This is a genomic window from Pedobacter sp., assembly GCF_040513095.1.
Lineage (GTDB): Bacteria > Bacteroidota > Bacteroidia > Sphingobacteriales > Sphingobacteriaceae > Pedobacter.
Window position 1 is genome coordinate 1 of sequence record NZ_JBEVDX010000026.1, and the last position, 40,754, is coordinate 40,754.

Here is a 40,754-nt window from a genome sequence, read left to right on the forward strand (position 1 = left end):
TAATGCGCAAAGCAGGAGGGAAGCCATCAACTATGTTGATATGGGGCTGAGCAAAAACCTGCTGAAGGATAAGGTTACGGTAGTAGGGGATGTAACTAATGCTTTCAATTCGCGTAAATACAACACACGCACTACAGGAAATGATTACGTTTTTGTGCAAAGCAGTAACCCTAATGCTGCGCGTTACAGGCTCAGCGTAGTTTACCGCTTTAATTTAAAAGAAGGACAAGGTGTCCGTCAGGCAAAAAGCAATAATAGAAATTAAGCTGATATCAGAAAAATATACTTAGGATTTACCACGTATATTTTTCTGATATCAGTTAACCAGAGCTTTTCTAGTTAATTATTATTGACTGGTTATTTAATCTCACTGATACTGATGTCTGTTTCCAGGCCTGAAGATTGTAAAATCAATGGTATGGATGGATTGTTCAAGATCCAAAGTTCAATCTTTCCATCGGCACTGATCACATGAGTAGCGTCAGCTTCCTTTCCGCCTAATTTCAGCAGGTTAGTATCATCAGTTTTAATTTTATAAGTAGTTCCGCTGTAGGTAAATGTTTTAGTGTCAGACAATGTTTTATATGCTGCCTTCGAGATGATTCCGAAGGTTTCATTGTCATTCAGTTTAGTCACACCCAATGCCGGCTGACCAGCCGCCGATAGGTTTGCGGCACTTTCTACAGCCTTCACACTCATTTCAAAAGATCCTTCTCCATAACCATCAACAGCCCAGCCAATCGAAAATGGTGCCGACAGACTTTTAATGCTTAGTGCTAAGGGGAATTCACTTCCATTTACAAAAGCGGATGCGTACATCACTGTTCCGGCTTTGATTTCTGGTAAAGTTTTTTGGGCATTTGCTGTCGTTAACAAACAAACACATAATAAGGAGAGTAAGAGAGCTTTCATAGGAAATTGTTTTTTGGAATTGAAGATAAGAAAATCTCAATAATTCCTATAAAGAATATTAAATATATTTGGCGGTGCGCTGATTTAGTGGCAAAAAGAAAGGGTTGCTCCAAAAGAGCAACCCTTTACGCTAATGGGCCGGATCCCATTTTGTACTCAGAGCGGGAATCGAACCCGCACGACTTTTAAGGTCACAGGATTTTAAGTCCTGCGTGTCTACCAGTTCCACCATCTGAGCAGGTGTTAAACCTTGTAAAAATAAAAGCCTTCAATTAAGAAGGCTTTAGAGCGAAAGACGAGATTCGAACTCGCGACCCCGACCTTGGCAAGGTCGTGCTCTACCAACTGAGCTACTTTCGCGTTGGTATGTTATTGCTGTATACCAGATACAGATATTATTGTACTCAGAGCGGGAATCGAACCCGCACGACTTTTAAGGTCACAGGATTTTAAGTCCTGCGTGTCTACCAGTTCCACCATCTGAGCAGGTGTTAACCTTTTAAATTAAATGCTTCCGGGTAAGGGAAAACATTTAGAGCGAAAGACGAGATTCGAACTCGCGACCCCGACCTTGGCAAGGTCGTGCTCTACCAACTGAGCTACTTTCGCATTGGTTTTATTCACATCATCCGATGTTTCCCCTTTGTATACAGGTTAAAAACTGATCACCTTGTTTCCGTTTGGGTTTGCAAATATAAATACTTTTAGATTACTGTCAAGTTATTTTTGATAATAAATCAGGCTTCTAGCTTAAGTTATTGGCCTTCAGTACCTCAGAAATTAAATTACTTTCAAATCCTTTTCCCATCAGGTAGGTAACCAGTTTATATTTCTTTTTATAAGGGTCTTTTTCTGTAATGAATGGTGCTTTTTTTTCTGCCGCCGCCAGAATAGCCGCCAGATAATCATCATAATCAATCGTATTCAGAGCCCTGATGATCATTTTCTCAGGAACCCGTTTTAATTTCAGCCCCTGTTTGATCTTGATCTTGCCCCAGCGCTTGATATTGAACTTCCCTGATACATAAGCCATGGCAAAACGTTCTTCATTCAGAAAGTTCGTCAGAATCAGCTCCGTAATTACTTCTTCAACCTCATCATGGTGCAGGCCCCAGTCGTACAATTTATCACGCACTTCCTGCTGTGAGCGCTCCTGGTAAGCACAGTAACTTTCCGCTTTCGCATGCGCAGCTTTTTTATCGTAAACGGGTTTTGATTTTTCCAATGCTTATCTTTTCTGTACGCAAATATCTGCATTTACTTGTTAACTTTACCTCCAACATAGTTATCCTGATAAATGAGTGAGCGCAGTTATACCATTCAGCAGATTGCTGAACAATTGAACATCGGATCCTTTAAAGTAAAATATAATACTTTTATCAGTACTCTTTTGATTGATAGCAGGAGCGTTGTGAGCCCTGAAACCTCGTTGTTCTTTGCCATCAGCGCTCAGCGGGACGGGCATGAGTTCATCGCCGACGCCTATGCAAACGGAGTCAGAAGTTTTGTGATCAGCAACAGTTCCTATGCGGAGGTATATCCGGATGCTAACTTCCTGATGGTACCAAATGTACTGCAGACCCTGCAGCGGCTGGCTGCGCTTCACCGCAGCAGATTTGACCTGGATGTGATCGCCATCACCGGAAGCAATGGAAAAACGGTAGTCAAAGAATGGCTGTACCAGCTGCTTGCTGCAGATTTTAACATCGTTCGTAGTCCGAAGAGTTTCAACTCCCAACTCGGTGTGCCGCTTTCTGTATGGCAGATCAGCAGCGAACATACGCTGGGGATCTTTGAAGCAGGGATCTCGAAAAATGACGAGATGAAACAGCTGGCAGCAATTATTCAGCCTTCAACTGGTATTTTAACAAATATCCGTGAAGCACATGCAGAAGGCTTTTCCTCTCCCAAAGAAAAACTGCTGGAAAAACTTAAGCTGTTTGAAGGCGTACAACTTTTTATTTATTCCCCCGATTACACGGATGGAATAGCCACAAAGAATCTGCCTGGGGAACGCAGGTTTTCCTGGAGCACTACGATGAAAGCTGATCTGGAGATCCTGTTTGTAGAGCCGATCAAAGGCAGGAACTACATCCGGGCACGCTATAAAAATGAAGAAATAGAGTGCCTCATCCCTTTTAGTGACGGTGCATCCGTAGAAAATGGTATCATCTGCTGGGCAACGCTGCTGGCAATGGGCTATACACCTGAAGAGGCAGACCTGCGGCTGGAAAAACTGACTGCGGTGAATATGCGGTTAACGCTGAAGAACGGTATCAATCAATGTTCTGTAATAGATGATTCTTACAGTGCGGATATCTCTTCGCTGGCAATAGCGCTGGATTTCCTGAAACTGCAGAACCAGCATGTGATGAGAACACTGATTCTTTCCGATCTGTACGAGACCGGGAAGTCAGATAAAGATTTATACACTGAGATCGCCTCTCTGTTAAAGCAGAAACAGGTGAACAGGTTAATTGGCATTGGCGCGCATATTTCTGCATTTGCGGATCTGTTTGAGCTGGAAAGTTCCTTCTATGAAAGTACACAGGCCTTTATCGAGAATTTCCCGGCAATGCATTTTAACAGTGAAACCATCCTGGTGAAAGGCGCAAGGCTGTTTGAATTTGAACGGATCAGCAAACTGCTCACCCAGAAAATTCATGATACGGTAATGGAGATTGATCTGAACGCATTGGCGAATAACCTGAAGTTTTATAAATCGAAGTTAAAACCAGGGGTAAAAGTGATGGCAATGGTGAAGGCATTTTCTTACGGCAGCGGAAGCTTCGAGATCGCAAACCTGCTGCAGTACCAAAAAGCAGACTACCTGGCGGTAGCATATGCTGATGAAGGCATTTCTTTAAGAAAAGCGGGGATAACCATGCCGATTATGGTAATGAGCCCTGAGCCTTCCGCATTTGAAGCCATTGTAAAGTATAAACTGGAGCCGGAATTATATAACCTGGATATCCTCAACGGCTTCATAGATTTTCTGCCCGATACGCAGTTTTCCTATCCTGTGCACATTAAGATCGATACCGGGATGCACAGGCTGGGATTTGAGGAACTGGACCTGCCGGACCTTCTGCCCGTCCTCAGGCTCGAAGAAAAGATCAGGGTAATCTCTGTTTTCTCCCACCTGGCGGCGAGTGAGGATGCACAGCATGACGAATTTACGCTGTATCAGCTACAGCGGTACACTGCCATGGCCGAAAAGATCAGGGCAGAACTGGGACATGATTTCATCCGTCATATTTCAAATACTTCGGCCATTACAAGGCATCCGGAGGCACAGCTGGATATGGTAAGGATAGGGATCGGGCTTTATGGCTTTGACAGCGGTTTAAAGGGCAGCAGCGGTCTGCATACTGTTGGTGTTCTGAAAACTACAATTACACAAATCAAAAAGGTAGGCCCGCTGGATACCATAGGTTACGGCCGCAGGGGAAGTTTACCTGAAGGAGGAACTATTGCTACTGTTAAAATCGGCTATGCCGATGGCTACCGCCGGTCTTTTGGGAATGGAGTAGGGAAGATGCTGGTGCATGGAAAACTGGCTCCTACAACAGGTTCAATTGCGATGGATATGTGCATGCTGGATATTACCGGTATAGAAGCCAAAACCGGTGATGAAGTCATTGTCTTCAACGATCAGCTAACGATTGCCGATTTAGCGGCGCAGATCGGAACAATTCCCTATGAGATTTTAACAAATATTTCCCAAAGGGTTAAACGAGTGTATTTTTATGAGTAATTTTGTAGTATGAACAAGATCGGAGGGGCATTATTAAATTATTTAATCAAGGGCTTATTGATTGTACTGCCTATTGCGCTAAGTATTTATATTGTCATCTGGGCTGTAACTACAGTAGATAGCTGGCTGAATGTAAATAATATCCTGGGTGTTGATCCCAGAACCGGAGCCAGCAGGAATATTCCTGGTTTAGGACTGGCACTGGTGGTTACCCTGATCCTGGTAGCCGGAATTTTCGTTACAAATTTCGTTACCGAGCCTATGTATAACTGGTTCTCGCGCTGGATGAACAGGTTACCCGGACTTAACTTTATTTACTCGTCGATCAAAGACCTCACAGAAGCGTTTGTGGGTGATGAAAAGAAATTTAACCATCCTGTATTAGTGGAAATGAACAGCGATATCAAGAGGATAGGTTTTCTGACACAAAATGATCTTGCCTCTGTCGGCCTGCCGGGGGAATGTGTGGTATATTTTCCCTTTTCCTATTCTTTTGCCGGACAGGTTTGCGTAGTAAGCAGGGACAAGGTTAAGGAATTGAACATGAGTGCCGCTGAAGCCATGAAATTGGTAGTATCGGGAGGTGTCAGTCATATCACCCCGCCGATAATTTAGAAGTTCGGTTTCAGTACATATTTATCGTAGAACCTGAAGATATGCTCAGCAGCTTCTTCAGCAGTATCAACCACCCTGAAGAGGTTCAGGTCTTCTGCATGGATATTGTGTTCCTTTTCCAGCATCGTGTTTTTGATCCAGTCTACCAGTCCGCCCCAGTAATCCCTGCCCACCAGTACAATAGGAAACCTTGCAATCTTGCCCGTCTGAATTAAAGTAATAGCTTCAAAAAGTTCGTCCATGGTTCCCATACCGCCTGGAAGAACGATAAAACCCTGTGAGTATTTCATAAACATCACCTTCCTGATAAAGAAATAATCAAATTCCAGGAGTTTGTTATGGTCAATATATTTATTGTGGAACTGCTCAAAGGGTAGATCGATATTCAGGCCAACTGACTTACCGCCATTCATATGGGCACCTTTATTTCCAGCTTCCATAATACCGGGGCCACCGCCGGTAATTACCCCATAACCGCGGTCGGTCAGCAGTTTTCCGCACTCTACAGCAATCTCATAGTATTTGTTTGTTTCTGCAGTTCTGGCAGAGCCAAAGATGGATACACAGGGGCCAATTTTAGCCAGCTTCTCAAAGCCGTCTACAAATTCTGCCATTATTTTAAAGATCTGCCAGGAGTCTGTAACTTTTATCTCCTGCCAGTTTTTATTTTCAAAAGCGCTTCTTATTTTCTCTTCACTGGTCATGCTCATCAGTAGTATTTTTTGATTTAAAATTTGGTTTGGGTAACAGCGGTTTTTCCTGTTATCCATAGTAGTATAAATGTAATGAGGGCATTCAAGATAATCAATTCAAAACCTATTTCATAACCAAACCATAACAGACTGTTGCTTTTGATATAAAACGAGAGCAAAGGTGACGCCACACAGATATATGGTACCATTTTATCTGCTACCGCCCGGTTGGTAAACATGCCAAAAGTGAACAATCCCAGCAATGGCCCGTAGGTGTATGTTGCTGCAATAAACATAGAATTGACTACAGAGTCATCATTAATTACTTTGAATATCAGGATAACGATTACCATCAGCACAGAAAAACCAATATGTACCATGTGCCTTTTCCTGACCAGCTCCGGTGTATTCTGATCCTCCTTTTTATCAAAGTGTAAAAAGTCCATACAGAAGGAAGTCGTCAGGGCCGTTAAGGCCGAGTCTGTGGTAGCAAAAGTAGCTGCTGTTAATCCCAGCATAAAGATGATACCGGGAATTATGTTCAGGTGGTTCAGCGCAATTTCAGGATACAGGTTATCAGGTGTTTTCAGTGCGGCAACATCAATCCCGTTTTTCGCAGCGAAGATATAAAGCAATGCACCCACACTTAGAAAAAATATATTCATCACCACAAAAACGCCAGTGAAGGTGAACATGTTCTTTTGTGCTTCGCCAATGGTTTTCATGCTCAGGTTTTTTTGCATAAGGTCCTGATCCAGTCCCGTCATGGCAATAGTTACAAATATTCCCCCAAGAAACTGTTTCAGGAAATGCGATTTGGTACCCATAAAATCTTCCCAGAAGAACATTTTTGAATAGCTGCTGTTCTTTACGGCTTCAAAAGTTCCGGCCACATCCAGATTTAAGGACCTGGATATGAATATAATGGACAGCACTACTGATAGCAACAGAAATACGGTTTGCAGCGTATCTGTAATAATAATGGTTTTTAATCCGCCCTTGTGCGTGTATAACCAGATCAGAACCAGGCAGAGTACAATGGTTAGCCAGAACGGAACATTCCAGGCATCAAAGATAAAGCGCTGTAATACAATAGCCACCAGGAAAAGCCGTAATGAAGATCCGATTGTTCTGGAAAGGAGGAAAATTACTGCTCCTGTTTTATAACTATGCGGCCCGAGCCGCCTTTCCAGATAGGTATAAATTGAGATCAGGTTCATCCTGTAATACAGGGGCAGGAGTACAGTTGCGATGATGATAAAGCCTACTGCATTTCCCAGCACAAACTGGAAATAGCCAAATTCACTTTTACCTACCGCGCCCGGTACAGAGATAAAGGTAACGCCGGAAAGCGCCGTACCGATCATGCCAAAAGCTACCAGGTACCATTTTGAATTTCTGTTTGCGATAAAAAATGAAGCATTATCTGATGAGTTTCTTGACGTAAAATAGGCTACACCTACCAAAAGGGCAAAGTATCCTAACAGGAAAGATAAAAGTATAGTTGGGGTCATGGTTTGTTCAGGCTGAAAGCGAATGTAAGAAAAATCATATTTTAAAGATCAAAATAACAGAAGATAAATCTAAATTTGTAAAATGAACTTTTCTTCCAAGCTGCTCGAAGATGCTGTTAATGAATTTTCTAAATTACCGGGGGTAGGGCAAAAAACTGCATTGCGGCTGGTATTGCACCTGCTCGGCAAAGAGCAGGAAGAAGTGGATACTTTTGGCAATTCCATGATCAGGCTGAAAAGGGATATCAAACATTGCAGTATCTGCCATAATATATCAGATCTTCCGGTTTGCAGCATCTGCTCTTCGCCAAAGCGGGAAAAGGAAGTTATCTGTGTGGTAGAGGATACCCGGGATGTGATGGCTATAGAAAATACCTCCCAATACTTTGGGGCATACCATGTGCTTGGGGGACTGATCTCGCCAATGGATGGGATTGGTCCTTCGGATCTTTTCATTGATTCACTGGTGCAGCGTGTAGCAACAACACCAGTGAAGGAGATCATCCTTGCATTAAGTGCTACCATGGAAGGAGATACCACGCTTTTCTATCTGTACAAGAGATTAAAAGATTTTCAGATTCCAATTACTACAATCGCCAGGGGCATAGCCTTTGGAGGCGAGCTCGAATATGCAGATGAGATCACACTGGGACGGTCTATCGTTACCAGGGTTCCTTATGTCAGTTCAATTAAGATGTAATAAGGGCCAGAATTTACGTTATGAATTTTACCCGGGAGTTTGGTAATATCAATATGACTGATCAAAAGATACTATGGATTTTAGGAATAAAGTAGTTGTAATTACCGGTGCGTCCTCCGGTATAGGAAAGTCCTGCGCAGAAGAGTTTGCTAAACGCGGCGCAAATCTTGTGCTGGCAGCAAGGCAATTTGTGACCTTATGTGAGATTACAGCTGATCTGGAACAAAAGTACGGGATTAAAGCCCTGGCAGTACAGCTGGATGTAACGCGGGAAGAAGAATGCCGCGATATGGTGAAGCAGGCAGTGCTTACCTTCGGTAAAATTGATATCCTTGTGAATAATGCCGGCATTTCCATGCGCTCTCTGTTCCATGAAATGGATATGTCTGTCATCAGAAAGGTGATGGATGTTAATTTTTTTGGTACCGCTTACTGTACAAAATTCGCCTTACCTGAGATTCTGAAAACCAAAGGGGCTATTGTTGGCGTATCTTCTGCTGCGGGTTACCGCGGGCTACCCGGAAGAACAGCATATACAGCGTCGAAATTTGCCTTAAATGGATTTATGGAAGCGCTAAGGACAGAGTTGCTGCATAAAGATGTGCTGGTAATGGTGGCCTCACCGGGCTTTACCAGTTCCAATATACGCGCCACAGCACTGGACAAAAATGGTGAACAGCATGGTGATACCAATATGGAAGAAGGAAAGATGATGTCTTCTGAGGAGGTGGCATTGAGAATTGTGAATGGAATAGCTGGCCGTAAGCGTGATCTGATTATGACAGGTCAGGGTAAACTGGCGGTCTGGATGAATAAACTTTTTCCTTCACTGACTGACAAGCTTGTTTATAAACATTACGTGAAAGAGGGTACGCTTAAAGATTACTAAAGGGGCAATACGATTAAGATACTTTGAAAATATAGAATGATCAATCCAAAATACGCGCTAATGCTCTTTGCTCTTCTGTCTCAGGTTACCCTTTTAGCTGCAAAAGTAAAAGTGGAGAAAGACATCAATTACACTGATCAGAAAGAGGAAAGAAGGCAGCTGAACGTATATTACCAGAAGGATGTGTCCAGACCCAAAGACGTAATCATCTTTATCCATGGCGGCTCCTGGAGCAGCGGTAAAAAAGATATTTACTGGTGGCTGGGCAGGAATATGGCAGGAAAAGGAGTAGTTACGGTAACGATTAATTACGGTCTGGCTCCTCAAAGCCAGTACATGCAGATGGGAGACGATTGTGCACAGGCAGTGAAATGGGTGCAAAGCCATATTGCTGATTATGGTGGTGATCCCTCAAGGATTTTCCTGATGGGGCATTCTGCAGGTGGCCATCTGGCAGAGCTGATCAATGCCGATCCGCAATATTTCAAACGGGCTGGTATCAAAAATCCTGTTAAAGGGCTGATCCTTGATGATCCCTTTGGCCTGGATATGAAAGAATATATGAGCACCGCAGAAAAGGATGATAGCTATACGGACTTTCTGAGAACTTTTAGCAGTGATCCCCTGACATGGGAAAAAGCATCTCCTTTATTTTACGTAAAAAACATCAGGAACCCGCACCTGATATTTTATGGGGCAAAAACTTACCCGGCTATACAGATCCAGTCGGCACGACTCAACAAACTGCTCGAAGCAGAAAAGGTTCCTACTGCAGTCTATGTTATTAAAGGAAAGAAACATGTGGGGATGATTGCACAGATGATATTCGGAAACAATCAGCTTTACGGTTATATTCTTGGCTTTTTAGCCGGAATAAAGTAATATTTCAGAAATGGTTTGCAATTATTAAAAAACAATTACATATTTGTTTCAATGATACTAACAAACGGACAAAATAACTGGTGGTGGCACAACGCTTAGCGTGTGTAACCCCATTCTGTACGTTTATTTTTATATAAAAATATTTAAGAGGGTTGCTTTATAGCAACCTTTTTTGTTTTAAGACCATGAAGAAAATACTGAACCACTTATTTGAAAACAAATCTTTTACCAGGTCAGAATCTCAGCGCATCCTGACTGCAATCGCTTCCGGTGAATTTAACAATTCGCAGATCGCTGCTTTTATCACAGCTTTCGGCATGCGGAATATTACCGTGGCAGAGCTGCAGGGCTTTCGTGATGCTATGCTCGACCTCTGTGTAAAAGTGAACCTGTCCGACTATGAACTGATCGACCTTTGCGGCACAGGAGGCGACGGGAAGAATACTTTTAATATCTCTACACTGGCTTCTTTTGTGGTAGCCGGAGCTGGGTATCATGTTGCAAAGCACGGTAATTACGGGGTTTCTTCCGGCTGCGGTTCTTCAAATGTGATGGAATACCTGGGCTATAAATTTACGGCAGATCAGGATGAGCTGAAGAGGAGCCTGGACAGGGCCGGCATCTGCTTTATCCATGCCCCATTGTTTAATCCGGCAATGAAAATTGTTGCACCAATCCGCAGGGACCTGGGAGTGAAAACATTTTTTAATATGCTGGGACCCATGGCTAACCCGGCAGAACCTAAAAACCAGATCGTTGGGGTTTTTAGTCTTGAACTCGCAAGGTTGTACGCTTACTTATACCAGGAAACTGATAAAAACTATACTATTATACATGCCGTAGACGGCTTTGATGAGATCTCTCTTACCTGTGATGTGAAAACCTTCAGTAAAAATGGAGAAGCCCTGCTAAAGGTAACTGATCTTGGTTTTGAGCCGATCAACGAGAATGAGATCTTTGGGGGAGATACCGTACAGTCATCTGCCGATATCTTCATGCATGTGCTTGAAGGTTTAGGAACCGATCCTCAGAACAATGTAGTGCTGTGTAATGCAGCAATGGCTATCCATACCATTAAGCCGGAACAGTCTTTTGCTGATTGTTACTATGAAGCAGAAACCTCACTGGTTGGCGGAGCAGCATTAAAGAGTTTCAAAAGCCTTATCGGCTAACAATGCAGGAAGAAGATAACAGCGAACCGGAAAATATGAAAGCAAAACTTAAGATCTGCGGAATGAGAGATCCTGATAATATTAGTGCGGTAATAGAACTACAGCCTGATTATATGGGTTTTATATTGTATCCCGGTTCAAAAAGGTTTGTTGAGGGGCTTGATGCTGCAATTGTGAGCGCTATCCCTTCAGCTATCAAAACTACCGGCGTTTTTGTTGACGAAGATATAGCTGCAGTAAAAGAAGCGGTTAAATTATATGGTTTCAAAGCAGTTCAGTTACATGGAAATGAAAGTCCTGCTTATTGCGATGAACTCAAGGAATATTTTAGCCGGCAGGATCATGTTACAGAAGTGATCAAAGCTTTTGGAATTGATGAGGATTTTGATTTTAATATACTTTCAGCTTATCAAAACGTTGTGGATTATTTTTTGTTTGATACACAAACACCGGCACATGGCGGCTCAGGCAAGGCGTTTAACTGGCGGCTGCTGGATAAATATAAATTACAAAAGTTCTATTTCCTGAGCGGCGGGATAAGTCTGGAGAATGTCCCTGAGCTGCAGCAAATAAATGATGGCCGTTTCTATGCAATAGATGTAAACAGCAGGTTTGAAGAGGCCCCGGCCGTCAAAAACGTTGGAAAGCTCACCGAATTTAAAAAATTATTAAGCTGCTAAGGCATACTGCAGCTGATTAAATGATAACACTATGAATTATTTTGTAAACGAAAAAGGTTACTACGGAGATTTCGGCGGCGCATATATCCCTGAAATGCTTTATCCAAATGTTGAAGAACTGAGACAAAATTATCTCAGCATCATCAACGACGCTGATTTTCAAAAGGAATTTCATGCCCTGCTAAAAGATTACGTTGGCAGGCCTTCTCCTTTGTACCTCGCTAAACGCTTATCAAAAAAATATAATGCCAATATCTTCCTGAAGAGAGAAGACCTGAACCATACCGGTGCCCATAAGATCAATAATACCATCGGTCAGATCTTACTGGCAGAGAAACTTGGAAAGAAAAGGATCATCGCAGAAACAGGAGCAGGACAGCATGGTGTGGCGACAGCTACAGTATGTGCATTGCGCGGACTGGAATGTGTAATTTATATGGGTGAGGTAGATATCAAACGCCAGGCACCTAATGTTGCCAGGATGAAGATGCTGGGTGCAACAGTGGTTTCTGCAGTATCAGGAAGCAAGACTTTGAAGGATGCTACCAATGAAGCTATGCGCGACTGGATCAATAACCCTGTAGATACCCATTATATCATAGGTTCTGTGGTAGGGCCACATCCTTATCCTGATATGGTTTCCATCTTCCAGTCGGTCATCTCTGACGAGACCAAAAAGCAACTGATGGAGCAAACCGGCAACGACCAGCCGGACTATGTACTTGCCTGTGTTGGCGGAGGAAGTAACGCTATGGGAATGTTCTATCATTTCATCGATGATGAAAAGGTAAAACTGATCGCTATTGAAGCTGCGGGTAAAGGAGTAAGCAGTGGATTTTCTGCTGCAACGACATTCCTGGGCAAAGAAGGTGTATTACATGGCAGCAGAAGTATTCTGATGCAAACCACTGATGGACAGGTTGTAGAACCACATTCCGTATCTGCCGGACTGGATTACCCAGGTATCGGCCCTCAGCACGCACACCTTTTTAAAACAACCCGTGCAGAATATGTTTCCATCACCGATGAAGAATCACTGGATGCCGGCTTATTGTGTACGCAGATGGAAGGAATTATCCCTGCAATTGAAAGCGCACATGCACTTGCCTACCTGGAGAAAATGAAATTTACAGGGAACGAGAATGTAGTGGTTTGCCTGTCCGGAAGAGGGGATAAGGATATGGAAACTTACATGAACTATTTCGGACTCTAAGGGCGGTACCTTTATTATACAAACAACAAATGAACAGAATTACCCAATTATTTCAAGAGAAAAAAAATAATATACTTTCTATCTATTATACCGCAGGTTATCCCGGATTAGGGGACACTGTTGCCATTGCCGAGGCGCTGCAGGAAGCCGGGGCAGATATGCTCGAAATAGGTTTCCCTTATTCAGATCCGGTTGCAGACGGACCTGTGATCCAGGCCAGCAGCAAACATTCCCTGGACAGTGGAATGGACCTGAACCTGTTATTTGAACAGCTGAAAGATTTACGCAGGAAAGTAAGCATCCCGGTATTGTTAATGGGTTACGTTAATCCTGTATTGCAGTATGGGGTAGAAAATTTCTGCAAAGCTTGTGTAGAAGCAGGAGTTGACGGCTGTATTGTACCCGACCTGCCAATGTATGAGTATGAAGAACTGTACAAAGACGTTTTCCTTCAGAACAATCTTTGTAATATATTTTTAGTTACCCCTCAGACTTCAGAAGAACGTATCCGTAAAATCGATGCCTTGAGTAACGGATTTATCTACCTGCTCTCTTCTTCGGCTACTACAGGTAAGAACCTTGATGTTTCTGATGTCACTACTACTTATTTTGCCAGAATTGCAGCCATGGAACTAAATAATCCTACAATGATAGGCTTTGGTATCAGCAGTAAGGACACTTTTGATAAAGCCTGTAAGTATGCTAACGGAGGGATCATCGGTACTGCTTTTGTAAAAGCACTTGCTGAGGGAGATCTGCGGGAAAACATCAGCAGCTTTATGAAGACGTTCAGATAGTTTTCAAAAAAGCCGGATTCCCTTTGTTGATGCTGCCTGCCGCAGAAGGGGCGCCAGAAGGCATCAATAAAAGGAATCCGGCTTTTTTTGAGAAAATTTAAAGGGAGATCGTATACAAGATGCTTACAGATAATTCTCCAGAATTCCCTTGCCCTCGCGGATGATCTCAAAGTCGCCCATAGTACAGTCGACAACAGTTGAAGGCTCGTTATCCCCGTATCCTCCGTCAATCACTAAATCTACAAGATCTTCATATTTTTCATGGATCAGTTCCGGATCTGTTGAGTATTCAATCAGTTCATCATCATCCTTAATGGAAGTAGATAAAATGGGGTTTCCAAGAACTCTTACAATTTCTCTTGCAATTGTATTGTCAGGAACCCTGATACCAACAGTTTTTTTGTTGGAGCTCAAAAGCTTCGGAACGTTATTACTCGCATTGAAAATAAATGTAAATGGCCCCGGCAGTGCCTTTTTCAGTAGACGAAAAACGGTGGTGTCAATCGGTTTTACATAGTCCGAAATGTGGCTCAGGTCTGAACAGATAAACGAGAAATTTGCCTTTTCGGGTTTGATTCCCCGGATCTGGCAAATCCGTTCTATAGCCCTTTGATTGGTAATATCGCAGCCCAGCCCGTACACTGTGTCGGTTGGATAAATGATAATTCCTCCTTTTTTAAGTACCTCGACTACCTGTTCGATGGCCTTGGGATTAGGATTCTCCGGATATATTTTGATAAGCATGTACAAATTTACTAAAACTTTGTTTAGTAAGAGCTCCCTGACAGAGAGCTCTTTTAAATCTATCTGCTTTATCAGACTATTCTTAAAATTCAGCGTTTTTAGGGAAACGTGGGAATGCAATTACATCCCTGATGTTGGTCATGCCTGTTACAAACAGCACCAAACGCTCAAAACCCAGTCCGAAACCGGCATGCGGTGCAGAACCAAATTTCCTCGTATCCAGGTACCACCACAGTTCATCCTGCGGGATGTTCAGTTCTTCCATACGCTGGGTCAGTTTGTCCATGCGTTCCTCACGCTGTGATCCACCGATCATTTCGCCGATTCCTGGGAAAAGGATATCCATTGCAGCAACAGTTTTCCTTCCTTCAGCATCAGGTTCATTCTGGCGCATATAGAAAGATTTAATATCTGCAGGGTAATCGGTAAGGATTACCGGTTTTTTGAAATGTTTTTCAACCAGGAAACGCTCATGCTCAGATTGCAAATCAGCACCCCATTCGTTGATCAGGTATTTGAATTGCTTTTTCTGATTTGGTTTCGAAGAACGGAGAATAGCGATAGCCTCTGTATAAGTAAGACGCTGGAAATCGTTGTTTAAGCAGAAATTCAGTTTATCAATCAGTGAAAGTTCTGAACGCTCATTCTGCGGTTTTGTCTTTTCATCCTCCAGCAGGCGGCTATTCAGAAACTCAATCTCCTCTTTACAGTTTTCAAGTGCATAGCTGATGACATACTTCATCATATCTTCTGCCAGCTGCATGTTGTCTTCCAGGTCGGCAAAGGCCACCTCAGGTTCTATCATCCAGAATTCGGCAAGGTGACGTGTAGTATTAGAGTTCTCTGCACGGAATGTAGGACCAAAGGTATAGATCTGACCAAAGGCCATTGCCGCAAGCTCACCTTCCAGTTGTCCGGAAACAGTAAGGTTAGTAGCACGACCGAAGAAGTCTTCAGAAAAATCAATCTTTCCATCTTCGGTTCTGGGAGTTTTATCGAAATCCAGTGTGGTTACTTTAAACATTTCCCCGGCACCTTCAGCATCAGAAGCTGTGATTACAGGAGTATGCATGTAAACAAAGCCCCTTTCGTTGTAGAACTGGTGTATCGCAAAAGCCAGGGCATGGCGCACTTTAAAAACGGCGTTAAATGTATTGGTACGGAAACGCAGATGTGCGATTTCCCTTAAAAATTCAAGACTGTGCTTTTTAGGCTGTAGAGGGAACTTCTCAGGATCACTGTCACCAAGTATCTCTATCGTGGCAGCCTTTACTTCTACGGTTTGTCCTTTGCCCAGAGATTCGATCAGCTGGCCGGTAACAGCAATTGCAGCGCCTGTAGTAATTCTTTTTAATAAATCTTCGGAAGTATTTGCAAAATCTACCACGATCTGGATATTGCCCATGCATGAACCATCATTGATGGCAATAAACTGGTTGTTGCGGAATGTTCTTACCCAACCCATTACGGTCACTTCTCTGTTAAAATCTGTAGTAGCTAACAGGTTTTTTATTTTTTCTCTTCTAATCATGATTTTCTTGTGGAGCGCTCAAAAATAAGGATTTCCAATTAGAAATTACAGGGAGATTGCCGGTAAGTTTAAGAAGGGAGTTGTCAATTAAGTTGAATACCTTTTGGTCATAAAGTGTATTTAATCTAAAAAATTATGCTATTTATGCTTAAATTGTTGTTCAAAATATAATAAAATGGTTTTTGGATTGGTTAATCCTGAATATAATTCGGTTTTATTGTGTTATTTTTCAGGGTAACACTGAAATACAAAGTTATTTTAAATAAAATAGCGACCTTTTTGTGTGTTGAGCATAGATTAAATGGATTATATCTGTTTATTTCATGCATTATCATAGATAAATATAAAATAGATGTTGCATTTGTAATAAAAAGTCGTATGTTTGTATTGCTCGTTTAATTTATATTTGGTTTAAAAAATCCTCCGACCCACAAGTTGGAGGATTTTTTTGTTTACAGCGGTTTTTGGGAGGATGCAGATAAGAATGGGCTTAGCTCGGGCCAAAAAAAATGCCAATTGAATGAACAATTGGCATTTTAATAATTTAGAAAGGCTGAAAGCCCTGTTATGATTATGCTAAAACTTCAGTAACCAGAGCAGCTGCATCTTTTAATGCAATTGCAGAGAATACTTTTAATCCAGACTCATCAATTAATTTTTTGGCTTCCTCAGCGTTTGTACCTTGTAAACGGCAGATAATTGGAACCGGGATATCTCCGATTTCATTATAAGCATCAATAACACCTTGTGCTACGCGGTCACAACGTACAATACCACCGAATATATTGATCAGGATAGCTTTAACATTCGGATCCTTAAGGATAATGTTAAAACCTGCTTTTACAGTCTGCGCATTAGCAGTTCCACCTACGTCAAGAAAGTTAGCAGGCTCACCACCGGCAATTTTAATGATATCCATTGTAGCCATTGCTAAACCAGCACCATTTACCATACAACCAACGTTTCCGTCAAGTTTTACATAGTTCAGATTTGATTCACTTGCTTCAACGTCTGTAGGATCTTCTTCCAGTTTATCACGCATTGCTGCATAATCAGCATGACGGAATAAAGCATTTTCATCTAAGTCTACCTTAGCATCAACAGCAATAATTTTATCGTCTGAAGTTTTCAAAACCGGGTTAATCTCAAACATTGCAGAATCAGTGTTGTCATACGCTTTGTATAAAGCGGTAACAAATTTCACCATTTCTTTGAATGCAGCGCCGCTTAAACCAAGGTTGAAAGCGATTTTACGTGCCTGGAAACCCTGAAGACCAACCGCAGGGTCAACTTCTTCTTTGAAAATTAAGTGAGGAGTATGCTCAGCTACTTCTTCGATATCCATACCACCTTCGGTAGAATACATGATGATGTTTCTGCCAGCTGCGCGGTTTAATAAAACGCTCACATAAAATTCTTTTGTTTCAGAAGCACCTGGGTAATAAACATCCTGGGCTACCAGAATTTTGTTTACTTTTTTACCTTCAGCTCCGGTTTGAGGAGTAACCAGTTGCATACCTAAAATATCAGTAGCTCTTTGTTTAACCTCGTCCAGGTTTTTGGCTAATTTAACACCACCACCTTTTCCCCGGCCACCGGCATGGATTTGTGCTTTAATCACTACCCAGTCAGAGTTATAGTCTGCTTTCATCTTTTTAGCAGCTTCAACAGCCTGCTCAACAGTTTCGGCTACTATGCCCTCTTGTACGGCAACACCAAAACTTTTAAGTATTTCTTTACCTTGATATTCGTGTATATTCATTAGCTGAAAAATTTGATCCAAATCTACAATTTCAGATTGGTTTTAAAAACTTATTCTGGCTTTTAAAAGCTGTAATATTAACGTTATCTATATTTAATCTCAACTTTTTGTAAGTTTGCTATATGCTAAAAGCCATTGGTATTAAAAAAGCTTACGGAAATCTTCCCATCCTTAAAGGTGTAGATTTTGAAGTCGGTAAGGGAGAAATTGTAAGTATCATTGGGGCTTCGGGCGCTGGAAAAAGCACACTCCTGCATATCCTGGGCACGCTGGACAAGCCTGATGAAGGTACCGTTGAACTCAATGGAACGAAGGTGAACAAGCTTTCCGGCGGACTGCTCAGCATTTTCAGAAATGAAAATATAGGCTTTGTCTTCCAGTTTCACCACCTGCTTCCGGAGTTTACAGCGCTTGAAAACATCTGTATTCCTGCTTTTATAGCAAAAAAGAGTAAGAAAACCGCAGAACTGCGTGCGCTGGAATTACTGGACCTGCTGGGGCTGAAGGAGCGGGCATCCCATAAACCGAATGAACTGTCAGGCGGTGAGCAGCAGCGTATTGCTGTGGCAAGAGCACTGATCAATGATCCTTCCATCATCCTGGCGGATGAACCTTCGGGTAACCTTGACTCCGCCAATGCACAGTCGCTGCACCAGTTTTTTATTACCCTGCGTGACAACTTTAAGCAGACTTTTGTAATCGTTACCCATAATGAAGACCTTGCCGAAATCAGCGACAGGGTAGTTACCATGAAAGATGGTCTAATTGTATAAGATTTGAAGACATTAATTACCGGAGGGAAATCTTCCCAGGCACTCAAGCTATTAAAAGCATTTACCGGAGACCAGGTTTTACTGGCCGATTACGGCGATGCACCATCATTTTCCTCTGCACAGTACCAGTTTGTAAGCCTGGGTGAAAGAAATGATGAAACGACAGCACATAACCTGCTGAATGCCTGTCTTGATCAGGATGCAGCCCGTCTGTTGCCACTTTATGCTTTTGAGCTTGAGGCTGTAGTAAAATCAGCTGTGCTGTTCGAAGAATTCAACATCCATGTGCTTTTGCCTGATCTGCTGACATTTTCGCAGTACCCGATTGGAGGTGCCATGAATTTGCAGAACTGGGCAGTATATGATAAAGGCGATTTGATCTATACCTCGGTGCCGGAAATTGCACAGCAATATGTAAGCGGGCTCAACGGAGTTTTTTATCTGGAGGAAACTCCCGGAGGATTAAAGTTTACCTTATTTACCATATCGTAATGAAATACTTACAGGCATAGGAATCAAGAAGCTTCATAACTTATAAAATACAAATACATTCTGATGAAACATGATGATTATATAAAGGATAATAAAGCCTTTGTGTTTGAGCTTGACGATGTGCTGTATCCCTCAAAGGATTATTGGCTGCAGGTATACTATCTGTTTGCGCAGTTTATCGAATATGGCGAACAGGTAGAAGCGGAGGGGATCATTCGTTTCATGGAAGAAACTTACCGGCTGGAAGGGCGCAGCGAAATCTTTGAAAAGACCGCTGCGCGTTTTAATTTGCCAGAGAAATATCATATTAATTTTGATTTATTGCAGCAAAATGCGCGGCTCCCATTAAAATTATTGCTGTTTGCGCCGGTGCTGGATTTCCTGAAATCTATAGAGGCCGCAGGAAAACCTGTGTTTTTGTTGGTAGCCGGAAGCCCTGCTGAACAGCTCAACAAGATCAGGCAAATGGAATGGAATGGCCTTGAACGCTATTTAAAGGTGTATTTTGCAGAAGAGATGGATGAGGGTTATAAAGGTGGTATACAAAAAATTTGTGCTGAAAACGATCTTCAAAAAGAAGAAATTCTGATTGTAGGGATGCCGAAAGAGGGAACAGATTTAGCATATTTTAACACTTTAAGATATGTTACTATAGACAATCTTTCTGTAACTTAATTCCGTAATTACCAGCACAATATATCACACATCCTATGAATAAGCTTTTTACTAAAAATCGATTTAGTATTTTCTCTGTTTTTATCCTTTTTGTGGGCGTTTTGGCGGCCTGTAAAAAGAACAATTCTGAGGATACAGCAGCTACACCTGCAGTTACTACCACAGGTGTGCCATCAACGGGCAGCCGCAAGCAGCTCACACTCGATTCGATCTTCCTTTATGCAAAGCAGATTTACTTCTGGAACGCGCAGTTGCCCGAATACAGCGTATTTAATCCCAGACAATATTCTACTAAATCGCTTGATCTGGATAATTATGATGATGAGTTGTACGCAATCAGTCAGATTCCGAAAGATCCTACAACTGGAACAGTTTACGAGTATTATGGAGATGGTTACCCTAAATATTCTTACATCAATGATATAACTCAGAATAACCCTGATGCAACCGCCAATGTTAATAACAAGGCAAGTGTAGATACGGAAGGCAATGGATTCGATATTGGGATCAGGCCTATATTTTATCTGACCAGCACCAGCGGTACGACTGGTAGCTTCGTTCTATTGGTTACTGCCGTTTACCCCGGTTCCTCTGCTGCCGCGCATGGCGTGCAACGTGGCTGGCAAATTCAAAAAATCAACGGGGTTGCTATAAGCGGAAAAAATTATTCTTCAGAAAATGCAGCAATTGTAAGCTCTCTGGATGCATCGTCTGTAAAACTGGAAGGGATTAATTTTCTTGATAGCACTCCTTTTAGTGTAACCCTAACCAAAACCTCCTATAAAAGCAGTCCTGTATACACCTCTTCGGTCATTACCAGGTCTGGTAAGAAGATAGGTTATCTGGCATTTGCACGTTTTTCTACACTGACAAATGTAAGTGCTGGAACTGATTCAAACCTTGATCCGGTTTTTGCAAGCTTTAGTGCTGCAGGCGTTACAGACCTTGTTGTTGATTTGCGGTACAATGGCGGTGGTTATATCAATACTGCTGAGTATCTGGCCAACCTGATAGCGCCATCGGGTGTTAGCGGACAAACCATGTATACAGAAATTTATAACACTACTATGCAGAACAAGCAGGCGACAATTCTGCAGAATCAGCCATTGCTTACTTCTGCCGGTAAGTTGCAGTATAAGAGCGGCACAAGCGGTGCTTTTTATACCTATGCCGATCTGGATTATTCTGCAACGAGTACGGATAACATTGCGAAATTTGTAAAAAAAGGGTCGCTTAATACCGTAACAAATGTTGTATTTCTTGTTAGCGGCAATACCGCATCAGCAAGCGAACTTTTGATTAATGTGCTAAAACCCTATGTGACAGTAAAACTGGTTGGTGCCACTACCTATGGAAAACCCGTAGGCTTTTTTCCCGTTACTTTGGAAAACCGTTACGAAGTTTATATGCCATTGTTTGAAACAGTCAATTCAGCAGGTGCCGGTAAATATTATACAGGTATGGTTCCGGATAAAGCTGCAAATGATAATTCATTGTATCCTTTCGGGAACGAAAATGAGCCGTTGCTGTCAGCTGCTTTATTGCTGATCGCCCCGGGTTCTACCAGTAGTCAGAGTGCCTCAGCTGCTGTTGCGGAAAGAAGTGTGAGGGCAGCTTCGTTGAATTATACGGGTATGAAACCTGTGAACAGTGAATTTACAGGTATGATTGAAAAAAGGCGTACTGTGAAAAAATAAATAAAAAGCCCATCAGGTACACCTGACGGGCTTTTTATCTCAAATCTTTATATACAAACTATCTTCTTGACTGCAACTTCTCCCTGAAAACCTTCTGTACAGTCCGGTCTTTATCAAAGTTATCTGTTATCTCCAGGATACTGTTTGCTGCATTGATAAGAAACCCCTGATTGATATTCTCAAAAGTATCAGTGTTTTTGTGATAATCTTTGTGGTCCTCTACTCCAAAATATACAAATGGAATATTCTTGCTGTTGAATGCAGCCTGATCACTTTGTTCTGTCCAGTCGTCAACGCCGAGTTTAGGGTTGTCATGACCAAACAGGATTTTAAGGTCAGGGTTCGTAGTTACGATATAATTCTTGAGCTGCGGGTTTCTGTAGGTTCCGGTAGCATATAATTCCCCTTTATCATTGTGGCTGATCATATCCAGATTGATATTCAGCTTAATCCTTTTAATGTCAATCGGGAGGTGGTTAACAAAATATTCTGAACCTTTTCTGCCAAATTCTTCTGCATCGAAAGCCGCAAAGATCAACGTGTAATTCGGTTTGCTTTTGGCGTAATGGGCAGCTATCTTTAACATTCCTGCAACCCCCGAAGCGTTATCGTCTGCACCATTGAAGATCTTGCCGTTGATCACACCCAGGTGATCGTAATGTGCTGAGATTACAATCACCTTACTGCTGGAACCTGCGATATAACCGATCAGGTTTTTGCCCTGTATTTTTGGATCATCTATGCCCGAAAAGGAAAACGACTGCTGGTAACTGTTGAGTAAAGGAAATGATTTGATGCCAATTTCCTTAAAACGCTTGCTGATATAGTTTCTTGCCATTTCGGCACCCTTTGTTCCTGTTTTCCTCCCTTCATATGCATCAGACGATAGCACTTGAACATCCTTGAGCAACTGATCTGAATGTGCCGGGAGGTTAGATGTTTTTACCGCATGGCAACCCAATGTTATTACCAGGGGTAACAGTAAATATAATTTCATAGCAATAGGTATTAGTAGTAGCTGTTTAATGTATTTCGTAAAGCCTAATATATTACAAATTAATGACACATCAAGGGACAAAGGAAAAAATTAAATTTGCTGAGTTATCTCACTTGTTCATAACTGCGTTTTGCATTTTTAGTTTTGCTAAAGTCTAGCTAAAAATAAGGGACTCACAATAAGGTTCTGCTGATAGTTTGATCATAGCTGAATTTGCTCAACTGCACTACAACTGCACCAGAACTGCACCACTAGAGCACAATTATACATAGTTATAGTGCTCTGCCGGTCTATTTATGAAAGTATGATAATGTCCGTGATTACATTGTAAATTAAGCAAATCTACAATAAAGAAAGGTTTTATGTCCGGCCACAGCGGACAATACCGGACGTGTATGTACATCTAGCGGACAATAGCGGACACGTCAAAGAAAGTGGGATGCATTTTTTGGTTTGTGTATTATCTTTGTATTTCATTTAATCCCAGTTTGTTATGAAAAAAAAAGGTAATTTTCTATCGGGCGTACTAGGTCCTTTAAAATTTAGTGTAAGAAATAACCAACAGATTGTATCCGGAGCAGTAGCCCCCGGAACTATGAAACAAAGTAAGGCAACAAAGAAAGCTTCTACGGTATTTGGTAAAGCAGCAGCATTGAGCAAGGAACTGCGGCTATCCCTGGCAGCGTTATATCCGGATCTGTTCGGCAATAGTGCTATCAATGATTTGACTGGACAGATGTATCCAATACTGAAGGACTGCAAGGATCCAAATACGGATCAATACTTTTTTGCCAGACAAAGTTTTGCACGGGTGGAGCAGCTGGAATTCAATGTGAAATCGAAAGTAAGCACATTGATGTCACAAAAACCGGTGGTCAACCTTTAAGGAGATATCATCACTGTATCTTTGCCCGAACAGCGTATTCCGCAGGATTTCAAATTTCCGCTGAAGAGTTACAAATGCGAAATTACTCTTGGGCTATCTTTGTTTAGACTCACTGGTCGTTATAGGGTTCAGAAGGCAGAAGTACAGAGTATAACTGTTGAGCACGATGAGAAAGTCATATCGCCTCATGCATTTCAATACAAAGTGCCGGCAGGTTGTCTTTGCGTGGTCAGTATCTTTCTTAACTACTCAACAATCAATGAGGCTGGCTGGAAATTATTAAAGGATAAAAACTTCAGTCCGGCTACAATTTGCGGAGCTCTGGTCAGCCCGGGAAGTTATAAAAAGGGGGATAACCACCGGTGGACAAAAATGGACAAAGTCAAGTTTTAAAAAAAAAGGCTGATCATTCATATGATCAGCCTTTTTTAAATGAGTAAGACCAGAAAATCTAGCCTAAATATGATTTTAATATTTTACTGCGGGATGTATGACGCAGACGTTGCAAGGCTTTGTCTTTAATCTGACGAACGCGCTCACGGGTTAAATTAAATTTCTCACCAATTTCCTCAAGAGACAGCGGGTGGTTTGTGCTCAGACCGAAGAACAGGACAATGATTTCCCTCTCACGTTCTGTTAAAGTAGACAGAGAGCGTTTGATCTCCTCTGAAAGAGACTCATTGATCAGGCTGCTGTCTGTATTCGGCTCATGATTTTCCAGTACATCAAGAAGTGTATTCTCCTCTCCCTGTACAAACGGAGCATCCATAGATACGTGCCTTCCTGAATTGCTCAGCGTGTCAGAAATCTTATCAACAGTAGTTTCCAGGATATCCGCTAATTCTTCCGGAGAAGGCTCGCGTTCAAATTCCTGCTCTAATTTAGAGAAGGCTTTACTGATTTTACTCAGTGAACCAACCTGGTTTAAAGGCAGACGTACAATACGGCTTTGCTCAGCAATAGCCTGCAAAATCGATTGACGGATCCACCACACAGCATATGAGATGAACTTGAAACCCTTAGTCTCGTCAAAGCGTTTTGCTGCTTTGATCAGACCAAGATTACCCTCATTAATTAAATCACCTAAAGTTAACCCCTGATTCTGGTACTGCTTAGCCACAGACACCACAAAACGTAAATTCGTTTTGGTTAGGCGTTCTAAAGCAGCCTGGTCACCTTCGCGTATCTTTCTGGCCAGTATTACTTCCTCTTCTGCGGTGATTAAATCTACTTTACCAATCTCATGAAGATATTTGTCTAGAGATTGACTCTCGCGATTGGTTATGGATTGGGTGATTTTGAGTTGTCTCATTTATGTGCTTTGGTACTCGTTATGTATTGAACGTGCAAAAGTAAGGATTAAAAGGCAATTTTGAACATAAATTCCTGAAAACGTTACACTTTACAATGGTTATTTATAGAATCATTAAACAGCAAAAATTATTCCAAAGTCCTTTTGTCATGCCTGCAGTTATATACTGATATTTATCTTTTTTTTATTATTAATCAATAATAAATAGTTGTTTTATAATATATTACGTTATTTTTGTTATCATGGATTTGCTATATGTTCTAAATGCATATAATTTAAAAATTCATCTTTATACCAAAGCCCAGGCGGAATATGTCGGTAAAACCTATTCCTTTTTTGTCATGGTACCAGTTAATAGCATACAGGTCATTCGTATTGGCCTCCGCATACAGGCTGATTGATCTGATTTTAGTGCTTCCATCTCCCAGGATCTTTAATTCTGAAGTTACCCCCAGATGTTCTCTCAGGGCGGGGGACCATAAGTAATACCAATGGTAATATACCTGTGAGTAAAATTCAAAACCTATTTCCTTTCAAAAAGTTTAATAGACAAAAGCGACCGGATTAACCGGATAAAAGACCAGTTGGTCACCTATTTTTACCTTAAATGGTTTGTAGTCAAACTTGATTGCTGCAATATCAAGTTCCCCGCCCTTATTTCGCGGAACATAACCATAGTGGAAACTCAGCGTACTTTTTTCTTTGAAGAAGTTGTAACCGATCCCTGCGCTGATGTATCCTATGCTGCCGGCATATTGTACGATTGCCTGATCTGGAGTAATCGCCTTTAAAAACTTATTTTGAGCCTTTAAACCCGTTGTAAAGCAGCAAATAACCAGGAGGATTCTAAAAAGTAACGGGATGTGTGCTGAGTTGGCCATTCGAGATTTCTATAACGGTAAAGGATCTGTTGAGTATAGTATTGGTGATGATAAATGGTATACCTGCATTATTTGCCCGGTAAATGGAATCGGCCGAATGCCGGTGTGAATGTACAGAAGCCAGGACGCCTGCAGTGGTATTATATAGCTGCTCATACCTTAACCGGAGATCCTGATCGAAGTCGGCATCAATAGGAGGGACGTGTGAAAAGGCTATGAGCAACTTATTGTCAGCATCCTGTACAAGATTTTGCTGGAGCCAGCCCAGGTTAGGCGCAGAACCATCAAAAGTATGTTCCCTGCTATTGGTATCATGGCATACAAACTTGATCCCCCCATAATTAAAGGTGAAGTTGGGTTCTCCAAACATCCTCAGGTAGACAAAATTGCCCTCGGCATTCTCGTCATGGTTGCCAATTACCGTGACAAAGGGTACGTTCAGACCTTCGTAGATCTTTTCTATGCCCTCAAATTCTGTCAGCAGACCAAAGTTCGTGATATCGCCATTGAGCATCACAAAGTCGAATCCGCCTGTTGTGTTCACATAGTTTACAAACGCACGGCTATCATTATAATCAGTATGGGTGTCACTGGATACGGCAATCCTGATCACACTGCCCGGCTTCTTTTGTGCCAGCTTGGATATTTGTGTCGCATTTACATTTTCGGGCGAGCTGGAATTGAATTTCTGGTTCGGACTGAACTCGGCTTCGCCACAGCCAAATAATAAAAAAGGCAGCAGATAAATTAGTATATTTTTTCGCATTATAATGTTAACGGAAGAAAATTCAAAATGTTGAGCGCGAAAGTCTGTTGTCTATAAATCTGACAATTTAAAGATATTCTTTAATCTGATCCCTTTCTCCGTTTGTTGCACGGTACAGCACTCATTTACAGAATCGTGTTCCAGGTAGAAGATATATTCATTCGCAGCAGCCTCTTCCAGGATTTCTTTTTTCTCTGACAGGGTTTTCATCGGAAACATATCATAGGCCATTACATAGGGTAGAGGAATGTGTCCTGTAGATGGCAGCAGGTCAGCAGCATAAAGAATCGTATGTCCTTTGTACTTAAGTTGTGGCAGCATCATGGCATCAGTATGTCCAAATGCAAAACGTACATCGAAATCAGGTAAAAACGCCGAGAGCTCAGACGTTTCAACAAATTTCAGCTGACCGCTTTCCTGTATGGGAAGGATATTTTCTGAAAGGAATGACGGCTTTTCCCTGGCATTTGGATGTATTGCCCATTCCCAGTGTTTCTCATTACTCCAGTAATGCGCATTTTTGAATGCCGGAACAAGCTGATCGCCCTGGCGTACAATGGCACCGCCTGCATGATCGAAATGCAGATGGGTTAGAAATACGTCTGTAATATCATCAGTGCTGAATCCTTTGGCAGTCAGTGACTTTTCAAGCGTATCATCACCATGAAGATAGACGTGGCTGAGGAACTTTTCATCCTGTTTATTTCCAATGCCCGTATCGATCAGGATCAGTCGGTCGCCTTCTTCAACAAGCAGGCAGCGCATTGCCCAGGTGCAAAGATTATTGGCATCTGCAGGATTGGTTTTTTGCCATATGGATTTAGGAACAACGCCAAACATGGCACCTCCGTCCAGTTTGAAAAGTCCGGTGTCTATCGTGTGTAAAATCATATCTTGAATTGCTTGCCCGTAAAATTAAAAAACCCGCTGATTTATCAGCGGGTTTTCAATACTATTTGTGTTGTAATTTACAAGTGGATTACTTCTCCGTATGCATCAGCTGCTGCTTCCATAATTGCCTCACTCATGGTAGGGTGGGGGTGTACAGATTTGATGATCTCATGACCTGTAGTTTCCAGTTTACGGGCAACAACAATCTCGGCAATCATTTCAGTAACGTTGAAACCAATCATGTGGGCACCTAATAATTCTCCGTATTTGGCATCAAAAATCAGTTTCACAAAGCCATCTTTTGCACCTGCAGCACTTGCTTTACCAGAAGCAGAGAAAGGGAATTTACCGATCTTCAGCTCATAACCAGCTGCTTTTGCAGCTTTTTCAGTATAACCTACAGAAGCAATCTCCGGTGTACAGTAAGTACAGCCCGGAATATTATTGTAATCCAAAGGCTCAGGGCTGTGACCTGCAATTTTCTCTACGCAGATAATACCTTCAGCAGAAGCTACGTGAGCCAGAGCCTGTCCGCTTACAATGTCACCGATAGCATAATAACCTTTTACAGTAGTGTTGTAGAATTCATCTACCACCACTTTACCTTTTTCAGTTTTGATGCCTGTTTCTTCTAATCCAAGGTTTTCAATGTTGGCTACTACACCCGCCGCTGAAAGAACGATATCACATTCTATAGTCTGCATACCTGATGCTGTTTTTACCTGAACTTTACATCCGTTACCAGATGTATCTACAGATTCAACACTTGAAGAAGTCATTACTTCGATCCCAACTTTTTTGAAGCTGCGCAGTAATTGTTTAGAAATGTCTTCATCTTCTACAGGAACGATATTATCCAGGAATTCTACTACGGTTACTTTAGTACCCATAGTAGCATAAAAATAAGCAAATTCAACACCGATAGCACCGGAACCTACAACAAGCATTGATTTTGGCAATTCCGGTAAAACCATTGCCTGTCTGTAACCGATGATCTTTTTGCCGTCCTGTTTTACGCTTGGCAATTCTTTGGAACGGCCGCCGGTAGCAACGATAATATTTTTGGCTGTGTGTTCCTGTGTAGTCCCATCAGCACCTTTAACCTCTACTTTGTTTCCTGGTTTTACTTTACCAGTTCCCATGATCACGTCAATCTTATTTTTTTTCATCAAAAATTGAACGCCTTTACTCATTCCGTCGGCTACACCGCGGCTGCGTTTGATTACTGCAGCAAAGTCCACATCAGCACCTGCAGTAGTAATACCGTAATCAGCAGAGTGATTAATGTATTCAAATACCTGTGCGCTTTTTAACAAAGCTTTGGTTGGAATACAGCCCCAGTTAAGGCAGATTCCTCCTAATGATTCACGCTCTACAATTGCAGTCTTTAAACCCAACTGTGACGCTCTGATTGCAGCAACGTATCCGCCGGGACCGCTACCTATTATAATTACATCGTAGTTCATATCTTTCTAAATGGGAATTAACTAAGTAAAGCCCAAAATTAAAAAAAAATGTTCGTTAAAACTGCGAATTAGATTTTTGTATGCAGCTTTTCTGTAAAGGAATGGTAATAATCTGAGCGGCAGAACCTGCTGTTCCTCCATTTATGTAATTAAATAACTGGTCAACTGCTGGTTAAACCCGTATTTTAATTGTTAAATGTGGAAAAATAAACAGGATGCTTAACGATTTCTTAACATGGGAACCCGGTAAAATGCAATTTTAATATATATTTTTGCTGCCAATTAACTATTAGGTGCTTACAGCACATTACTTATCCCATTTTACTTCAAAAAGTATGAAGAAAACTTTACTATTCAAATTTGTAGTTCTTGTTTTTGCCTTTGCCGGATTAATTTTCTCCGCAAATGCGCAGATAACTACATCTTCAATGACCGGAACTATCAAAGACGCTAAGGCGCCGCTACCGGGAGCAAGTGTAAAAGCTACCCACACGCCCACAGGAACAGTTTATAGTGTAACAACAAACGCTGATGGTCGTTTTACAATCTCCAACATGAGATCTGGTGGCCCGTACACTGTAGTTGTAACCTTCATAGGTTTCCAGCCTCAGAATTTTAATGATGTATTTTTACAACTGGGCGAAAGTTATAAATTGAATACAACACTACAGGATAATTCTGTGGGATTAAGTGAAGTTAAAGTGGTTGGTAACAAAGGTGGTCTGATCAATAAAACCAAAACAGGTGCCTCAACTTCTATTTCCCGTACACAGCTGGATATGTTGCCAACAATTACACGTAACATCAATGACTTTGCACGTCTAAGCCCTATTGCTCAGGTAAGAAGCAGCAGTACAGATGGCAGCCCGTTAGGGATTAGCTTTGGCGGACAAAGCACACGTTACAATCAGTTTACTATCGATGGAGCCAATGCCACAGACGTTTTTGGTCTGTCATCAAACGGTACAAATGGTGGCCAGGCTGGTTTGAACCCGATTCCATTTGATGCTATTGAACAGGTTCAGGTTTCTTTAACACCATATGATATCACCCAGGGTGGTTTTACTGGTGGTGCGATGAATGCTGTAACGAAAGGTGGAACAAATGAGGTTCACGGTTCGGCTTTCGGTACTTTCCAGAACCAGGGTTTGGTAGGTAAAAGTTATACCACACGCGCAAAATACACAGATTTTAAAAACTGGCAGTATGGTGCTACTTTAGGTGGTGCAATTGTTAAGGATAAATTGTTCTACTTTCTTGCCTATGAAGGTGTGGACAGAGTTCAGCCTATCGCTAACCAACCGGGTGGACCCGATAATAACTCTGCTATCGATGTAGCAACAGCACAAACGCTAAAAGATTTCGTTGCTACAAAATACGGCTACGATGTTGGTGCAATTAATGGTATTACCAATTATAGAAAATCCAATTCATTTTTAGCACGTTTTGACTGGAATATCAACGATAGAAACAAGCTGATGATCCGTGAAAACTATTTGAGCGGTGAATATTACAACATCTCTGATGCGAGAACATCCATGACTTTTGGAAATGGCGGTTATGCTCAAAACAATAAAAGTAATACGATCGTGGCTGAACTGAGCTCGAAAATTTCTGACAAAACCTCAAACTTACTTCGTTTTACATGGGCAAGGATCCGGGACAAAAGGGATCCGGGTTCTGCATTCCCAAGTGTTACTATAACAGATAACGGGGCGACGTACAAATTCGGTGCAGAATACAGCTCACAAGCGAATAGCCTGGCTCAGGATAACATCACTTTGACTGATAACTTCAATATGTACGTAGGTAAACACACCTTTACATTTGGTACAGACAACTTATTTTATAAAACAAGCAACGTATTCCTTCAGGGTGTTAATGGTGACTATACATTTGATAGCTTAAGCGGATTTATGGGTGCCAATCCACAATCTGCAATTACCAGGTATCAAACTACCTACTCTACGGATCCAAGCAATCCTCTGGCAGCTGCTGAAATTAAAATGGCACAGTTCAGCCTATACGCACAAGACGTTTATGATTTAAAGGAAAACTTTAAATTAACTTACGGCTTACGTGCAGAGATGCCTGTTTATTTAAACAACCCGATCAATAACGCTACTTTTAACAGTTCTGCTGTTGCTATTGCAAATGGTGTTAATAACAATACACCACCTAAAACAAAAGTGATTTTGTCTCCAAGGGTTGGTTTCAACTGGGATGTTAAAGGTGACGGTACTACACAAGTCCGCGGTGGCGCAGGTATTTTCACTGGTCGTGTTCCGATGGTTTGGGTATCTAACCAATACAGTAATACAGGAGCTGCTACAATTAAGTATTCAGCAACTAATAATGCTGCTGTTGTTGCCAATGGTATCAACTTTACGCCTAATGCACCTTACCAGGGTACACCAACTACAACTCCTGCAACGGAGATTGATGTAACTGATAAAAACTTCCAGGCGCCACGTAACTTCAAAGCAAACCTTGCTATCGACCAAAAGTTACCTTGGGGTTTAGTAGGTACTTTCGAAGCTGTGTACTCAAAAACTATAAAAGATATCTTATATAAAGATCTTAACCTGGGTACTTCTCAGTATACTTTAGATTTGGGTAACGGCGAGACACGTACATTCTATAACTCTGCTAAAATTGATCCCAGATATACAAATATTATTTATCTGACGAATACCAACAAAGGATATTCTTATACCCTTTACGGTAAACTGGAAAAACAATTTGCTATGGGATGGATGGGAAGTGCATCATACTCATTAGGTCACTCTTATAACCTGCATGACGGTACATCTTCTACTGCATTCTCTAACTACCGTTTTGCCTACAATAATAATGGTTTGAATAACCTTGATCTGGCAAGAAATAACAATGACCAGGGTTCAAGGGTAGTAGTTATGGCCGGTAAAAAGTTCACTTACGCTGGTGGAAAAATGAGTACTAACCTGGGCTTGTTCTACAACGGTCAGTCGGGACAGACTTTATCATATAACATCTTTGGTGACACGAATGGTGATGATGGTTCAATTGTTACTTCCAGATCAACAAGTGGTTCACAGGATTTAATGCACATTCCATCTGATGCATCTAATTTCATTCCTCTGACTGTTGGTGGTGTAACTTATACTGCTGCGCAGCAATTTGAGTTCTTCCAGCAATATGTTAATTCTGTTGACTACCTGAAAGAAAATCAGGGTAAAAATACCAAACGTAATGGTTCACGTTTACCTTGGGAAAACCATGTTGACTTTAAACTTGTACAGGACTTCAAAGTGTACAAGAAAAATACGCTTAGCTTAACAGTAGATGTATTTAACATCGGGAACCTTGTTAGCAGGAAATGGGGTAAAGCATACTTTGCTTCCAACCAGAACTTAACACCATTGACACTTGCAAGATTTGCAACTACTGGTAATGTAGTTAAACCGGTTTACACTTTCAACCCTGCATTCGGTTTAGATACTTACACAGGTAAACCATGGTCATACTCTGATTACTTATCACGCTGGAGCATGCAAATCGGTGCACGTTACAAATTCTAAGTAAATAATACTGATACCAAAGGCCATCCGGATATACCGGGTGGCCTTTTTTATTAACAGAAATTGACATGCATCACGTTTCTGTCATATTGAGTTAAACAATATTGTTAAAGATTCTTTTTCTGTTTCTTTGTACCGAATGAACGTTCAATTACAAGATACATGCGGCAAAAGAGAGGCTATTCTCAACAGTACACTTGCCCTTATTAAGGAACATGGCTTTCACGGTACGCCCATGAGCATGATCGCGAAACACGCTGGTGTTGCCGCAGGAACGATTTATCATTATTTCGATTCAAAAGAAACCCTTATTACAGAGCTGTTTATCCATGTCAAAGAGCGGTTGGCAAAAGCCATTCTGATCAATGATAATGAAGCTTTGCCCTACAAGGAACGTTTTTTTAATTTCATGATAAATCAGTATTACTTCTACATAGAAAATCCTGATGCGCTGGTATTTCTGGAACAATATCTCAATTCGCCATTTGCAAAAAACTACCCTGAAAAAGATAGCCAGCTATTTATCGATAAGGTGATTACGTTTTTTAATTATGGCATAGAAAATGCTTATTTCCGAAATATTGATTCCCGCCTATTGGTGCCCACCGTTAAGGGTACATTAGTAGCCGCCGCGAATTTCCAGTTATCTGAATATAGTGCATTTTCAAAGGAAGACCTGATCGAAATTATCAACATTGTTTGGGATGGAATCAAAAGACAATAAATTAACACCTTTTCAATACTAGCAGAATACATTACCTGTAATACACTCAATACCCTTTAATATATATATGAAACACTACAATTTACTAAAATTGCTCTTTTGTATACCGCTTCTCCTGCCAGGGAAAATGTATGCACAGACAACAGTCAGAGAGCAGCAGCCAGTACTGTCCAATGCCACCCTTCAGGACTGCATTGATTATGCATTGGGAAACAGACCTGGCGTAAAACAGTCCCTTATCGATGAAGAAATTGGGGAAACTGATATTAAATCAGCATTATCCGGCTGGTTGCCACAAATCAACGGTACGGGTACAGCTAACCATAACTTTAAACAGCAATCGTCTGTTTTAACAAACAACGGTCAGCAGTCCCTGATTACCGTAGGTGCAAAAAACACTTCTTCTTTCGTGTTGCAGGCAGATCAGCAAATATTAAATGCCGGACTGATCCAGGCATCTAAATCTGCAAAGTACTACAGACAACAATACAAACAAAACACTGAGAATACAAAGATCAGTACTATCGTCGATGTAAGTAAAGCTTTTTATGATGTTTTGACCAGCAAGGAACAATTGAATATCATTGCTGAGAATATCGCGCGATTGGAAAAACAATTGAGGGATGCCGGTGCACAGTACGATGCAGGACTGGTTGACAAAACGGATTTTCAAAGGGCCCAAATCAGTCTGAGCAATTCCAAAGCAGACCGTAAAAGAACAGAAGAACTACTGAAATATAAATATGCGTATTTGAGAGAACTGATCGGTTATAGTGCAGATAAAGATTTTGGATTGTCATACGAAACGAACGCGATGGAAAAAGAAATTGATGTAGATACTACATCGCAGATGACTTACCAGAACCGTATCGAATACCGTTTGCTTCAAACACAGCGTGAATTGCAAAGAATCAATACCAGCTATAACAAACTGGCCTACATGCCTACTTTGTCGGGCTTTTATAACTACAGTTTCAACTATCAGAATGCAAAGATCAACGGGTTATACGATACCAACTATCCGGGTTCTGTGGTAGGTTTAAAACTGGCAGTACCTATTTTTCTTGGTGGAAAACGTACCCAGGAAATCAGGAAATCGAAGTTACAGGAAAGCAGGATAGACCTGGACTTGCTGAATACAAAAAACCAGATCAATACGCAGTATGAGCAGGCAATGGCAACCTATAAAGCTAACCGCAATGACCTGAATACAAACAGATCTAATGTTGACCTTTCCAGACAGGTATATAACACCATGAAACTTCAGTACGATGAAGGGATCAAGACTTATCTTGACCTGATGACTGCAGAAACTGATCTCCGTACTGCGCAGATCAACTACCTGAATTCATTGTACAATCTTCTTTCATCAAAACTCGACGTAAAACAAGCATTAGGTACCATAACAGTTAATCCATAACAGACATGAACACACATTACATAAAATTAAGCATTGCAATTCTTGGTTCCATAACGCTGGCATCATGCGGCGGCGGAGATAAAGCTGCCCAGCAGCAGGGGCCACCTCCTGCAACTCCTGTAAGTACGTACACGGTAGCCGAACAGGCTGTAACAACTACTGATACTTATCCGGGTACTGTAGTAGCATTAAACGAAGTTGAACTGCGCCCTCAGGTTGGCGGTTATATTACTGCTATCTACATCAAAGACGGACAGAAAGTAACCAAAGGCCAGAAGTTATATGAAATTGACCGTACAAAATATCTTGCTGCTTATAATGCCGCAAAGGCGGATGTTGCTGTAGCAAAAGCAAACCGTGACAAAGCAAAAAAGGATGCAGACCGTTATACTAAACTTGCAGCACAGGAAGCAGTTGCCAAACAACGTGTAGATTACGCAATGACGGATCTGGCAAATGCCGAATCTCAAGTTGCTGCTGCACAGGCTGCACTTGCCTCATCGGCTAACGATTACCAGCGTTCTGTTATAGTTTCTCCCCTTACCGGTACAATCGGTATTTCACAGGTGAAACTTGGTGCGCTGGCTACTGCCGGAACTACGCTTCTGAATACAGTTTCTACCAATAACCCAATTGCCGTTGATATCGCTGTTACACAGGCCGAGATTCCACGTTTTATGGAACTGCAGAAAAGTACTTCGGCAGTTAAAGATTCACTGTTCAGCATCGAGATGCCCGACAAAAGTCTTTACAAACGCCGCGGAAGAATTACTGCGATCGACCGGGCGGTTGACCCTGCAACAGGTACAATTAAAGTGAGGATCAGTTACCCTAACGAAGGTGGTACCCTGGTTTCGGGAATGAACGTAAACCTGCTGGCTTTAAACAAGGAAGTTGGAAACCAGATTGTGATCCCTTACAAAGCAGTAACGGAGCAATTGGGCGAATTCAATGTGATTACTGTTGGCGATAGCAGCAAAGCTATTCCGAAAGTAATTAAGGTTGGAAAACAGATCGACCAGAAGATCGTAGTTAAAAGCGGTCTGAAAGTAGGTGAAGTGATTGTGGTTGATGGTGTACAGAATGTTAGACCAGGAGCCGTGGTAAAAGCAGTATCTCCGGAAGAAGCGAATCAGGCACCGGGCGCAGCAGCACCAGCACCAGCAAAAAAATAGTTATTAAAAGATTTTCAAGCATATGATATCAGAAGTATTTATAAGGCGGCCGGTCACGGCAATCGTCATCTCCATATTAATTGTACTGATCGGGGCTATTGTGATCACCACATTGCCTATCAGTCAGTACCCAAGTATAGCACCGCCTACAGTTACAGTAACAGGTACCTATACAGGTGCGGATGCCCAGACTGTTGAACAAACGGTAACAACACAGGTGGAAAGCCAGATCAACGGTACACCGGGAATGAAGTACCTGCAATCCAACAGTACATCGGATGGACGGTCTGCAATCACAGTAACATTTGATGTAGGTACAAACATTGACATCGCGGCTCTGGACGTTCAGAACAGGGTAGGTATTGCCGAACCGGGTTTACCAGAAGCGGTAAGACGTTTGGGTATTACCACAAAAAAAGCGAATAACGATATCTTGATGGTAATTGGTCTGTACTCACCAAATGGTACGTACGACCAGAAATTTATCTCCAACTATATCAACTTATATGTTAAAGATGCCTTGCTCCGTATCAAAGGAGTGGGTGATGTACAGGCATTTGGTCAGCCTTTCAGTATGAGGGTATGGCTTGATGCCAACAAAATGACCAGGCTTGGTCTTACCCCGACGGATGTTTCTGCTGCGATCAATGAGCAAAACACACGTATTCCCGGTGGTAGCATCGGTGGAAGGCCTCAGAACAGCTCACAAACATTTGAATTTTCTGTCGTGATGGACGGTGATTTAAATACGGAAGAACAATTCAGAAATATTGTCATCAAAACCGGAACAGATGGTTCTCCGGTTTATCTGAAAGATGTAGCCAGAGTTGAGCTGGGTGAATTCTCTTATCCGACAACATCCAAAGTTAACGGTAAGGTAGCTTCTCTAATGGCGATCAACCAGACTCCGGGCGGTAACGCGGTGGAAACTGCTGAAGGTATCGACAAGACGATGGCTGAACTGAAAAAGAGTTTCCCGAAGGACTTAGACTTTAAAGTTGGTTACGAAACCGTATCTATTGTAAAGGTATCCATCAGTGAGGTGGTTCACACACTTGTTGAAGCACTGATCCTGGTAACAATCGTGGTATTCTTCTTCCTGCAAAGCTGGAGGGCTACCCTGATTCCTGTACTGGCTATTCCGGTTTCGATCATTGGTACCTTTATCTTCTTTACGCTGCTGGGTTTCTCCATCAACGTATTAACCATGTTTGGTTTCGTACTCGCCATCGGTATTGTGGTGGATGATGCGATCGTTGTGGTAGAGGCTGTCCAGCATTATATGGACCATGAAGGCCTCTCGGCACCCGATGCAACCCGTAAAGCAATGAAAGACATTACAGCACCGGTTATTGCAATTGCACTGATTCTGGCTGCGGTATTTATCCCGGTAGGGTTTATCCCAGGAATGGTAGGATTACTCTATCAGCAATTTGCAATCACAATTGCAGTTTCAGTATTGTTATCTGCGTTTATCGCACTTTCCCTTACACCTGCACTATGTTCATTGCTGTTAACACCGATGAACCTGAATGAAGACAGCAGAGGACTGAATAAATTCTTCTTTAAATTCAACAGCTGGTTCGCCAGGGTAACCAATAAATATTCCAACGGGGTAAAATGGGCGCTTAAAAAAGCACCTCTTGTTATGGTTATCCTTGCCTGTATCTATGTAGGTACAATCGGGCTTTTCATTAAAAAACCTTCAGGATTTATTCCAACGGAAGATGCCGGTATCTTTATTATGGGCGTTACCCTTCCTGAGGGTTCATCATCTGCCAGAACTGACCATTTCATGGACAGAATTACTGACAGTGTGCAGAAGAAACACCCTGAAGTGCAGAACATCACTGCAATCAATGGTATCAATATCCTGAACAGATCGTTCAAATCCAATGCAGGTACATTCTTTGTTCAGTTGAAAAACTGGGACGAGCGTGACAACGATATCGCCAGCGTACTGGCTGATGTATCGCAAATGTTTGCAGGCGATAAAGAAGGAAGTCTGATCGCGGTAACGCCTCCGCCAATCCCAGGTCTGGGTATCAGTGGTGGTTTTACACTCCAGATACAGGAACAGCAGACCGGTGATATCAAGAAGTTTGAAGGTGTGGTTGGTAAGTTCCTTGCCGCTGCAAATCAACGTCCTGAAATTGGTATGGCATATACGCTGTTTAATGCAAGGACACCAAATTACCAGTTTCACGTAGACCGTGATAAGGCAAAGAAAATGGGCGTTTCCATCGGTGATGTTTACAACACGATTTCTGCTTATTTAGGTAGTAGTTATGTGAATGACTTTACCAAATACGGACGTAGTTTCAGGGTGGTAACGCAAGCGGATACAAGTTTCCGCAGCAGTATCCAGGACATGAGTAAATTGTATGTGAAAAACAACCAGGGTACTCCGGTTCCGATCAATACAATAGTATCTTCTACGATTGCAGAAAATGCAGCGATTATCAATCACTATAACCTGTTCCGCTCGATTGAAATCAGTGGATCTGCCAAACCGGGAAGCAGTTCCGGTGATGCACTGCAGGCGTTACGCGAAGTAGCAGCACAAACCCTTCCACCAGGTTATACCTATAACTTCTCAGGATTGAGTTTAGAGGAAACTGAAGCTGGTAACAGTACAACCTTGATCTTCGGACTGATCGTAGTGTTTGTATTCCTGCTGCTCGCAGCGCTATATGAAAGCTGGTCGGTACCGTTCTCTATTCTGCTCGCTGTGCCACTGGGTTTATTCGGAGCGATCCTGGCATTGATTTTCCTTCCAAAACTGGATAACAACATCTATGCTCAGGTAGGTCTGATTACCCTGATCGGTCTGTCTGCAAAGAATGCGATCCTAATCGTGGAGTTTGCGAAAGAACGTGTAGACTGGGGTATGGAACTGATTGCGGCGACTATCGACGCTGTTAAACTTAGGTTGAGACCGATTATCATGACTTCCCTGGCCTTTATCCTCGGTGTAATCCCACTGGTTATTTCTACCGGTGCGGGTGCTGTATCACGTCAGACAATAGGATGGACAGTTGCTGCGGGTATGCTCTCGGCAACGATCCTTGCGCTGTTCATTGTACCGGTACTGTTTGTACTGATTACAAAACTGGCTTACGGTAAGAAAAAGCTTGCAGAACTTGAGGCCAACTATAAACCTGAAGATCACGAAGACACCATACACGCAGATTAATACTGCTTTTTATAAATGGAAACAGCCGCATCATATTTGTATGATGCGGCTGTTTCCGTTTATAATTAAATATGTTATTTGTAATTGAAAGTACCCTTGTCGCTGTTGATCGTTACTTGTTTATGATCCGCAGTTTCCACGCGGCCAATAACCTGCGCATCGATGTTGAAACTTTTCGAGATCGAGATAATATCATCGGCAATTTCCTGAGGCACGTATAGCTCCATTCTGTGGCCCATATTAAATACCTTGTACATTTCCTCCCATGCAGTACCGGATTGTTCCTGTATAAGCTCAAAAAGTGGTGGAACAGGGAATAAATTATCTTTGATAACATGGATATCATCATTGATAAAATGAAGCACCTTTGTCTGCGCGCCTCCGCTGCAATGAACAAGTCCATGAATCTGCTGCCTGTGTTTCTCCAGCACCTGTTTGATCACAGGAGCGTAGGTACGGGTAGGGGACAATACCAGCTTTCCGATAGTGATTTCCGTGTTCTCATCAATCCTGATTTTATCAGTCAGTTTTTTACCGCCTGAAAATACCAGGTCATATGGTACAGCAGGGTCAAAGCTTTCCGGATAAGCATCAGCTACAGATTTATCAAAAACGTCATGGCGGGCAGAGGTTAAACCATTAGAACCCATTCCTCCGTTATATTCTGTTTCATAGGTAGCCTGTCCTGAAGAGGATAATCCAACAATCACATCACCAGATTGAATGTTATGGTTGCTGATAATATCTTCACGTTTAATACGGCAGGTTACTGTAGAATCAACTATAATTGTACGTACCAGATCACCTACGTCTGCAGTCTCGCCGCCGGTAGAGTAGATAGAGATCCCCATCTCACGAAGTTCTGCCAGAATTTCTTCAGTACCGTTGATGACGGCGGCAATTACTTCTCCTGTGATCAGGTTTTTGTTTCTGCCGATGGTAGAAGACAATAAAATGTGATCTGTCGCACCTACACAAATCAGGTCGTCCAGGTTCATAATGATAGCGTCCTGTGCAATACCTTTCCATACGGAAATATCACCCGTTTCCTTCCAGTATACATAGGCGAGAGAAGATTTTGTTCCGGCACCATCGGCATGCATAATATTACAAAAGGAATCGTCATTGCCCAGGATATCAGGGATGATCTTACAAAAAGCTTGTGGGAAAATACCTTTATCTATGTTTTTGATGGCTTGGTGCACATCTTCTTTCGAGGCAGAAACGCCACGCTGGTTGTACCGGTTATCACTCATATTGCTGCAAAGATAGGGAAACGCGCGAATGTAGACGATAGAGGCGGAAAAAAAAATAACCCCTGCTTTTTAAAGGCAGAGGTTATATTATTCCAGGGAGGATATTTTATTTTAAAAATAATAATTCTCTGAATTTAGGCAAAGGCCAAACGCTGTCGTCAACCATTTGCTCCAGTTTATCAGCATGGTAACGGATAGTGTCAAAGTGAGATTTTACATGCAGATCGTAAGCGATAGCTTTCTCTCTGTGGTCTTCAATACCATTGGCAGTTTTACGTTCTTCCAGCATTGCATCAATACTTGTTTTTACCACAGCTAAGTGCTCAGATAATTTATTGATGATAGACAGAGGAGCTTCCAGTGCTTCTTTACCCAAACCAACTTCTTTCAGGCTTTTTGCGTTCAGCAACAATGCATTCTGATAAGCGATAGCTGCAGGAATGATCATTGTATTTGCTACCTCGCCCATTACCCTTGCTTCGATCTGAAGTTTCTTGTAATAGCTTTCCAAAAGAATCTCATGACGGGCATGTAATTCGCGCTTGGTGAATACATTGTTTTTTTCGAACAGCTCAGTTGATTTGTCAGAAATATAAGCGTCTAAAGCTACCGGAGTAGTTTTGATGTTCGCCAAACCACGTTTAGCTGCTTCATCTTCCCAATCCTGGCTGTAACCATTTCCTTCAAAACGGATATCTTTAGATTCTTTGATGTATTTTTTGATCAC

Annotated in this window: 35 protein-coding genes, 4 tRNA genes and 1 pseudogene; 21 read left to right on the forward strand and 19 right to left on the reverse strand. The window is 41.9% G+C overall.

Translation table 11 applies throughout. From position 1 onward, the window contains the following. On the forward strand, nucleotides 1-265 hold a 265-nt coding region (locus ABWY16_RS03825), incomplete at its 5' end, for an outer membrane beta-barrel protein (RefSeq protein ID WP_353903330.1). A 92-nt stretch (nucleotides 266-357) separates the two neighbouring features. On the opposite strand, the gene ABWY16_RS03830 is transcribed toward ABWY16_RS03825, so the two are convergent. From ABWY16_RS03830 to ABWY16_RS03855, 6 genes are all read right to left on the reverse strand, one after another. Next, on the reverse strand, nucleotides 358-912 hold the full coding sequence (locus ABWY16_RS03830; protein WP_353903331.1) for a hypothetical protein: 555 nt from the start codon (nucleotides 910-912) through the stop codon (nucleotides 358-360). A gap of 153 nt (nucleotides 913-1,065) precedes the next feature. After that, nucleotides 1,066-1,150 (reverse strand) — tRNA-Leu (locus ABWY16_RS03835). 49 nt (nucleotides 1,151-1,199) lie between these two features. Next, nucleotides 1,200-1,272: transfer RNA gene (locus ABWY16_RS03840), tRNA-Gly, on the reverse strand. A gap of 41 nt (nucleotides 1,273-1,313) precedes the next feature. Next, nucleotides 1,314-1,398 (reverse strand) — tRNA-Leu (locus ABWY16_RS03845). 50 nt (nucleotides 1,399-1,448) lie between these two features. After that, nucleotides 1,449-1,521, reverse strand: a tRNA-Gly gene (locus ABWY16_RS03850). 136 nt (nucleotides 1,522-1,657) lie between these two features. Continuing rightward, entirely contained in the window at nucleotides 1,658-2,137 is a 480-nt protein-coding gene (locus ABWY16_RS03855) for a regulatory protein RecX (RefSeq protein WP_353903332.1), read from the reverse strand. 72 nt (nucleotides 2,138-2,209) lie between these two features. Between ABWY16_RS03855 and ABWY16_RS03860 the strand changes: the two genes are divergently transcribed. Then, entirely contained in the window at nucleotides 2,210-4,669 is a 2,460-nt protein-coding gene (locus tag ABWY16_RS03860) for a bifunctional UDP-N-acetylmuramoyl-tripeptide:D-alanyl-D-alanine ligase/alanine racemase (protein ID WP_353903333.1), read from the forward strand. 9 nt (nucleotides 4,670-4,678) lie between these two features. After that, the gene (locus tag ABWY16_RS03865) at nucleotides 4,679-5,284 is read left to right on the forward strand and encodes a DUF502 domain-containing protein (protein WP_353903334.1); all 606 of its coding nucleotides are present in this window, start codon (nucleotides 4,679-4,681) and stop codon (nucleotides 5,282-5,284) included. On the opposite strand, the gene ABWY16_RS03870 is transcribed toward ABWY16_RS03865, so the two are convergent. Both ABWY16_RS03870 and ABWY16_RS03875 read right to left on the reverse strand, forming a co-directional pair. Next, nucleotides 5,281-5,988, reverse strand: coding sequence for an LOG family protein (locus ABWY16_RS03870; protein WP_353903363.1), 708 nt, complete (start codon nucleotides 5,986-5,988; stop codon nucleotides 5,281-5,283). The two genes, ABWY16_RS03865 and ABWY16_RS03870, sit on opposite strands and share 4 nt — an antisense overlap. 23 nt (nucleotides 5,989-6,011) lie before the next feature. Continuing rightward, on the reverse strand, nucleotides 6,012-7,490 hold the full coding sequence (locus ABWY16_RS03875) for a sodium:solute symporter (RefSeq protein WP_353903335.1): 1,479 nt from the start codon (nucleotides 7,488-7,490) through the stop codon (nucleotides 6,012-6,014). A gap of 82 nt (nucleotides 7,491-7,572) precedes the next feature. Between ABWY16_RS03875 and recR the strand changes: the two genes are divergently transcribed. From recR to trpA, 7 genes are all read left to right on the forward strand, one after another. Next, nucleotides 7,573-8,190, forward strand: a complete 618-nt coding sequence (gene recR / locus ABWY16_RS03880; protein WP_353903336.1) for a recombination mediator RecR — start codon at nucleotides 7,573-7,575, stop codon at nucleotides 8,188-8,190. A 73-nt stretch (nucleotides 8,191-8,263) separates the two neighbouring features. Further along, complete coding sequence (locus tag ABWY16_RS03885; protein WP_353903337.1) at nucleotides 8,264-9,079, forward strand: SDR family oxidoreductase; 816 nt, start codon at nucleotides 8,264-8,266, stop codon at nucleotides 9,077-9,079. Nucleotides 9,080-9,115: 36 nt separating this feature from the next. After that, on the forward strand, nucleotides 9,116-9,961 hold the full coding sequence (locus ABWY16_RS03890) for an alpha/beta hydrolase (protein ID WP_353903338.1): 846 nt from the start codon (nucleotides 9,116-9,118) through the stop codon (nucleotides 9,959-9,961). A gap of 185 nt (nucleotides 9,962-10,146) precedes the next feature. Further along, entirely contained in the window at nucleotides 10,147-11,133 is a 987-nt protein-coding gene (gene trpD / locus ABWY16_RS03895; RefSeq protein WP_353903339.1) for an anthranilate phosphoribosyltransferase, read from the forward strand. A 35-nt stretch (nucleotides 11,134-11,168) separates the two neighbouring features. Further along, complete coding sequence (locus ABWY16_RS03900) at nucleotides 11,169-11,813, forward strand: phosphoribosylanthranilate isomerase (RefSeq protein ID WP_353903340.1); 645 nt, start codon at nucleotides 11,169-11,171, stop codon at nucleotides 11,811-11,813. 31 nt (nucleotides 11,814-11,844) lie between these two features. Then, the gene (trpB, locus tag ABWY16_RS03905) at nucleotides 11,845-13,026 is read left to right on the forward strand and encodes a tryptophan synthase subunit beta (protein WP_353903341.1); all 1,182 of its coding nucleotides are present in this window, start codon (nucleotides 11,845-11,847) and stop codon (nucleotides 13,024-13,026) included. 29 nt (nucleotides 13,027-13,055) lie between these two features. Continuing rightward, on the forward strand, nucleotides 13,056-13,823 hold the full coding sequence (gene trpA, locus ABWY16_RS03910; protein WP_353903342.1) for a tryptophan synthase subunit alpha: 768 nt from the start codon (nucleotides 13,056-13,058) through the stop codon (nucleotides 13,821-13,823). A 123-nt stretch (nucleotides 13,824-13,946) separates the two neighbouring features. Here trpA and ABWY16_RS03915 read toward each other — a convergent pair whose 3' ends face one another. The 3 genes from ABWY16_RS03915 to sucC all read right to left on the reverse strand — a co-directional run bounded on the left by ABWY16_RS03915 (nucleotide 13,947) and on the right by sucC (nucleotide 17,860). Continuing rightward, complete coding sequence (locus tag ABWY16_RS03915) at nucleotides 13,947-14,567, reverse strand: L-threonylcarbamoyladenylate synthase (protein ID WP_353903343.1); 621 nt, start codon at nucleotides 14,565-14,567, stop codon at nucleotides 13,947-13,949. A gap of 82 nt (nucleotides 14,568-14,649) precedes the next feature. Then, on the reverse strand, nucleotides 14,650-16,098 hold the full coding sequence (gene asnS / locus ABWY16_RS03920; RefSeq protein ID WP_353903344.1) for an asparagine--tRNA ligase: 1,449 nt from the start codon (nucleotides 16,096-16,098) through the stop codon (nucleotides 14,650-14,652). A gap of 571 nt (nucleotides 16,099-16,669) precedes the next feature. Beyond that, nucleotides 16,670-17,860 carry an ADP-forming succinate--CoA ligase subunit beta gene (sucC, locus tag ABWY16_RS03925; RefSeq protein ID WP_353903345.1) on the reverse strand — a complete coding sequence of 397 codons (1,191 nt, stop codon included), beginning with the start codon at nucleotides 17,858-17,860 and terminating at the stop codon, nucleotides 16,670-16,672. A gap of 122 nt (nucleotides 17,861-17,982) precedes the next feature. On the opposite strand from sucC, the gene ABWY16_RS03930 reads away from it, so the two are divergent. The 4 genes from ABWY16_RS03930 to ABWY16_RS03945 all read left to right on the forward strand — a co-directional run bounded on the left by ABWY16_RS03930 (nucleotide 17,983) and on the right by ABWY16_RS03945 (nucleotide 21,497). Then, on the forward strand, nucleotides 17,983-18,633 hold the full coding sequence (locus ABWY16_RS03930; protein WP_353903346.1) for an ABC transporter ATP-binding protein: 651 nt from the start codon (nucleotides 17,983-17,985) through the stop codon (nucleotides 18,631-18,633). A gap of 3 nt (nucleotides 18,634-18,636) precedes the next feature. After that, nucleotides 18,637-19,125 (forward strand): ATP-grasp domain-containing protein, encoded by a 489-nt coding sequence (locus ABWY16_RS03935; protein WP_353903347.1) that lies wholly within the window; start codon nucleotides 18,637-18,639, stop codon nucleotides 19,123-19,125. Between the two features lie 63 nt (nucleotides 19,126-19,188). Next, the gene (locus ABWY16_RS03940; protein ID WP_353903348.1) at nucleotides 19,189-19,800 is read left to right on the forward strand and encodes an HAD family hydrolase; all 612 of its coding nucleotides are present in this window, start codon (nucleotides 19,189-19,191) and stop codon (nucleotides 19,798-19,800) included. Between the two features lie 35 nt (nucleotides 19,801-19,835). After that, a complete protein-coding gene (locus ABWY16_RS03945; RefSeq protein ID WP_353903349.1) occupies nucleotides 19,836-21,497 on the forward strand; it encodes a S41 family peptidase in 1,662 nt (553 codons plus the stop codon). 58 nt (nucleotides 21,498-21,555) lie between these two features. On the opposite strand, the gene ABWY16_RS03950 is transcribed toward ABWY16_RS03945, so the two are convergent. Beyond that, nucleotides 21,556-22,494 carry a M20/M25/M40 family metallo-hydrolase gene (locus ABWY16_RS03950; RefSeq protein WP_353903350.1) on the reverse strand — a complete coding sequence of 313 codons (939 nt, stop codon included), beginning with the start codon at nucleotides 22,492-22,494 and terminating at the stop codon, nucleotides 21,556-21,558. 493 nt (nucleotides 22,495-22,987) lie between these two features. On the opposite strand from ABWY16_RS03950, the gene ABWY16_RS03955 reads away from it, so the two are divergent. Beyond that, a complete protein-coding gene (locus ABWY16_RS03955) occupies nucleotides 22,988-23,380 on the forward strand; it encodes a hypothetical protein (RefSeq protein ID WP_353903351.1) in 393 nt (130 codons plus the stop codon). Nucleotides 23,381-23,401: 21 nt separating this feature from the next. Further along, nucleotides 23,402-23,773 carry a hypothetical protein gene (locus ABWY16_RS03960; protein ID WP_353903352.1) on the forward strand — a complete coding sequence of 124 codons (372 nt, stop codon included), beginning with the start codon at nucleotides 23,402-23,404 and terminating at the stop codon, nucleotides 23,771-23,773. 58 nt (nucleotides 23,774-23,831) lie between these two features. Here the strand turns inward: ABWY16_RS03960 and ABWY16_RS03965 are convergent, their stop codons facing one another. The 5 genes from ABWY16_RS03965 to lpdA form a co-directional block, all read right to left on the reverse strand. Next, complete coding sequence (locus tag ABWY16_RS03965) at nucleotides 23,832-24,692, reverse strand: sigma-70 family RNA polymerase sigma factor (RefSeq protein ID WP_062547391.1); 861 nt, start codon at nucleotides 24,690-24,692, stop codon at nucleotides 23,832-23,834. A 542-nt stretch (nucleotides 24,693-25,234) separates the two neighbouring features. Beyond that, the gene (locus ABWY16_RS03970; protein WP_353903353.1) at nucleotides 25,235-25,573 is read right to left on the reverse strand and encodes a hypothetical protein; all 339 of its coding nucleotides are present in this window, start codon (nucleotides 25,571-25,573) and stop codon (nucleotides 25,235-25,237) included. Next, on the reverse strand, nucleotides 25,539-26,339 hold the full coding sequence (locus tag ABWY16_RS03975) for a metallophosphoesterase family protein (protein ID WP_353903354.1): 801 nt from the start codon (nucleotides 26,337-26,339) through the stop codon (nucleotides 25,539-25,541). The genes ABWY16_RS03970 and ABWY16_RS03975 overlap by 35 nt, the downstream gene beginning before the upstream one ends. A gap of 51 nt (nucleotides 26,340-26,390) precedes the next feature. Next, entirely contained in the window at nucleotides 26,391-27,230 is an 840-nt protein-coding gene (locus ABWY16_RS03980) for an MBL fold metallo-hydrolase (protein WP_353903355.1), read from the reverse strand. 77 nt (nucleotides 27,231-27,307) lie between these two features. Continuing rightward, a complete protein-coding gene (gene lpdA / locus ABWY16_RS03985) occupies nucleotides 27,308-28,696 on the reverse strand; it encodes a dihydrolipoyl dehydrogenase (RefSeq protein WP_353903356.1) in 1,389 nt (462 codons plus the stop codon). A gap of 335 nt (nucleotides 28,697-29,031) precedes the next feature. Between lpdA and ABWY16_RS03990 the strand changes: the two genes are divergently transcribed. The 5 genes from ABWY16_RS03990 (at nucleotide 29,032) to ABWY16_RS04010 (ending at nucleotide 38,771) form a co-directional block, all read left to right on the forward strand. Further along, on the forward strand, nucleotides 29,032-32,256 hold the full coding sequence (locus ABWY16_RS03990; protein ID WP_353903357.1) for a TonB-dependent receptor: 3,225 nt from the start codon (nucleotides 29,032-29,034) through the stop codon (nucleotides 32,254-32,256). Between the two features lie 139 nt (nucleotides 32,257-32,395). Next, the gene (locus tag ABWY16_RS03995) at nucleotides 32,396-32,980 is read left to right on the forward strand and encodes a TetR/AcrR family transcriptional regulator (protein ID WP_353903358.1); all 585 of its coding nucleotides are present in this window, start codon (nucleotides 32,396-32,398) and stop codon (nucleotides 32,978-32,980) included. Nucleotides 32,981-33,047: 67 nt separating this feature from the next. Further along, nucleotides 33,048-34,400: a TolC family protein gene (locus tag ABWY16_RS04000; RefSeq protein WP_353903359.1), complete on the forward strand. Its 1,353-nt coding sequence runs from the start codon at nucleotides 33,048-33,050 to the stop codon at nucleotides 34,398-34,400. Nucleotides 34,401-34,405: 5 nt separating this feature from the next. After that, complete coding sequence (locus ABWY16_RS04005) at nucleotides 34,406-35,575, forward strand: efflux RND transporter periplasmic adaptor subunit (RefSeq protein WP_353903360.1); 1,170 nt, start codon at nucleotides 34,406-34,408, stop codon at nucleotides 35,573-35,575. A gap of 22 nt (nucleotides 35,576-35,597) precedes the next feature. Next, nucleotides 35,598-38,771, forward strand: coding sequence for an efflux RND transporter permease subunit (locus tag ABWY16_RS04010; protein WP_353903361.1), 3,174 nt, complete (start codon nucleotides 35,598-35,600; stop codon nucleotides 38,769-38,771). A 74-nt stretch (nucleotides 38,772-38,845) separates the two neighbouring features. Here the strand turns inward: ABWY16_RS04010 and ABWY16_RS04015 are convergent, their stop codons facing one another. Together ABWY16_RS04015 and ABWY16_RS04020 are read right to left on the reverse strand one after the other, a co-directional pair. Further along, complete coding sequence (locus ABWY16_RS04015) at nucleotides 38,846-40,027, reverse strand: AIR synthase related protein (protein ID WP_353903362.1); 1,182 nt, start codon at nucleotides 40,025-40,027, stop codon at nucleotides 38,846-38,848. Nucleotides 40,028-40,133: 106 nt separating this feature from the next. After that, a pseudogene (locus tag ABWY16_RS04020) lies at nucleotides 40,134-40,754 on the reverse strand (glutamine synthetase type III); the annotation flags it as partial.

What these genes read in the sequence shown, in the direction of transcription:
- ABWY16_RS03830 (WP_353903331.1), bottom strand. Translation starts at nt 912, where the DNA reads ATGAAAGCTCTCTTACTCTCCTTATTATGTGTTTGTTTGTTAACGACA.
- ABWY16_RS03860 (WP_353903333.1), top strand. Translation starts at nt 2,210, where the DNA reads ATGAGTGAGCGCAGTTATACCATTCAGCAGATTGCTGAACAATTGAAC.
- ABWY16_RS03865 (WP_353903334.1), top strand. Translation starts at nt 4,679, where the DNA reads ATGAACAAGATCGGAGGGGCATTATTAAATTATTTAATCAAGGGCTTA.
- ABWY16_RS03870 (WP_353903363.1), bottom strand. Translation starts at nt 5,988, where the DNA reads ATGACCAGTGAAGAGAAAATAAGAAGCGCTTTTGAAAATAAAAACTGG.
- ABWY16_RS03875 (WP_353903335.1), bottom strand. Translation starts at nt 7,490, where the DNA reads ATGACCCCAACTATACTTTTATCTTTCCTGTTAGGATACTTTGCCCTT.
- recR (WP_353903336.1), top strand. Translation starts at nt 7,573, where the DNA reads ATGAACTTTTCTTCCAAGCTGCTCGAAGATGCTGTTAATGAATTTTCT.
- ABWY16_RS03885 (WP_353903337.1), top strand. Translation starts at nt 8,264, where the DNA reads ATGGATTTTAGGAATAAAGTAGTTGTAATTACCGGTGCGTCCTCCGGT.
- ABWY16_RS03890 (WP_353903338.1), top strand. Translation starts at nt 9,116, where the DNA reads ATGATCAATCCAAAATACGCGCTAATGCTCTTTGCTCTTCTGTCTCAG.
- trpD (WP_353903339.1), top strand. Translation starts at nt 10,147, where the DNA reads ATGAAGAAAATACTGAACCACTTATTTGAAAACAAATCTTTTACCAGG.
- ABWY16_RS03900 (WP_353903340.1), top strand. Translation starts at nt 11,169, where the DNA reads ATGAAAGCAAAACTTAAGATCTGCGGAATGAGAGATCCTGATAATATT.
- trpB (WP_353903341.1), top strand. Translation starts at nt 11,845, where the DNA reads ATGAATTATTTTGTAAACGAAAAAGGTTACTACGGAGATTTCGGCGGC.
- trpA (WP_353903342.1), top strand. Translation starts at nt 13,056, where the DNA reads ATGAACAGAATTACCCAATTATTTCAAGAGAAAAAAAATAATATACTT.
- ABWY16_RS03915 (WP_353903343.1), bottom strand. Translation starts at nt 14,567, where the DNA reads ATGCTTATCAAAATATATCCGGAGAATCCTAATCCCAAGGCCATCGAA.
- asnS (WP_353903344.1), bottom strand. Translation starts at nt 16,098, where the DNA reads ATGATTAGAAGAGAAAAAATAAAAAACCTGTTAGCTACTACAGATTTT.
- sucC (WP_353903345.1), bottom strand. Translation starts at nt 17,860, where the DNA reads ATGAATATACACGAATATCAAGGTAAAGAAATACTTAAAAGTTTTGGT.
- ABWY16_RS03930 (WP_353903346.1), top strand. Translation starts at nt 17,983, where the DNA reads ATGCTAAAAGCCATTGGTATTAAAAAAGCTTACGGAAATCTTCCCATC.
- ABWY16_RS03940 (WP_353903348.1), top strand. Translation starts at nt 19,189, where the DNA reads ATGAAACATGATGATTATATAAAGGATAATAAAGCCTTTGTGTTTGAG.
- ABWY16_RS03945 (WP_353903349.1), top strand. Translation starts at nt 19,836, where the DNA reads ATGAATAAGCTTTTTACTAAAAATCGATTTAGTATTTTCTCTGTTTTT.
- ABWY16_RS03950 (WP_353903350.1), bottom strand. Translation starts at nt 22,494, where the DNA reads ATGAAATTATATTTACTGTTACCCCTGGTAATAACATTGGGTTGCCAT.
- ABWY16_RS03955 (WP_353903351.1), top strand. Translation starts at nt 22,988, where the DNA reads ATGAAAAAAAAAGGTAATTTTCTATCGGGCGTACTAGGTCCTTTAAAA.
- ABWY16_RS03965 (WP_062547391.1), bottom strand. Translation starts at nt 24,692, where the DNA reads ATGAGACAACTCAAAATCACCCAATCCATAACCAATCGCGAGAGTCAA.
- ABWY16_RS03970 (WP_353903353.1), bottom strand. Translation starts at nt 25,573, where the DNA reads ATGGCCAACTCAGCACACATCCCGTTACTTTTTAGAATCCTCCTGGTT.
- ABWY16_RS03975 (WP_353903354.1), bottom strand. Translation starts at nt 26,339, where the DNA reads ATGCGAAAAAATATACTAATTTATCTGCTGCCTTTTTTATTATTTGGC.
- ABWY16_RS03980 (WP_353903355.1), bottom strand. Translation starts at nt 27,230, where the DNA reads ATGATTTTACACACGATAGACACCGGACTTTTCAAACTGGACGGAGGT.
- lpdA (WP_353903356.1), bottom strand. Translation starts at nt 28,696, where the DNA reads ATGAACTACGATGTAATTATAATAGGTAGCGGTCCCGGCGGATACGTT.
- ABWY16_RS03990 (WP_353903357.1), top strand. Translation starts at nt 29,032, where the DNA reads ATGAAGAAAACTTTACTATTCAAATTTGTAGTTCTTGTTTTTGCCTTT.
- ABWY16_RS03995 (WP_353903358.1), top strand. Translation starts at nt 32,396, where the DNA reads ATGAACGTTCAATTACAAGATACATGCGGCAAAAGAGAGGCTATTCTC.
- ABWY16_RS04000 (WP_353903359.1), top strand. Translation starts at nt 33,048, where the DNA reads ATGAAACACTACAATTTACTAAAATTGCTCTTTTGTATACCGCTTCTC.
- ABWY16_RS04005 (WP_353903360.1), top strand. Translation starts at nt 34,406, where the DNA reads ATGAACACACATTACATAAAATTAAGCATTGCAATTCTTGGTTCCATA.
- ABWY16_RS04010 (WP_353903361.1), top strand. Translation starts at nt 35,598, where the DNA reads ATGATATCAGAAGTATTTATAAGGCGGCCGGTCACGGCAATCGTCATC.
- ABWY16_RS04015 (WP_353903362.1), bottom strand. Translation starts at nt 40,027, where the DNA reads ATGAGTGATAACCGGTACAACCAGCGTGGCGTTTCTGCCTCGAAAGAA.